General features: G+C 71.7%; 46 protein-coding genes and 1 pseudogene (1 of these 47 running past the window's edge). 14 read left to right on the plus strand and 33 right to left on the minus strand.

All coding sequences use genetic code 11. From position 1 onward, the window contains the following. Window positions 1-138: 138 nt before the first annotated feature. Both ACFVFR_RS27800 and ACFVFR_RS27805 read right to left on the minus strand, forming a co-directional pair. Window positions 139-2,754 carry an ABC transporter permease/substrate binding protein gene (locus ACFVFR_RS27800; protein WP_383706578.1) on the minus strand — a complete coding sequence of 872 codons (2,616 nt, stop codon included), beginning with the start codon at window positions 2,752-2,754 and terminating at the stop codon, window positions 139-141. Further along, the gene (locus ACFVFR_RS27805; RefSeq protein WP_383706580.1) at window positions 2,747-3,967 is read right to left on the minus strand and encodes a glycine betaine/L-proline ABC transporter ATP-binding protein; all 1,221 of its coding nucleotides are present in this window, start codon (window positions 3,965-3,967) and stop codon (window positions 2,747-2,749) included. Before ACFVFR_RS27805 ends, ACFVFR_RS27800 begins: the two co-directional genes overlap by 8 nt. Before the next feature lie 242 nt (window positions 3,968-4,209). On the opposite strand from ACFVFR_RS27805, the gene ACFVFR_RS27810 reads away from it, so the two are divergent. Then, on the plus strand, window positions 4,210-5,157 hold the full coding sequence (locus ACFVFR_RS27810; RefSeq protein ID WP_383706582.1) for a 5'-3' exonuclease H3TH domain-containing protein: 948 nt from the start codon (window positions 4,210-4,212) through the stop codon (window positions 5,155-5,157). A gap of 45 nt (window positions 5,158-5,202) precedes the next feature. Then, complete coding sequence (locus tag ACFVFR_RS27815) at window positions 5,203-6,060, plus strand: siderophore-interacting protein (protein WP_383706584.1); 858 nt, start codon at window positions 5,203-5,205, stop codon at window positions 6,058-6,060. Window positions 6,061-6,415: 355 nt separating this feature from the next. Here the strand turns inward: ACFVFR_RS27815 and ACFVFR_RS27820 are convergent, their stop codons facing one another. The 12 genes from ACFVFR_RS27820 to ACFVFR_RS27875 all read right to left on the minus strand — a co-directional run bounded on the left by ACFVFR_RS27820 (window position 6,416) and on the right by ACFVFR_RS27875 (window position 19,107). Continuing rightward, window positions 6,416-9,244, minus strand: a complete 2,829-nt coding sequence (locus ACFVFR_RS27820) for a DEAD/DEAH box helicase (RefSeq protein WP_383706586.1) — start codon at window positions 9,242-9,244, stop codon at window positions 6,416-6,418. 179 nt (window positions 9,245-9,423) lie between these two features. Further along, a complete protein-coding gene (locus tag ACFVFR_RS27825; RefSeq protein WP_383706588.1) occupies window positions 9,424-10,314 on the minus strand; it encodes a diacylglycerol kinase in 891 nt (296 codons plus the stop codon). A 17-nt stretch (window positions 10,315-10,331) separates the two neighbouring features. Next, complete coding sequence (gene tatC, locus ACFVFR_RS27830; RefSeq protein ID WP_383706590.1) at window positions 10,332-11,312, minus strand: twin-arginine translocase subunit TatC; 981 nt, start codon at window positions 11,310-11,312, stop codon at window positions 10,332-10,334. A gap of 63 nt (window positions 11,313-11,375) precedes the next feature. Continuing rightward, window positions 11,376-11,675 (minus strand): Sec-independent protein translocase subunit TatA, encoded by a 300-nt coding sequence (gene tatA / locus ACFVFR_RS27835; RefSeq protein WP_383706592.1) that lies wholly within the window; start codon window positions 11,673-11,675, stop codon window positions 11,376-11,378. Between the two features lie 231 nt (window positions 11,676-11,906). Next, window positions 11,907-12,110 carry a hypothetical protein gene (locus ACFVFR_RS27840; RefSeq protein WP_383706593.1) on the minus strand — a complete coding sequence of 68 codons (204 nt, stop codon included), beginning with the start codon at window positions 12,108-12,110 and terminating at the stop codon, window positions 11,907-11,909. A 149-nt stretch (window positions 12,111-12,259) separates the two neighbouring features. After that, on the minus strand, window positions 12,260-12,508 hold the full coding sequence (locus ACFVFR_RS27845) for a hypothetical protein (protein WP_383706595.1): 249 nt from the start codon (window positions 12,506-12,508) through the stop codon (window positions 12,260-12,262). A gap of 261 nt (window positions 12,509-12,769) precedes the next feature. Continuing rightward, window positions 12,770-13,723, minus strand: a complete 954-nt coding sequence (locus ACFVFR_RS27850; RefSeq protein ID WP_383706597.1) for a helix-turn-helix transcriptional regulator — start codon at window positions 13,721-13,723, stop codon at window positions 12,770-12,772. 16 nt (window positions 13,724-13,739) lie between these two features. Continuing rightward, a complete protein-coding gene (locus tag ACFVFR_RS27855) occupies window positions 13,740-14,738 on the minus strand; it encodes a helix-turn-helix transcriptional regulator (RefSeq protein WP_383706599.1) in 999 nt (332 codons plus the stop codon). 188 nt (window positions 14,739-14,926) lie between these two features. Further along, window positions 14,927-15,301, minus strand: coding sequence for an FKBP-type peptidyl-prolyl cis-trans isomerase (locus ACFVFR_RS27860; protein WP_383706601.1), 375 nt, complete (start codon window positions 15,299-15,301; stop codon window positions 14,927-14,929). A gap of 41 nt (window positions 15,302-15,342) precedes the next feature. Further along, window positions 15,343-16,332: an FKBP-type peptidyl-prolyl cis-trans isomerase gene (locus tag ACFVFR_RS27865; RefSeq protein WP_383706603.1), complete on the minus strand. Its 990-nt coding sequence runs from the start codon at window positions 16,330-16,332 to the stop codon at window positions 15,343-15,345. A 132-nt stretch (window positions 16,333-16,464) separates the two neighbouring features. Continuing rightward, on the minus strand, window positions 16,465-17,826 hold the full coding sequence (gene pafA / locus ACFVFR_RS27870) for a Pup--protein ligase (protein WP_383706605.1): 1,362 nt from the start codon (window positions 17,824-17,826) through the stop codon (window positions 16,465-16,467). Window positions 17,827-17,835: 9 nt separating this feature from the next. Then, window positions 17,836-19,107, minus strand: coding sequence for an MFS transporter (locus ACFVFR_RS27875; protein ID WP_383706607.1), 1,272 nt, complete (start codon window positions 19,105-19,107; stop codon window positions 17,836-17,838). A gap of 658 nt (window positions 19,108-19,765) precedes the next feature. On the opposite strand from ACFVFR_RS27875, the gene ACFVFR_RS27880 reads away from it, so the two are divergent. Further along, the gene (locus ACFVFR_RS27880) at window positions 19,766-20,761 is read left to right on the plus strand and encodes a LacI family DNA-binding transcriptional regulator (RefSeq protein ID WP_383706609.1); all 996 of its coding nucleotides are present in this window, start codon (window positions 19,766-19,768) and stop codon (window positions 20,759-20,761) included. Between the two features lie 61 nt (window positions 20,762-20,822). Here the strand turns inward: ACFVFR_RS27880 and ACFVFR_RS27885 are convergent. Beyond that, window positions 20,823-21,266: pseudogene (locus tag ACFVFR_RS27885) on the minus strand (Lrp/AsnC family transcriptional regulator); the annotation flags it as partial. A 92-nt stretch (window positions 21,267-21,358) separates the two neighbouring features. Here ACFVFR_RS27885 and ACFVFR_RS27890 point away from each other — a divergent pair. Beyond that, window positions 21,359-21,832 carry a rhodanese-like domain-containing protein gene (locus ACFVFR_RS27890; protein WP_383706611.1) on the plus strand — a complete coding sequence of 158 codons (474 nt, stop codon included), beginning with the start codon at window positions 21,359-21,361 and terminating at the stop codon, window positions 21,830-21,832. A 120-nt stretch (window positions 21,833-21,952) separates the two neighbouring features. Here ACFVFR_RS27890 and prcA read toward each other — a convergent pair whose 3' ends face one another. The 5 genes from prcA to arc form a co-directional block, all read right to left on the minus strand. Next, a complete protein-coding gene (gene prcA, locus ACFVFR_RS27895; RefSeq protein ID WP_383706613.1) occupies window positions 21,953-22,822 on the minus strand; it encodes a proteasome subunit alpha in 870 nt (289 codons plus the stop codon). A 54-nt stretch (window positions 22,823-22,876) separates the two neighbouring features. Next, window positions 22,877-23,722: a proteasome subunit beta gene (gene prcB / locus ACFVFR_RS27900; RefSeq protein ID WP_383706615.1), complete on the minus strand. Its 846-nt coding sequence runs from the start codon at window positions 23,720-23,722 to the stop codon at window positions 22,877-22,879. Window positions 23,723-23,964: 242 nt separating this feature from the next. After that, window positions 23,965-24,183: a ubiquitin-like protein Pup gene (locus tag ACFVFR_RS27905; protein ID WP_176164861.1), complete on the minus strand. Its 219-nt coding sequence runs from the start codon at window positions 24,181-24,183 to the stop codon at window positions 23,965-23,967. Window positions 24,184-24,313: 130 nt separating this feature from the next. Next, window positions 24,314-25,825, minus strand: coding sequence for a depupylase/deamidase Dop (dop, locus tag ACFVFR_RS27910; RefSeq protein WP_383706618.1), 1,512 nt, complete (start codon window positions 25,823-25,825; stop codon window positions 24,314-24,316). Window positions 25,826-26,098: 273 nt separating this feature from the next. Then, the gene (gene arc / locus ACFVFR_RS27915) at window positions 26,099-27,865 is read right to left on the minus strand and encodes a proteasome ATPase (RefSeq protein WP_383706620.1); all 1,767 of its coding nucleotides are present in this window, start codon (window positions 27,863-27,865) and stop codon (window positions 26,099-26,101) included. Window positions 27,866-28,105: 240 nt separating this feature from the next. Between arc and ACFVFR_RS27920 the strand changes: the two genes are divergently transcribed. Beyond that, window positions 28,106-28,444 (plus strand): ferredoxin, encoded by a 339-nt coding sequence (locus tag ACFVFR_RS27920; RefSeq protein WP_383706622.1) that lies wholly within the window; start codon window positions 28,106-28,108, stop codon window positions 28,442-28,444. 86 nt (window positions 28,445-28,530) lie between these two features. Here ACFVFR_RS27920 and ACFVFR_RS27925 read toward each other — a convergent pair whose 3' ends face one another. The 3 genes from ACFVFR_RS27925 to ACFVFR_RS27935 all read right to left on the minus strand — a co-directional run bounded on the left by ACFVFR_RS27925 (window position 28,531) and on the right by ACFVFR_RS27935 (window position 31,719). Then, window positions 28,531-29,166: a hypothetical protein gene (locus ACFVFR_RS27925; protein ID WP_383706624.1), complete on the minus strand. Its 636-nt coding sequence runs from the start codon at window positions 29,164-29,166 to the stop codon at window positions 28,531-28,533. Window positions 29,167-29,410: 244 nt separating this feature from the next. After that, the gene (locus ACFVFR_RS27930; RefSeq protein WP_383706626.1) at window positions 29,411-30,358 is read right to left on the minus strand and encodes a tRNA (adenine-N1)-methyltransferase; all 948 of its coding nucleotides are present in this window, start codon (window positions 30,356-30,358) and stop codon (window positions 29,411-29,413) included. A gap of 125 nt (window positions 30,359-30,483) precedes the next feature. Then, on the minus strand, window positions 30,484-31,719 hold the full coding sequence (locus tag ACFVFR_RS27935) for a site-2 protease family protein (RefSeq protein ID WP_383706628.1): 1,236 nt from the start codon (window positions 31,717-31,719) through the stop codon (window positions 30,484-30,486). Window positions 31,720-32,001: 282 nt separating this feature from the next. On the opposite strand from ACFVFR_RS27935, the gene ACFVFR_RS27940 reads away from it, so the two are divergent. Beyond that, window positions 32,002-32,901 (plus strand): RecB family exonuclease, encoded by a 900-nt coding sequence (locus ACFVFR_RS27940; RefSeq protein WP_383706630.1) that lies wholly within the window; start codon window positions 32,002-32,004, stop codon window positions 32,899-32,901. 13 nt (window positions 32,902-32,914) lie between these two features. Continuing rightward, on the plus strand, window positions 32,915-33,586 hold the full coding sequence (locus tag ACFVFR_RS27945; protein ID WP_383706632.1) for a response regulator: 672 nt from the start codon (window positions 32,915-32,917) through the stop codon (window positions 33,584-33,586). A 110-nt stretch (window positions 33,587-33,696) separates the two neighbouring features. Here ACFVFR_RS27945 and ACFVFR_RS27950 read toward each other — a convergent pair whose 3' ends face one another. The 4 genes from ACFVFR_RS27950 to metH all read right to left on the minus strand — a co-directional run bounded on the left by ACFVFR_RS27950 (window position 33,697) and on the right by metH (window position 42,151). Next, on the minus strand, window positions 33,697-35,286 hold the full coding sequence (locus ACFVFR_RS27950; RefSeq protein WP_383706634.1) for an ABC transporter substrate-binding protein: 1,590 nt from the start codon (window positions 35,284-35,286) through the stop codon (window positions 33,697-33,699). Between the two features lie 67 nt (window positions 35,287-35,353). Then, the gene (locus tag ACFVFR_RS27955) at window positions 35,354-36,958 is read right to left on the minus strand and encodes an ABC transporter substrate-binding protein (RefSeq protein WP_383706636.1); all 1,605 of its coding nucleotides are present in this window, start codon (window positions 36,956-36,958) and stop codon (window positions 35,354-35,356) included. A gap of 617 nt (window positions 36,959-37,575) precedes the next feature. After that, a complete protein-coding gene (locus ACFVFR_RS27960) occupies window positions 37,576-38,304 on the minus strand; it encodes an HAD family hydrolase (RefSeq protein ID WP_383706638.1) in 729 nt (242 codons plus the stop codon). 337 nt (window positions 38,305-38,641) lie between these two features. Beyond that, window positions 38,642-42,151 (minus strand): methionine synthase, encoded by a 3,510-nt coding sequence (gene metH, locus ACFVFR_RS27965; protein WP_383706640.1) that lies wholly within the window; start codon window positions 42,149-42,151, stop codon window positions 38,642-38,644. Window positions 42,152-42,399: 248 nt separating this feature from the next. On the opposite strand from metH, the gene ACFVFR_RS27970 reads away from it, so the two are divergent. The 5 genes from ACFVFR_RS27970 to ACFVFR_RS27990 all read left to right on the plus strand — a co-directional run bounded on the left by ACFVFR_RS27970 (window position 42,400) and on the right by ACFVFR_RS27990 (window position 49,579). Further along, window positions 42,400-43,164 (plus strand): IclR family transcriptional regulator, encoded by a 765-nt coding sequence (locus ACFVFR_RS27970; RefSeq protein ID WP_383706642.1) that lies wholly within the window; start codon window positions 42,400-42,402, stop codon window positions 43,162-43,164. Window positions 43,165-43,986: 822 nt separating this feature from the next. Next, on the plus strand, window positions 43,987-44,784 hold the full coding sequence (locus ACFVFR_RS27975) for an MIP/aquaporin family protein (RefSeq protein ID WP_383706644.1): 798 nt from the start codon (window positions 43,987-43,989) through the stop codon (window positions 44,782-44,784). A gap of 34 nt (window positions 44,785-44,818) precedes the next feature. Further along, window positions 44,819-46,378 (plus strand): glycerol kinase GlpK, encoded by a 1,560-nt coding sequence (glpK, locus tag ACFVFR_RS27980; protein WP_383706646.1) that lies wholly within the window; start codon window positions 44,819-44,821, stop codon window positions 46,376-46,378. Between the two features lie 2 nt (window positions 46,379-46,380). Continuing rightward, the gene (locus ACFVFR_RS27985; RefSeq protein WP_383706648.1) at window positions 46,381-47,982 is read left to right on the plus strand and encodes an FAD-dependent oxidoreductase; all 1,602 of its coding nucleotides are present in this window, start codon (window positions 46,381-46,383) and stop codon (window positions 47,980-47,982) included. A 385-nt stretch (window positions 47,983-48,367) separates the two neighbouring features. Beyond that, window positions 48,368-49,579, plus strand: coding sequence for a PAC2 family protein (locus ACFVFR_RS27990; RefSeq protein WP_383706650.1), 1,212 nt, complete (start codon window positions 48,368-48,370; stop codon window positions 49,577-49,579). 470 nt (window positions 49,580-50,049) lie between these two features. On the opposite strand, the gene mshC is transcribed toward ACFVFR_RS27990, so the two are convergent. The 4 genes from mshC to ACFVFR_RS28010 form a co-directional block, all read right to left on the minus strand. Beyond that, window positions 50,050-51,279 carry a cysteine--1-D-myo-inosityl 2-amino-2-deoxy-alpha-D-glucopyranoside ligase gene (gene mshC, locus ACFVFR_RS27995; RefSeq protein ID WP_383706652.1) on the minus strand — a complete coding sequence of 410 codons (1,230 nt, stop codon included), beginning with the start codon at window positions 51,277-51,279 and terminating at the stop codon, window positions 50,050-50,052. A 97-nt stretch (window positions 51,280-51,376) separates the two neighbouring features. Then, the gene (locus ACFVFR_RS28000; protein WP_383706654.1) at window positions 51,377-52,261 is read right to left on the minus strand and encodes an SCO1664 family protein; all 885 of its coding nucleotides are present in this window, start codon (window positions 52,259-52,261) and stop codon (window positions 51,377-51,379) included. Beyond that, complete coding sequence (locus ACFVFR_RS28005; RefSeq protein WP_383706656.1) at window positions 52,225-52,815, minus strand: DUF3090 domain-containing protein; 591 nt, start codon at window positions 52,813-52,815, stop codon at window positions 52,225-52,227. The genes ACFVFR_RS28000 and ACFVFR_RS28005 overlap by 37 nt, the downstream gene beginning before the upstream one ends. Before the next feature lie 150 nt (window positions 52,816-52,965). Next, window positions 52,966-53,667 carry a histidine phosphatase family protein gene (locus tag ACFVFR_RS28010; protein ID WP_383706658.1) on the minus strand — a complete coding sequence of 234 codons (702 nt, stop codon included), beginning with the start codon at window positions 53,665-53,667 and terminating at the stop codon, window positions 52,966-52,968. 64 nt (window positions 53,668-53,731) lie between these two features. Between ACFVFR_RS28010 and corA the strand changes: the two genes are divergently transcribed. Then, complete coding sequence (gene corA, locus ACFVFR_RS28015) at window positions 53,732-54,724, plus strand: magnesium/cobalt transporter CorA (RefSeq protein ID WP_383706660.1); 993 nt, start codon at window positions 53,732-53,734, stop codon at window positions 54,722-54,724. A gap of 19 nt (window positions 54,725-54,743) precedes the next feature. Here the strand turns inward: corA and ACFVFR_RS28020 are convergent, their stop codons facing one another. Together ACFVFR_RS28020 and ACFVFR_RS28025 are read right to left on the minus strand one after the other, a co-directional pair. Beyond that, window positions 54,744-55,535: a ferritin-like domain-containing protein gene (locus ACFVFR_RS28020; RefSeq protein ID WP_383706664.1), complete on the minus strand. Its 792-nt coding sequence runs from the start codon at window positions 55,533-55,535 to the stop codon at window positions 54,744-54,746. A 277-nt stretch (window positions 55,536-55,812) separates the two neighbouring features. Further along, window positions 55,813-56,862, minus strand: a complete 1,050-nt coding sequence (locus ACFVFR_RS28025) for an LLM class F420-dependent oxidoreductase (protein ID WP_383706666.1) — start codon at window positions 56,860-56,862, stop codon at window positions 55,813-55,815. Window positions 56,863-56,990: 128 nt separating this feature from the next. On the opposite strand from ACFVFR_RS28025, the gene ACFVFR_RS28030 reads away from it, so the two are divergent. After that, a protein-coding gene (locus ACFVFR_RS28030) for an aldo/keto reductase (RefSeq protein ID WP_383706662.1) crosses the window boundary here: on the plus strand, window positions 56,991-57,671 show its 5' portion. The gene runs 303 nt beyond the window's last position; 681 of the gene's 984 nt are visible here — the first part of the coding sequence; its start codon is at window positions 56,991-56,993; the stop codon falls past the right edge of the window.

Raw genomic sequence — 57,671 nt, forward strand, 5'->3', positions numbered from 1 at the left:
GCGCGGCCGGGAGGGAGCCGGCCCACGCCGGCGTGTGGCCCCCCCGTGGCCGACGGCACGGGGCGCCGCGCGTGGTGCGCGGCGCCCCCGTGCCGCCTCGTGAGCGGCCGTGCCACGGGGCGGGCCTTGGAGCGGTGGCTAGGCCACCGGCGCCATCTTGTCGACGATGCCGGGGTGGGCGTCCATCCACTTCTGTACGCCCTGCTCGACCTTGCCCTTACCGGCGTCCTGGATGGACGCCTCCAGACCGGCGAGCTCCTGCTCGGTCATGTGCCAGTTCTTCAACCACCCGTGGAACTCCGGGTATTTCTTCGGGAAGGACTTGTGGCCCAGCGAGCGGATCTCGTTGTTCTCGCCGAACGCCTTCTTCGGGTCGGCGAGCTTGGTCAGGTCGTACTTGCTGTAGGCCCAGTGCGGGGTCCACAGCACGGCGATGATCGGCTCGCGCTTCTTGTACGCGCGCTCCAGCTCGGCCAGCATCGCGGGCGAGCCGGCGCTGGTGACCTCGTACTCCTTGTCCAGGCCGTACGCCGGCAGCACCTTGTCCTTGAGCAGCTTCATCTCGCCGGTGCCCGGCTCGATTCCGACGATCTTGCCCTTGAAGGTGTCGGCCTTGCCCTTGAGGTCGGCGAGGGACTTCACGTCCTTCACGTAGGAGGGCACCGCCAGTTCGAGCGAGGTCTTGTCGTACCAGGCGCCGATGTCGACGAGGTCGTCCTTGTACTTGTCCCAGTACTGCTTCTGCGCGACCGGCAGCCAGCCGTCGAACTCGACGTCGATCTGGCCGGCGGCCATGCCCGTGAACATCGAACCGACGTCGTACTGCTTGATCTTGGGCTGGTAGCCCCGGCGTTCCAGGACGTTCTTCCACAGGTAGGTGGTGGCGACGTCCTCGTCCCAGGGGAAGTAGCCGATGCGCGGCGCGGCGCCCGCCTCCTTGCCCTTGGCCTCGGCGCCGTCGACCGGGGCGATCTTGTCGACCATGCCGGGGTTCTTCTCCAGCCAGGCGCGCACGCCCTGCCGCTGGTTGCCCTTGCCGGCCTCCTGGATCTCCTGCTCCAGCGTGGTGAGCTGCTTCTCGCTGAGCTTGAAGCCCTTCATCCAGTCGGCGACCTGCGGCTCCTTGGCCGCGAAGCCCTTGCGGGCGAGCGTGTGGATACCGTCACCGGAGCCGAAGGCACCCTTGGTGTCCTCCAGCTTGGTCAGGTCGTACTTGCTGTACGCCCAGTGCGGCGACCAGAGCGTGACCGCGACCGGCTCCTTCTTGGCGTAGGAGCGCTCCAGCTGGGAGAGCATGCCGGCGGTGGAACCGCTGACGAGCTTGTACTCCTTGCCCAGCCCGTACCCGGGCAGCACCTTGTCCTTCATCAGCTTCATCTCGCCCGCGCCGGGCTCGATGCCGATGATCTTCCCGTCGAAGGTGCCGCCCTTGCCCTTGAGGTCGTCCAGGGTCTTGACGCCCTTGACGTAGGAGGGGACGGCGACCTCCAGGGAGGTCGGTTCGTACCACGAGCCGAGGTCGTCCAGCTTGTCGCGGTAGGTCTTCCAGTACGACTCGTGCGTGACCGGCAGCCAGGAGTTGGTCTGGACGTCGATGTCACCGGCGGCCATGCCGGTGTAGAGCGCGCCGACCTCGTAGGACTGCACCGTGGGCTTGAAGCCGCGCTGTTCGAGGACTTCCTTCCACAGGTACGTGGAGGCGACGCCCTCGTCCCAGTTGATGTAACCGATGTTGAGCGAGCGGCCCTTGCCGACGTCGGCGGTGACCTGGGGGCCCTCGTCGTCGTCGCCGAAGACGTTCAGACCGCCGGCGACGAGCGCGAGCACCACGACGCCGACCGTGGCCAGCGAGGTCGCCGGCCGCCACTGGAGGACCTTGAGGCCGCTGGTCGCACTGGCGTTGCGCTTGGCGATCGCCCGGCGCCCCAGCGGCGAGACGCGCTCGCCGAGGGCCCCGGTCATCCGGTCCAGGTACATCGCGAGGATGACGACGGCGAGACCGCCCTCGAAGCCGAGCGCCACGTCCACCGAGCTGATCGCCTCGAAGACGGAGGAGCCGAGGCCGCCGCCGCCGACCATGCCGGAGATGACGACCATGGACAGCGCCAGCATGATGGCCTGGTTGATGCCGGCCATGATGGTCGGCAGGGCCAGCGGGAGCTGTACGCGCACCAGGGTGCGGCGGGGGCTGGTGCCGAACGCCTCGGCCGCCTCGACCAGCTCCTCGTCCACCTGGCGGATGCCGAGCTCGGTCATCCGCACGCTGGGCGGCATCGCGAAGACGACGGTGGCGATGGCTCCGGGAACCACGCCGACGCCGAAGAAGAAGATGCCCGGGATCAGGTAGACGAAGGCGGGCATCGTCTGCATGAAGTCGAGCACCGGCCGCAGCACGGCGCTGACGGTGCGGCTGCGCGCGGCCCAGATTCCGAGCGGGACCGCCATCAGGACGGTGATGAAGCCCGCGACCAGGACCAGCGACAGGGTTTCCATCGCCTCGTCCCACTGCTGGATCGAGTCGATGAGCGCGAAGCCGGCGAAGGCCACCACCCCGGCCACCACGCCGCGCAGCCACCAGGCGATGACCGCCAGGATGGCCGCGAACAGCAACGGCTCGGGAGCGGACAGCACGTCGTGGACGCCCTCGTACATGCCGTCGACGACCTTGGCGATGAAGTCGAAGAGCCAGTCGAGGTGTTCTCGGAGCCAGGTGATCCCCGAGTCGATCCACTTGCCGATGTTCAGCCTAGGCACCCGCGCTCACCTTGCCCTCGCCCGTACCGTTGTCCGCGCGCTCCCCGGCGGTGGCCAGGTCGCCGGCGCTCTCGTCCTCGCGCGCGCTCGCGCCCGTGACCTCGCCCTTGGTCAGGCGTGGCCCCGGGGGCGCGGCGGGTGGCTCGGCGGACTGGGTGGGCTCGCCGAGCACGGCCAGCAGGCGGGCGGCCGGTACGAGACCGACCAGTTCGCCCGCCTCGTCGACCACGGCGACCGGCTCGGAGCTGACCGAGCAGGGCGCGAACAGCTCGATGATCGGGGTGTCGGCCGCGACGGTGGCCGGCGCGGCGGCCAGCGCCTCGCGCGCGGTACGCGGCGTGCCGCCGTCCGCCGGGTTCAGGACGCTGTCCGGTTCGGCCATGATGGCCCCGGCCGTGAGCACCCGGGAGCGGTCGACGTCCTGGGTGAAGGAGGCCACGTAGTCGTTGGCGGGGGTGACCAGGATGTCCTGCGCGTTGCCGATCTGGACGATCTCACCGTCGCGCATGACGGCGATCTGGTCGCCGAGCCGCATCGCCTCGTTGAGGTCGTGGGTGATGAAGACGATGGTCTTCTTCAGCCGCTTCTGCAGCTCCAGGAGCTGGTCCTGCATGTCGCGGCGGATCAGCGGGTCGAGCGCGCTGAAGGACTCGTCCATCAGGAGCAGGTCGGCGTCGGTGGCCAGGGCGCGGGCCAGACCCACGCGCTGCTGCATGCCGCCGGAGAGCTCGTCGGGCCAGGAGTCCTCCCAGCCGGCGAGGCCGGCCAGCTCCAGGGCCTCCTTGGCGCGCTTCTCGCGGTCGGCCCGTGGCACGCCCTGCACCTCAAGCCCGTACGCCGCGTTCTCCAGGACGCTGCGGTGCGGGAACAGCGCGAAGTGCTGGAAGACCATGCTGATCTTCCGCGAGCGCACCGCGCGCAGCTCGCGCGGGCTGAGCTGGGTCAGGTCCTGGCCGTCGTAGAGCACCTGCCCCGCGGTCGGCTCAAGGAGACCGTTCAGCATGCGCAGCAGGGTCGACTTCCCGGACCCGGACAGCCCCATGACCACGAATATCTGGCCCGCCTCGACGGCGAACGACGCGTCGATCACGGCCGCCGTCGTCCCCTGGGAGCGCAGCTTGTCGCGGCTGGCGCCCCCTTCCAGGGCCGTCACGGCCGCCTTCGGTCGTCTACCGAAGACCTTGTACAAGTGCTCGGCTCGCAGCCTGGACACATACACCTCTCGGGTCGAACTCATCAAACGACCCAGCCCCCCGTGGGGGCTTCCCGCCGGGGGGCGAGAGTCAGGTCGTGGAGCGGGCGGTTTCGGCCCGCCTGACCACGTGCCCAATGCAATAGTTGAATGCGCTACAGGGTCCGCTCCGGGTCGGCGCCTGCCCCCGGACCCCGCGAGCAAACGCTTTGTGTCCCACCTCACAGCCGTCTGCGCCATGTCGCGTACGGCATGATCGGCTCGTGACCCGACGTCTGATGCTCCTCGACACCGCCTCCCTCTACTTCCGCGCCTACTTCGGCGTGCCCGATTCGGTGCGGGCCCCGGACGGCACGCCCGTCAACGCCGTCCGGGGACTGCTCGACTTCGTCGCCCGGCTGGTGGCCGACCACCGCCCCGACGACCTGGTCGCCTGCATGGACGCCGACTGGCGGCCCCAGTGGCGGGTCGACCTCATCCCCTCGTACAAGGCGCACCGGGTCGCCGACGAGGACCCCGCGCCACAGGGCGAGCACGTGCCGCACGCGGGCGACTACGCGGAGGAGGTGCCCGACACCCTCGCGCCCCAGGTCCCGGTGATCGAGGAGGTGCTGGACGCGATCGGCATCGCCCGGGTCGGCGTGGCCGGTTACGAGGCCGACGACGTGATCGGCACCCTGGCCACCCGCGCGAGCGGTCCGGTGGACATCGTCACCGGCGACCGCGACCTGTACCAGCTCGTCAGCGACGCGCGGCGGGCCCGCGTGCTCTACCCGATCAAGGGCGTGGGCACGCTGCAGACCGTGGACGAGGCGTGGCTGCGGGAGAAGTACGGCGTGGACGGCGCCGGATACGCGGATCTGGCCCTGCTGCGCGGCGACCCCAGCGACGGCCTGCCCGGCGTGCCCGGCATCGGGGAGAAGACGGCCGCCAAGCTGCTGGCCGCCCACGGCGACCTGGCCGGCATCCAGGCCGCGGCGGCCGACCCGGCCTCCGGACTGACCCCGACCCAGCGCAGGCGGCTGACCGAGGCCGGCGACTACCTCGCGGTCGCCCCCCGGGTGGTGCGCGTGGCCACCGACGTCCCGCTGCCCGCCTTCGACCCGGCGCTGCCCGCCGCGCCCCGCGACCCCGCCGCGCTGGACGCGCTCGCCGCACGCTGGGGCCTTGGCACCTCGCTGACCAGGGTGCTCACCACCCTCGCAGAGTAAGCTGTTAGGTTAGGTAAACCTAACTCCCCCTTCCCAGGAGGCATCGTGACAGAGCGTCCGGCCCGTCGGCAGCCGCAGCTCCACCGGGGGCAGGTGATCCGCACCGAGCGGCTCACCCCCCACATGGTGCGCGTGGTGCTCGGCGGTGCGGGGCTGGCGGACTTCAGCGCGGGCGAGTGGAGCGACCACTACGTCAAGCTGCTGTTCCCGATCGAGGGCGTGGCCTACCCCGAGCCCTTCGACATCCAGCGGATCCGCGCCGAACTGCCGCGCCACCAGTGGCCGGTGACCCGCACGTACACGGTGCGCACCTGGGACCCCGCCAGCCGCGAGCTGGCCATCGACTTCGTGGTGCACGGCGACGAGGGCGTGGCCGGCCCGTGGGCCACCAGCGTCAAGCCCGGCGAGGAGGTCTTCCTCCTGGGTCCCGGCGGCGCCTACGCCCCCGCGCCCGACGCCGACTGGCACCTGCTCGCGGGCGACGAGAGCGCGCTGCCGGCCATCGCCGCCTCCCTGGAGCGGCTCGCCGCCGACGGCGGGGCGCCGGCCCACGTGTTCATCGAGGTGGCGGACGAGTCCGAGCGTCAGCCGCTGGCCGAGGTGCCCGGCGCCACCGTGCACTGGCTGCACCGCGACGGGGCCCGGGTCGGCGCCAAGCTGGCCCAGGCGGTCGGTGACCTGACCTTCCCGGCCGGTGCCGTGCACGCCTTCGTCCACGGCGAGGCGGGCTTCGTCAAGGAACTGCGTCGCCAACTGCGCGTCGAGCACCAGATCCCGCGCGAGCGCCTGTCGATCTCCGGCTACTGGCGCCTGGGCCACAACGAGGACGGCTGGCAGGCCGCCAAGCAGGAGTGGAACCAGCAGGTCGAGGCGGAGCAGGAGCGCGGCCCGGCCGCCACCTGAGCCGCCCACCGGCCCACCTCACCGACCCGGCCCACCGGCGCCCGACCGCGCCGGGGCCGGGTCACCGCTGTGTCGGCCAGACGCACGAGGACGCGTCGCGACCGCGACTCCGGCCGGGCTGGCGCGCCGCCGGCGCGCGGTGCCCCGCACCTGTCCGCGTACGCGAGCACCCGCGTGGCCGACCGGGCCGCCCCGGCCAGCCGGTCGGCGGCCGAGGAGCCCGCGGCCCGCGAGGCCCGGCGACCCGCGACCGGGTGACACCGGGCCCCGACACCTCAGCCCCGGCTCGACCCTGGCCCCGGACGCGGCGCCGGCTCCCATGCTCGGGCCCGGCCCACCGACCCCTCCGTCGGCCTCAGCCGACCGAGGAGTACGCCACGACCCCGCGCAGCAGGCCGTCGACGGCCCTGCGGGCGTTGCGGGCCACGGTGCCACCGGGCGGGGCGGCCACCGCGATCTGACCCAGCACGTCGATGAGCTGCTTGCACCAGCGCACGAAGTCACCCGCCGGCATCTCCACCTCGCGCAGCACGTCGTCCAGACCGTGCCCCGAGGTCCAGCGGTAGGCCGCCCAGGCGAAGCCCAGGTCGGGCTCGCGCTGCCCGACCCCCTCCGCCTGGTTGATCTTGTGGTTCTCCTCCAGCGCGTCCAGCCGGCCCCAGATCCGCACCATCTCGGTGAGCGCCTGCTTGGACGCCCCGGTGGGCAGCTTGGGCGCCACCGCGTCGTCCGCCGCCCGCGCCTCGTACACCAGCGCCGACGCGCACGCCGCCAGCTCGGCCGGCTTCAGGCCCTCCCAGACCCCGTCCCGCAGGCACTCGCTGGCCAGCAGGTCCAGCTCGCCGTACAGCCGCGCGAGCCGCCTGCCGTCCTCGGTGACCTCATCGCCCTGGAGGTAGCCCAGCTCGGTCAGCAACGCGCAGATCCGGTCGAAGGTGCGCGCGATGGTGTTCGTACGCCCCTCGATACGCCGCTCCAGCTGTCGGGTGTCCCGCCGCAGCCGGTGATACCGCTCGGCCCAGCGGGCGTGGTCCTCACGGTCGGCGCAGCCGTGGCAGGGATGTGCCCGGATCTCCGTACGCAGCCGGGCGATCTCGGTGTCGTCGGCCGCCGCCGAGCGCTCCTTACGGCGACGGTACGGCTCGTGGTGACCGGCCTTGGTCCGCAGCGCGGAGGCCAGGTCACGCCGCGACTGCGGGCTGCGCGCGTTGAACGACTTGGGGATGCGCATCCGCTCCAGCGGCTCCACCGGAACCGGGAAGTCCATCGCCGCCAGTCGCTTGACCTGCCGCTCGGCCGTGAGCACCAGCGGGCGCGGCCCGTCGTGGTACTCGAAGCCGCGATGCCCGTTGGTACGCCCCGCGGGCAGCCCGGGGTCGAGCACCAGCGCGAGCCCGGCGTACTTGCCCGTCGGCACCTGGATCACGTCGCCCGGCTTGAGCTTCTCCAACGCCGTGGCCGCCGCCGCGCGCCGCTGCGCGGCGCCCTGCTTGACCAGCTCCGTCTCCCGGTCGCTCAGCTCGCGGCGCAACCGGGAGTACTCCTCGAAGTCGCCGAGGTGGCAGGTCATCGAGGCGCGGTAGCCGTCCAGCCCCTCCTCGTTGCGCTGCACCTGCCGGGAGATGCCGACGACCGCCTTGTCCGCCTGGAACTGGGCGAACGAGGTCTCCAGCAGCTCGCGCGAGCGATGCCGCCCGAACTGCGAGACCAGGTTGACGGCCATGTTGTACGAGGGGCGGAAGGAGGAGCGCAGCGGATAGGTGCGGGTACCCGCGAGGCCGGCCAGCGCCGCCGGGTCCATGGCACGCTGCCACAGCACCACCGCGTGGCCCTCGACATCGATGCCCCGCCGGCCGGCGCGACCGGTGAGCTGCGTGTACTCGCCCGGGGTGATGTCGGCGTGCTGCTCGCCGTTCCACTTCACCAGCTTCTCGAGGACCACCGAACGCGCCGGCATGTTGATGCCCAACGCCAGCGTCTCGGTCGCGAACACCGCCTTGACCAGGCCCTTGACGAACAGCTCCTCGACGACCTCCTTGAACGTCGGCAGCATCCCCGCATGGTGGGCGGCGATGCCCCGCTCCAGACCCTCAAGCCACTCGAAGTACCCCAGGACGTGCAGGTCCTCGTCCGGGATGGACGCCGTCCGCTCCTCCACGATCGTGCGCACCCGGGCCCGCGCCGCCTCGTCGTTCAGCCGCAGCCCCGCGAACAGACACTGCTGCACGGCGGCCTCGCAGCCCGCGCGGCTGAAGATGAAGGTGATCGCCGGAAGCAGCCCCTCCGCGTTGAGCCGGTCGATCACCTCGGGTCTGCTGGGCGTCCAGATCCGACTGCGCTGGCGGCGCTCGCGCTCCCGGTCGGCCTCGCGCAGGGAGCGCCCACGCCGCTTGTCCCGGCCGAAGCTGGGGCGGCTGTTCTCCATCCGGGCCAGCCGCACCAGATCGGGGTTGACCTCGCGGCGACCGGCGCCCGGGGTGCCCTCGGGGCTGTCCTTCTCCTCGAAGAGGTCGTATATCCGTCGCCCGGCGAACACGTGCTGCCACAGCGGGATCGGCCGGTGCTCGGAGACGATCACCTCGGTGTCGCCCCGCACGGTGTCCAGCCAGTCGCCGAACTCCTCGGCGTTGGAGACCGTCGCGGAGAGCGAGACCAGGGTCACCGACTCCGGCAGGTGGATGATGACCTCCTCCCACACGGCGCCACGGAAGCGGTCCGAGAGGTAGTGCACCTCGTCCATGACGACGTACCCGAGGCCGTCGAGCGAGCGGGAGCCCGCGTAGAGCATGTTGCGCAGCACCTCGGTGGTCATCACGACCACCGGCGCCTCGGAGTTGACGCTGTTGTCCCCGGTCAGCAGGCCGACGCGCTCGGCGCCGTAGCGCTCCACGAGGTCGGCGAACTTCTGGTTGGACAGCGCCTTGATGGGCGTGGTGTAGAAGCACTTGCGGCCCCGGGTCAGGGCCAGGTGGACGGCGAACTCGCCCACGATCGTCTTGCCGGAGCCGGTAGGGGCGGCGACCAGGACGCCCTTGCCTGCTTCGAGTGCTTGGCACGCCTCGATCTGGAACGGATCGAGGCCGAATTCGTACATCTCGCGGAACGGAGCGAGCGCCGTGGCCTGGTCAGCCGCCCGAAGACGGGCCTGGGCGTATCGCTCGGCGGGAGAGAGCTCGTCGGTCATCGTACGTACGAGCCTACCGGCCACCTCTGACAACGCACTCGATCTTTACCAGCACCTGGGACGCGACGGGCCCGCTCGGCCGGGTCGCTCCCCCGCCCCACCGGAGCCTCGCCCGCCCGCTCGGCCCGGCCCGCTCCCCGTTCCGGCCGCGTGCCCGCCGCCCCGCACGGTCCTTTTCCTCATCCGCCCAGCAGCCGCACGGCCCCCGGCACGGTCACGGCCGTCAGGGGGAGGGAGCCCAGCGGCTCGCCGTCGGCGTACCCGGTCAGGCCGGGCGCCGCCAGGGAGATCTTCGCCACCCGGTGCGTGGTCACCGCGGGGTGGCTCAGATGGGTGCCCCGGTAGACCCGGGGGAAGACCCGCAGCAGCGTCGCGCGGGAGCACGGGCCGACGACCGTGACGTCGAAGAGCCCGTCGTCCAGGCGCGCGCCGCCGCATATCCGCATGCCACCGCCGTACGAGGACCCGTTGCCGACGGCGATCAGCGTCGCCTCGATCTCCCGCTCCGGCCCGTCGTCCAGCCGCACGCGGTAGGGGATGGTCCGCAGCCCCGCCAGCTCCGCCACCATCGCCAGGTCGTACCGGAACCGCCCCGCCGGCCAGCGCATCCGGTTGCCCCGGTCGTTGACACGCGAGTCGAAACCGGAGGCCAGGACCGTGCCGAAGTACGTGTCACCGGCCAGCCCGACGTCCACCGGCCGCCCCCCGTCGGACTTCAGCGAGGCCGCGATCAGCCGGGCCGCGGCGCGGGGGTCGCGCACCGGCAACCCCGTGGCCTGCGCGAAGTCGTTGCCCGTCCCCACCGCGACCACCCCCAGCGGGGTGCCGGTGCCGGCCACCGCCTGCAGCGCGAGCGAGGTCATGCCGTCACCCCCGACGGCCACCAGCGCCCCCGTGCCGCCCGAGACCGCCGCTCGGGCTCGGCTCAGCGCGTCACCGGCATCGGCGCCCAACACCGTCCGCACGCGCAGCCCCGCCTCGCGGAGCACCCGTGCGGCCGGCTGAGCGGCCCGCGCGCCTCGACCGCGGCCCGCCGTGGGATTGACGAAGAGAGTGATGTCGCTGGTCACGCACGGAATCTACCCGGTCAGGTGACGTCGTCGTAGCCATTGCGCCGCCCCGGCTCCGGGCCCGCGCCGTCATCTGTTCCCGCGTCGCCAGGCCCACGGCCCGCCGACACCGACTCGGTCCCGTCCAGCGCCTCCGGCACGTGTGACGAGGACGCCTCGTCGTCGTCCATGCCGAAGTCGGGGTCGTTCGCCCGTCGTTTGGCCTTGCGCCGGTCGTTGATGATCGAGACGCCGACCGCGAGGAAGTACAGGAGCGTGACCGGCCCCGCGAGGGCGAACATGCCCACCGGGTCGGTGCTCGGGGTCGCCAGGGCACCGAAGACGGTGATGCCCATGATCATCCCGCGCCACCAGCCGAGCATCCGACGCCCGGTGACCACGCCGCCGAAGTTCAGCAGCACCAGCACCAACGGCAGTTCGAAGGCCAGGCCGAAGACCACGACCATGCGGGTCAGCAGGTCGATGAAGTCGTCCAGCGGCAACAGGTTGTCGGCACCGTCCGGGGTGAAGTCGAGCAGCACCTCGGCGGTCGTCGGCAGGATCGCGTACGCGAAGAAGCCGCCGCCCACGAAGAGCGGCACCCCGGCGGCCACGAAGGCCATCGAGTACTTCTTCTCCTTCTTGTGCAGACCGGGCGCGAGGAACGCCCAGAGCTGGTAGAGCCAGATCGGTGTGGAAAGCACCAAGCCGGTCATGAAGGAGACCTTGAGCATGATCGTGAACGGCGACAGCAGACCGTTCACCGTGAAGTAGGCGCACTTCTGGTTGCCGTCCTTGGCCTCCAGGTCGGAGACGGAGAGACCGCCGCAACCGACCGAATCCAAAACCGGCTTCATCAGGAAGTCGACGATGTCCTTGTAGTAGAACAGCGCGACGGCCGTCACCAGACAGATCGCCAGGACCGCTTTGAGGAGCCTGTTGCGCAACTCACGCAGGTGCTCCGCCAGGGGCATCCGCCCCTCGGGGTCCTTCTCCTTCTTGCGGGCAGGCTTGAGCAACCCACGTCCTCATCTCGTGCGGCAGGCGGCGGCCCGTGGCCACCGCCTCAGTCGGCCCTGGATTTAGCGCTGCGTCGTACGGTCGCTCGGCTCGTTCACCGGGCGGGAGCTGCTCACGTCGCCCGGCGCCGCCTGGATGGTGCGGTGCCCGCCAGCCTGGTCGGCGGTCTCTTCGGGGTGCGCCGGCTCGGCCGGGGCGGGCTGCTTGCCCTCCGACTTCATCGCCTTCGCCTCGCTCTTGAGGATGCGCGCGGACTTGCCGAGCGAACGCGCCATGTCCGGAAGCTTCTTCGCGCCGAACAGCAGGATGACGACGACAAGAATGAGGATGATCTCGGGGGCACCGATCTTTCCACCGAACATAAGATTTACCTTCTCACCGAGGCGGCTGGGGGTGGCTGTCCGACCGGTCGGACGCGGGAGTCCGGCAGCCGTTGTGCCAGCGATCGTAACGCGGCGGGGTAAACGGGTGGCAATCCCCGGGCGTCCTCCCGATTGCGTCCCCGGGCCTCGCTACCAGGGCCGCGCCCCTCAGCGTACCGCTCGTTTGTTCCCCTGAGCAGAGCGCCTGAACTGGGCGAACGTGGCGGGCCCTTAACGTCGGCGCAATCCGTCCACCTGAGCGGCCAGCGGACCGGTGGCGCGTTCCAGGTCTTGCGCGGCCCGCGCGATCCGCTCCGAGCTCTCCCCCACCTGCCGCGCCAACCGTCGAACCTCCCGGTACACCCGCGCGGCCAGCACGGCGAGAACGGCGAGTCCGCAGAAGGCGAGCGTGAGAGCAAGCATGGGCCAGAGCATGGAAGGAAACCTATCGTTCACCCCGCGCGGACCGGCAACCGCCCGCCCGTCCGGGCGTCGAGCCCCACCGACCGCCGCCCCCTCGGTCGGCACACCACCCGCCACCACCGCCAGCGCAGAACCGGCCACGCCCGTAACGCCGGCCCGCCCTACACGGCGGAGTGCAGTCGCAGGGTACTGACCCCGCCCCCGGTCAGCAGCTCCACGATCCGCTCGCCCGCCGGCTTGCGGACCGCGCTGCCGCAGTCCGGGCAGGTGAAGGAGTAGAAGGTGGTGCGGCTGGTGCCGCCGACGACCAGCCGCAACGCCTCGGCCGACAGCTCGAAGCTGCCCCGGCACCGCGGGCACGCGGCCTTGAAGATCACTGGTGTGGCTCGCCGTGTCGCCCGCGCCGTCATCTGTGCCCTCCACTCGCCGTACGTCCACTCCACCGCACACGCACCGAGCGCGCTCCCGCTTCCCCCGCGTCCACCGCGGCCCCTCCCGGTTCGCTCACCGACGGCCATGTCGCGCACGCGCCCGGTCACCTCCGCGCCGCGCGGCGCCCATCCGATCACGTACGGGGCCCGGCGCGCATCCACCGCGTTCCGCTTACGCCCGTACGCCCCAAACGTCCGTCGCGTCGCGAGCCGCCCGCGCGCCCCCGCGCGCCCGCGCCCTCACTCGCCGTAGGCGGCCAGGGCCTCGCGCGCGGCCTCCCGGGCGCTGGTGGCGAGCTCGGCGGGGGTCACGATCCGGCCGTCCTTGCCGAGCCGCAGCGCCAGCCGGCGCAGCGAGCCGGGGTCGGGGGTGCGCAGCGTGATCCGCAGACCGCCGCCGGGCAGCTCCTCGGCGCTGTCGTGCGGGTAGTACTCGGCGACCCACCGCCCGCCGGGGCCCACCTCGACCACCACCTCCGGATCCTCGGCCGCGGGCTGGACCAGTCCCTCGGACAGGTCACGCAGCTCGATGGGCGGCGGGTCGGAGGGCTCGTCGAGCAGCTTGATCTCGGCCACCCGGTCCAGCCGGAAGGTGCGGCGCGCCTCGGAGAGGTGACACCAGGCCTCGACGTAGGTGTGGCCGACGGCGAACAGCCGGATCGGGTCGACCTCGCGCTCGGTGAGCTCGTCCCGGGCGGGCGAGTAGTACCGCAGCCACAGCCGTCGCCGCTCGGCGATGGCCCGGTCCACGTCGGCGAAGACCCCGCCCTCGGACTCGAAGATGACCGAGAGCCGCGAGCTGGCGCCGGCCGCCTCGCCGGCCGCGGCCTCCAGCTTGGCCGTCGCGCGCAGCAGCGCCTGCCGGTCCCCCTCGCGCAGCCCCGGCAGGGTCGCCACGGCGCGGGCGGCCACCAGGAGCGCGGTGGCCTCGTCGGCCGCCAGTCGCAGCGGCTCGGTGCCCGCGCTGTTGGGGTTGTGCCACCAGATGCGGTCGCCGTCGGTGTCTATGTCCAGCAGGTCGCCGCCCCGGAAGCTGGTGCCGCACATGGGCAGCACGTCGAGGTCGGCGATCAGCTCGTCCTCGGTGATGCCGAAGGCGCGGGCGACGTCGCTGACGCGCGCGCCGGGGCGTTCGCGTAGGTACGTCACCAGGGACAGCATCCGCCGGGTCTGGTCGATGGCGTTGGTAGCCATGGTCGGTCCGTCCCTCTCAGCCGTTGGCCACGGCGCGCAGCCGGTCCACCACGTCGGCCCGCAGCTCGGCGGGGTCCAGGACCACCACGTCCGGTCCGAACTCCACCAGCCAGGCGTCCAGCCCGTGCCCGTACGGGATCTCCAGCTCGTCCCAGCCGTCGGTCCCCGCGCCCTCGGCCGCGCTCGCGTCGGCCACCGGACGGGTGCTGACCGCCTTGGCGCGCAGCGGGTAGCCGTGCCCCGCGCGCAGCCTGATCCGGGCGGTGCCGGTGGCGGTCTCGCCCGCCCAGGTCTCCACCGTCTCGCGGACCGTCACGTGGTCGGGCACCTCGGCGGTGAAGGCGCCGGCCCGGGAGCGGACCCGGCCGGTGATGCGCGAGAGCCGGAAGACGCGCTCGGCGGCGCGGTCACGGTCCCAGCCGGCCAGGTACCAGTGGCCGCGCCAGCACTCCAGGATCCACGGCTCGACGGTGCGCGGCTCGGGGCGGGCGGCGTTGGACTTGCGGTAGTCGAAGACGACCGGGCGGCGGTCACGACAGGCGAGCATGAGCGGCTCGAAGGCCGCCTCGTGCGCGGGGATGCGCGGTTCGAGGGCGCTGTGCGTCTGGGTCTCGTACGGCTCGTCGGCCAGCGGCATCCCCGCCGCCCGCAGCTTCTGCAGCGCGCCGCTGGCCGCGCCCGCGAGCCGGGCCTGCTGCCACACCTTGGCGGCCAGACCGAGCGCGGCGGCCTCTTCCGCGTCGAGCGTGATGGGCGGCAGCCGGTTGCTGTCGCGCCGGGCCAGATAGCCCAGCTCGCCGTCGATGCCGTCGACCGTCTCGATGATCAGGCCGAGCTCGCGCAGGTCGTCCTTGTCCCGCTCGAACATCCGGTTGACGGACTCGTCGCTGCCAGTGGCGTCGGCCTCCAGGTACGCCTCGATCGACGACCTCAACTCGCGCTTGGTGAGCGGGCGCCGGGTTTCGAGCAGGCACAAGGCCAGGTTCATCAACCGCTCGGCCTTGGCAATGGCCATCGACGCCTCTTCTCGCAGTGCGGCTCCTACGACGGTGACCGTACCGCCCCCGTGAGCGCGGACAAAAGCCGAGGGCCCCCGGCCCGGGCGCGATGCCCGGGCCGGGGGCCCTCGGTGGCCGTGCGGGCGACCGTCTCGCTCGGCTCAGCGCGCCGCCCCGGGGCGTGCGCGCCGTACGCCGGGTCGACTCAGGCGGCGACCAGGTCGCACACGAAGATCAGCGTCTCGCCGGGGGCGATGCGACCGCCGCCGGCCCCGGTGTCGCCGTACGCCAGGTGCGGCGGGATGGTGAGCTGGCGCCGACCACCCACCTTCATGCCCTGGACGCCCTGGTCCCAGCCGGGGATGACCTGGCCGGCGCCGAGCTGGAAGGCCAGCGGGGTGCCCCGGTTCCAGCTCGCGTCGAACTCCTCGCCGGAGCTGAACGCCACTCCGACGTAGTGGACCTGGACCGTGTCCCCGGCCTTCGCGACAGCGCCATCGCCCTCCCAGATGTCCTTGATCTCAAGGCCGGCCGGCGGCTCGCCGCCCGGGAAGTCGATCTCAGGCTTGTCGATGCTCACGAACAAACTCCTCGCTTACGGTGTGGGCAACCGGGACAGTCTTACAGAACGGCCAGGATGTCGACGGAGAAGACCAGCGTGGAGTTCGGCGGGATGCCGTCCTTCTTCTCCTTGCCGTAGCCCTTGTCCGGCGGCACCACGATCAGCACGCGGCTGCCGACCTTCTTGCCCGCGAGGCCCTCGGTCCAGCCCGGGACGACCTGCTGGAGCGAGAACTGGGCGAGCTGGCCGCTGGCGTAGCTGGAGTCGAACTCCTTGCCGCCGTCCCACAGGACGCCCTTGTACTGGACCATGACGGCGTCCGTCTTCTTCAGCTCGGGGCCGTCGCCCTCCAGGACGTAGTTCGAGACGACCTTCTTGGGGGGCTCGCCGCTGGGCACCTCGATGCTGGGGGCCTTGCCGTCGGTCTTGGTCCCCACGACGGGCAGGGCCTTGTCGCCCTGGTCGACCTCCTTGCCCCGCGCGGCGCTCTTGGTGTTGTAGGTGCCGACGATGTCGACGACGAAGACCAGGGTGTCGTCGCCCTTGATGCCGGCCTGCGGGTTGCCCTCGGGGCCGTAGCCGAGCGCCGGCGGGACGGCGATCTGGACCCGGCTGTTCACCTTCTTGCCGACCAGGGCCTGGTCCCAGCCGGGGATGACCTTGCCGATGCCGATCGGGAAGACCGCGAGCTTGTCCCGGTCGTAGGAGTTGTCGAAGACCTTGCCGTTCTGCCACGTCTGGCCGAGATAGTTCACCTGGAGGAAGTCACCCTTGGCCACGGTCACGCCCCGCCCGGGGACCAGCGTCTTGACCGCGAGGTCGGGCGAGGGCTTGCCGGAGCCCTTGGCCACGGTTGGCTTCTGGCCGAACTCCTGGCCCTTGGTGATCGCGGGCAGCGGCCCCGCCACGATCTTCCCGGTCGGCTCCGCCGCGGGGGACTTCGACGTATCGGCCTTGTCGGCCTTGTCCTTGTTGTTCTCGTCGTCGCCGCAGCCCGCGAGCGCGAGCAGGCCGGCGGGCACGGCGAGGAGTACGGAGCGTCGGCGCACGGAATTCCTCGTTACAGTCGGAAACTGGCAGTGGGCAATGCGCGCCACTCTACGACGTACGCAGGGCCTCGCACGAGGAACGCGCGAGGCCCTGCGGTGTGCCCGGAAGCGTGGTGTCGACGGCGCGGTGGCTCACATTCCGGCGATCAGCTTCTCCACTCGGTCGTCCACCGACCGGAACGGGTCCTTGCACAGCACGGTGCGCTGTGCTTGGTCATTGAGCTTGAGGTGCACCCAGTCGACGGTGAAGTCGCGGCGCTGTTCCTGAGCCCGTCGGATGAAGTCGCCACGCAGCCTGGCCCGCGTGGTCTGCGGCGGTACCGACTTGCCCTCGAAGATCTTCACGTCGTTGCAGACGCGGGCCGCCTGTCCCTTGCGCTCCAGGAGGTAGTAGAGCCCCCTGCGACGGTGAATGTCGTGGTAGGCGAGGTCTATCTGGGCGACCCGTGGATGCGACATGGTGATGTTGTTCTTCGCCCGGTACCGCTCGATGAGCTTGTACTTCATCACCCAGTCGATCTCGGTGGCGATGCTGTCCAGATTCTCGGTGCGCACCGCTTCCAGGGTGCGGCCCCACAGCTCCAGCACGCGTTCGACGGTGCCGGTCCTGATGCCGCGCCGTTCGCAGAAATCGACGGCCTTCTCGTAGTACTCCTGCTGCACTTCGAGCGCGGACGCCTCCCGCCCGCTGGCCAGCCGCACCTTGCGCTGGCCCGTGATGTCGTGGCTGACCTCGCGGATGGCCCGGATGGGGTTCTCCAGGGTCAGGTCGCGCATGACCGTGCCCGCCTCGATCATGCGCAGCACCAGATCGGTCGCGCCGACCTTGAGCAGCATGGTCGTCTCGGACATGTTGGAGTCGCCGACGATGACGTGCAGCCTGCGGTAGCGCTCCGCGTCGGCGTGCGGCTCGTCCCTGGTGTTGATGATCGGGCGCGAACGGGTGGTGGCGGAGCTGACGCCCTCCCAGATGTGCTCGGCGCGCTGGCTGACGCAGTACACCGCTCCGCGCGGCGTTTGCAGCACCTTGCCGGCGCCGCACAGCAACTGCCGTGTGACGAGGAAGGGAATGAGAATGTCGGCGAGCCGGGAGAACTCACCGTGTCGGGCCACGAGATAGTTTTCGTGACAACCGTAGGAGTTTCCCGCTGAATCGGTGTTGTTCTTGAACAGATAGACGTCGCCTGCGATTCCCTCCTCGTGCAGGCGGCGTTCCGCGTCGACCAGCAAGCCTTCCAGGATGCGCTCGCCGGCCTTGTCATGGGTGACCAGCTCGGTCACGTTGTCGCACTCGGGAGTTGCGTATTCCGGGTGCGAGCCCACGTCAAGGTAGAGGCGGGCGCCGTTACGCAGGAAGACGTTGCTGCTGCGGCCCCAGGAAACGACTCGGCGGAAGAGGTACCGCGCCACTTCGTCAGGTGACAGTCGGCGCTGTCCCCTGAACGTGCACGTGACGCCGTACTCGTTCTCCAGCCCGAAAATGCGGCGGTCCATGACTGAACATTACGCCTGATGACCCGCTCTGAAACCGGGTTCGACGGCACCGTTTCGATCATTTTCCGCCCCTGCGTCACCCGTCGTTGGGGCATCCGACCGAGCGGCGTCACCAGCCAGGAAGCGTCGGCAACCGACCAGCACCAGCAGCGCGGCCAGGCCCGCCACGCCCGGGGCGGCGAAGCCGGCCGCCACGCCGCCGAGTTCGACGGCGGGACCGGCGACGGCCGTACCGACCGCCGCGCCGACGCCGAAGGTGGTCACCAGCCAGGAGAACGCCTCGGTGACGGTGCCGCGCGGCGCGTGCCGGTCCACGACGACGAAAGCGCAGGCGAGGGCAGGTGCCAGGAAGAGGCCGGCCACCCCGGACAGTACGGTCATCGCCGCGACCCCCGGGACGAGGGCCAGCGGCAGGTACCCGACCGCCAGCGCCGCCACCAGCAGGCGCAGCCGCCGCTCCGGTTCGCCCGCCCAGGTGCGTGCTCCGTAGCAGACGCCGCCGACCAGCGCGCCGACGCCGAGCGCGGAGAGTAGGTAGCTGGAGACCATGCCGCCCCCGTGCTCGTCGGCGTAGGCCACCGCCGCCACGGCGATCGAGCCGAGCGCCAGGCCGACGAAGAGGAACGAGCCGATCAACACCAGCATCCCCGGCGAGCGCAGCGCGCCGAGCCAGTGCGCCTCGCGCGGCGCGGACCGCCAGGCGCGGGAGGGCTTGGACAGGACCACCCAGAGCGCGCCCAGGACCCCGACCACGTTGATGACCAGCAGCGCCGCCGCCTCCGACCACGCGGCCACCAGCAGGGTGACCATCAGCGGGCCGACCGAGAACATCACCTCCTGCGCCACGGCGTCCAGCGCGTAAGCCGCGTGCACCTGCTCCTGGCGCGGCAGCACGTGCGGCCACAGCGCCCGCAGCCCGCCCTCCAGCGGTGGCGTGAACACTCCGGCGATCCCCACGGCGAGGTAGGCGACCGGCAGCGGGGTCAGGCCGACGAGGGCGAAGAGCACCATGCCCAGGCCCGAGGCGAGCGCGGCGGGGAACATGACGCGGGGCTGCCCGTGGACGTCCACGGCCCGGCCGAGCAGCGGCTGACCGATGGCGGTGCCGATGCCGTAGACGGCCGAGAGCGCCCCGGCCAACGCGTAGCTGCCGCCCTCCGAACGGGTGAAGAGCACGATGGCGAGCGCCGCCGTGGCGTTCGGCAGCCGGCCGATGAGCGTGCCGGTGAGCAGGCGCGCCGCGTGCCTGGTCCGCAGCAGTTCGCCGTAGCCGGTGGCCATGGCCGCTCCCTCCGCCCCGTGCCGCGTGGCGTGTCGGGGTCGTCAAGTGTTACGTATAACGAGGCGCCGTCATACGTACCATGGCCGCTGTCAACGGGTCTACTCGGTTCCCGCCGGGCCACCGCCCACGCGGCCCCGACGTACGAGCCGGCCACCGGCGTTCGGCCGACCCAGCGGGACGCAGGCGGCGAGTGGCCGGGCGCGGCGGGCGGCGGACCGGCACCAACGGCGACCCGGACCCGGGTCGCGCCCCGGCACAGCGGAGAGACGGACAGCGGTGACAGACACGGCGGGGCGCGGCCCCGAACGCGCCTCCGGGCGATCCCCGCGACAGATCAGTTCAGGCCACGCGCGGTGGGCGTCTTCACCCCGCGAGGGGGCGCGCGCGGCGGGCCCGACACAGGCCCCCGCCCCCACCGGGGCCAGCGCCCCACCTCCCGGCGCGATTCCCCCGCCGGGAGGCGCGACACCGCCCGACTCACCCCTGACGCACCCGGCGACACGGGCCTGCGGGGAGGCCGGGGCGCCGGTCGAGGGCCGGGCTCCGGAGGCGGCCGGCCCCCGGGAGCGGGACCGGGGGCCCGTCGGCGCGCTCCGTCCGCCAGGGGTCCGGCAGTCCGGCGCGCAGGGGGCCGCGGGCCGCCCCACCAGTCGGGACGTGGCCCGCGCGGCGGGGGTCTCACAGGCCACCGTGTCCCTGGTGCTCGGGGACAAGTGGCGCGGTCGGGTCTCGCCCCGTACGGCGGAGGCCGTGCGCGAGGCCGCCCGGGAGCTGGGCTACCGGCCGAACCTCGCCGCCCGCCATCTGCGGCTCGGCCGCACGCGGACCGCGCTGCTCGTGGTGCCCGCCCTCAGCAACGAGTTCTTCGCCCGGGTCTACACGGGCGCCGCCGAGGTGGCCGCCGCGCACGGCGTCGGCGTGGTGCTCTACCCCTCGCCCGAGGGAGTCGGCCCCGCGCGGGACCCGTTCGGCTCGGCCCAGTCGACGCTCGACGGGGTGATCGCCTCGTCCATGGCGGCGGACGCGCTGGCCGCGCTGCGCGGGGACGGGCTGCCGCTGGTGATGCTCGACAGCGACCCGAACCGGGGCCCGGCCGGCGCCACCGTGAACGTCGACATCGAGGCGGGCATGCGGCGGCTGGGCGAGCACCTGCTGGGCCTCGGGCACCGCCGGGTGGCACACCTGGCCGCCGACGTGGACTCCTGGACCTTCCATGTACGCGCCGCCGCGCTGGCCACGACGCTGGGCGCGGTGGCGGGCACGTCCCTGCGCACCGAGTCCGCCCCGCTGTCCGTCGCCGGCGGCCTGGTCGCGGCCGAGCGGGCCCTGACCGCGCCGGGCGCCCGTCCCACGGCACTGGTCTGCGACGACGACGTGTTGGCCGCGGGCGCGTGCAAGGCCGCGCGCCGGCTTGGCCTACGCGTTCCGCAGGACGTGTCGGTGACCGGATTCGACGACGTGTCGTTGGCGACCGCCGTCGAACCGGAGCTGACGACCGTACGCCTGCCCGCCGAGGAGGTCGGGGCCGCGGGCATGCGCGCTCTGCTGGCCGTCCTGGACGGCGGCGGCACCGACGTGACCACCCTGCCGGTCACCCTCGTCACCCGGGACTCGACGGCCCCTCCGCCGCCCGGCCCGCCCGCGTCGGCCTGACGTCCGCCGCGGCTCGCTCGCCGGGGCCGGCGGGCCGGCCGGGGCCGGCGGGGGACACGACCCGCGACACCGGGCGGCCGGTCAGCGGACTGGAGTACACGACGCTCGTGGTGATCGAGCCCAGGGTGGCGACGCGGCCCGTCAGGCGCTCCAGGTCCCGCATCGAGCGGGCGACCACCTTGAGGACGAAACACTCCTCGCCTGTCACGTGGTGGGCCTCGACGATCTCCGGCATCGTGTCGAGCAGGTCGTGGAAGGGCTTGTAGTTGCCCGTGGGATAGCGGAGGCGGACGAAGGCCAGGATGTCCAGGCCCAGCGCCTCGGGGCGCACCAGCGCGCGGTACCCGGAGATGACACCGCTCTCCTCCAGGCGTCGGACCCGTTCCGTGACAGCGCTGGGCGACATGGAGACGCCGCGGGCCAGGTCGGCGTAGCTGGCCCGGCCGTCGCGCTGTAGGGCCTCCAGGAGGCGTAGATCAGTGGCGTCAAGGGAATCGGCGGCCATGGCCGATTGATACCACGGATCACACGGCCGGCAGCGGGCAGGACCGTGGATCTCGGGTTCTGCGGCGGGGGCGGAAAATCTAGCGTTGAGCCATGACCACCACCGACTTCAGCGCCGCCCCGCGGGTACCGGCCGCGGCGCCCGCCGAGGCAGCCGCGTTCTTCGCCGCCCGCCTCGCCTTCCAGACCGACGTCTCCGACGTCCACGCGTCCCTGCGGACCGACGCCCCGGGCTTCGTGCTCGTCGACTCGCGGGGGCGGGCCGGCTGGACGCAGGGCCACATCCCCGGCGCACTCCACCTGCCGACCGCCGACATCTCCGAGCGCGCCGCCGACCTCGTCGACCCGTCGGTCCCGGTCGTCACGTACTGCTGGGGCCCCGGATGCGACGGGGCGACCCGGGCGGCGCTCGCCTTCGCCCGGCTCGGCTACCGCGTCAAGGAGATGATCGGCGGAATCGAGTACTGGACGCGCGAGGGGTTCCCCGTCGAAGGAGCGAGTGGCCTCGTGCGGCACCCGGCCGACCCGCTGACGGCACCGGTCGGCTCGCCCGACTGCGCCTGCTGACCAGCGCCGACGCGCCAGCCGCCCCCGCGCCGTGGCCGGGTTCGGCACAGCGCTCCGCCCCGGCGCGCGCGTGGCGCGCACACCGGGGCGGAGTGGTCGCGGTGGGGCGGCGGGCTACCGCTACTCGTCCTCCGCCGCGTCCGACTCCTCGCCCTTCGCGGCGCCCTTCGTCTTCCTGGACGGCTTGGCGGGCGCCTCCTTCGCGGCGGAGTCGTCCCCCGCGGCCGGGGCGTCGGCCGCTGCCTCGTCGGGCGCCGGGTCCCCGTCGGCCTCGGGCCCCTCGGCCGGGGCGTCCTCCTCCAGCAGCCGGGAGAGCTGGCTGCCCAGAACGCGCTTGAACTTGCGCTGCTGGGGCCGGGTGCGGTCCAGGACCGCGACCTCCAACTGCTCGGCGGTCAGACTGCGCTCGCCGCCGTTGTTGTCCCGGGACAGCGACTCCACGGCGAGCTTGAGCGCCTCACCCAGGGTCATGCCGTCGCGGTGGCGCTGGTCGAGGTAGTTGCCGATCTGGTCGGAGTTGCCGCCGACCGCGACCGAGCCGTGTTCGTCGACGATCGAGCCGTCGTGCGGCAGCCGGTAGATCTGGTCGTCCTCGGGCCCGGCGCCGACCTCGGCGACGATGAGCTCGACCTCGTACGGCTTCTCGGCGTTGCTGGAGAAGATCGTGCCCAGGGTCTGCGCGTAGACGTTGGCCAGACCGCGAGCGGTCACGTCCTCGCGGTGGTAGGTGAAGCCACGCAGGTCGGCGTAGCGCACGCCGCCGATCCGCAGGTTCTCGAACTCGTTGTACTTGCCGACCGCCGCGAAGGCGATCCGGTCGTAGATCTCGCTGACCTTGTGCAGCGCCCGGGACGGGTTCTCGGCCACGAAGACGATGCCGTCGGTGTACTGGAGCACGACGACGCTACGACCTCGCGCGATGCCCTTGCGGGCGTACTCCGCGCGGTCGGCCATGGCCTGCTGGGGTGAGACATAGAACGGCGTCGACACCGGCTATCCGTCCCTTTCTGTCAGTGACGAGTGCATTGCGGACCTTCCCCGCCCTCAGAGGACGGCGGCCCGGGGGCCGTCCGGCTGCTGGAGGCGCCCCTCGTGAACGGCCCGCGCGATCTCGGACACCTCGGACTCGGCCAGGCGCCGGAAGCCCTCGTCGGTGATGACGGTGACGATCGGGTAGATCCGCCGGGCCAGGTCGGGCCCGCCGGTGGCGGAGTCGTCGTCCGCCGCGTCGTAGAGCGCCTGCACGACGGCGGTGGCGGCCTGGTTCTCCGTCAGGCCCTCGCGGTAGAGCTTCTTCAGCGCGCCACGGGCGAAGACCGAACCCGAACCGGTGGCCGCGAAGCCGTACTCCTCCGAGCGCCCGCCGGTGATGTCGTACGAGAAGATGCGCCCCTTCTCGCGGTCGACGTCCCAGCCGGTGAACAGCGGGACCACGGCCAGCCCCTGCATGGCCATGCCGAGGTTGCCACGGATCATCGTGGACAGCCGGTTCGCCTTGCCCTCCAGGGAGAGCTGGACGCCCTCGACCTTCTCGAAGTGCTCCAGCTCCAGCTGGAAGAGCTTGACCATCTCCACCGCGAGGCCCGCCGTGCCGGCGATGCCGACCGCGGCGTACTCGTCGGCCGGGAAGACCTTCTCGATGTCACGCTGGGCGATGACGTTGCCCATGGTGGCCCTGCGGTCACCGGCGAGCACCACACCGCCGTCGAACGTCGCCGCCACGATCGTGGTGCCGTGCGGGGCCTCGACGGCGCCGCGGACCTCGGGCAGCGGCCGGTTGCCCGGCAGCAGCTCCGGCGCGTGGTCACCGAGGAAGTCCATGAACGAGGAGGACCCGGGCGTCAGGAAGGCAGCAGGTAGACGCCCAGTGATACGAGTGTTGGCTTCCACAGGTTTCCTTCCAGATATGCGATGGCCCGGCGGTACGCCAGGGCCAGTCGTCAACGTCCCCACGGCCGCGTCGCGGTTGAAGCGCCGTACGCCCGGGACCCTACCCGCCCCGTGACGTTGATCCACATGCACGGCGGAAACGGTCGGGCAGATCGTCCGTGCCCCTGCCCGGCCGGTCCCGCCCCGGCCCGCGGCGCGGGCCGAAGCTCCCTCAACGGGAGATTCGATCACGTGCGCCCGACCTACTGTCCGCCCTTTTGCACGAACGACCGGACGAAGTCCTCGGCGTTCTCCTCCAGGACGTCGTCGATCTCGTCCAGCACGGAGTCCACGTCGTCCGAGAGCTTTTCCTGCCGCTCCTTCAGGTCCTCAGCGGCCTGCGCGTCCTGGGCTTGCTCGTCGACCTCCTCCTTGGAACGCGTCGCTCGCTGCTGCCCACCGTCGGTGTCCTTGGTCGCCATATCCCTCACCCCGCTCGGTTCGACGTACAAGATCAGACCCTACAAGCAGGGCCCGACATCGGGCCCGCACTTGCTACAACGTTCGAGAACCACCTCGATGATTCCCTGATCTCCCGGATCTCAGACGCGCTCAGCCACCCGACAGGACCCGCACCAGGTCCTCGGCGGTGCGGCAGCGGTCCAGGAGCTCCTTGACGTGGTTACGGGTACCACGCAGCGGCTCCAGGGTGGGCACCCGTTGGAGCGAGTCACGGCCGGGCAGGTCGAAGATCACCGAGTCCCAGGAGGCGGCGGCCACGTCGTCCGCGTACTGCTCCAGACAACGCCCACGGAAGTAGGCGCGGGTGTCCTCCGGGGGTTTGCGCTGGGCCCGCTCCACCTCGTCCTCCGCCAGCAGGCGGGTCATCCTGCCCCGGGCCGCCAGACGGTTGTACAGCCCCTTGTCCGGGCGCACGTCCGCGTACTGCAGGTCCACCAGGTGCAGCCGCGCCGCGTCCCACTCCAGGCCGTCCCGGCGTCGGTAGCCTTCGAGCAGCTCGCGCTTGGCGACCCAGTCCAGCTCGCCGGCCAGGCTCATCGGGTCGGTCTCCAGCCGGCCAAGCACGTCCTCCCAGCGCGTCAGGACGTCCTTGGTCTGCTCGTCGGCGTCGGCGCCGTACCGGTCCTCCACGTACTTGTGGGCCAGCTCGAAGTACTCCATCTGGAGCTGCACCGCGGTCAGCGTCCGACCGCTACGCAGCGTGACCAGCTGGCGCAGGGTGGGGTCGTGGGAGACCTGGTGCAGGGTGCGTACCGGCTGGTCGACGGCGAGGTCGACGGCGATGAAGCCGTCCTCGATCATGGCGAGCACCAGCGAGGTGGTGCCGAGCTTGAGGTAGGTCGAGATCTCGGACAGGTTCGCGTCGCCGATGATCACGTGGAGCCTGCGGTACTTCTCCGCGTCCGCGTGCGGCTCGTCCCGCGTGTTGATGATGGGCCGCTTCAGCGTCGTCTCCAGGCCCACCTCGACCTCGAAGTAGTCCGCGCGCTGGCTGAGCTGGAAGCCGTGGTCGTGGCCGTCCTGGCCGATGCCGACCCGGCCGGCGCCCGTGACCACCTGTCGGGAGACGAAGAACGGCGTGAGGTGGCGAACGATGTCCGAGAACGGCGTCGCCCGCTGCATCAGGTAGTTCTCGTGGGTGCCGTAGGAGGCGCCCTTGTTGTCCGTGTTGTTCTTGTACAGGTGGATCGGCTGCGCCCCGGGCACCTGCGCCGCGCGCTCGGCGGCCTCGGCCATGATGCGCTCGCCGGCCTTGTCCCAGAGCACCGCGTCCCGGGGGTTGGTGACCTCGGGGGCGCTGTACTCCGGGTGCGCGTGGTCCACGTACAGTCGCGCCCCGTTGGTGAGGATGACGTTGGCCAGGCCGATGTCCTCGTCCGTGAGCTGGCTGGAGTCCGCGGACTCGCGGGCGAGGTCGAAGCCACGGGCGTCCCGCAGCGGGTTCTCCTCCTCGAAGTCCCAGCGGGCGCGACGCGCCCGGTGCATCGCCGCCGCGTAGGCGTTGACGATCTGGGACGAGGTGAGCATGGCATTGGCGTTCGGGTGGCCGGGGACGGAGATCCCGTACTCCGTCTCGATTCCCATTACGCGCCGTACGGTCATGCGGCCCTCCTTGCCCGGCGGCGCCCACCCGTGAGGTCGGCGCTCAAGTACCGCCTCGCATCCGCTGCGTGTGCGGTCCCCGATCTCCCACGCCGCGGCGCTGCGGTACCGAAGAGCCTAGAACGGCTGAGCGGTGGTGGGGAGATCATTACAGTCATTGCTCCAGCCGTTCTCTGTCGCGTGCGTGAGCCGGAGAAAAACGTCCGGCTGCGGACGCCCCCAGGTTCCCCCGCGCGGGGCGGGGAGCAGGACATCCGCAGCCGGAGCGCGGCGTTACAGGTACTGACCGGTGTTCGCCACCGTGTCGATGGAGCGGCCGGTGTCCGCCCCCTGCTTTCCGGTGACGAGCGTACGGATGAAGACGATCCGCTCGCCCTTCTTTCCGGAGATGCGGGCCCAGTCGTCCGGGTTCGTGGTGTTCGGCAGGTCCTCGTTCTCCTTGAACTCGTCCACACAGGCGGCGAGCAGATGGGAGACCCGAAGGCCCTTCTGGTCGTGGTCGAGAAATGCCTTGATGGCCATTTTCTTGGCCCGGTCCACGATGTTCTGGATCATCGCGCCGGAATTGAAGTCCTTGAAGTACAGGACTTCCTTGTCACCGTTGGCGTAGGTGACCTCAAGGAACCGGTTCTCCTCGGATTCCGCGTACATCTGCTCGACGACCGACTGGATCATGCCGCTGACGGCCGCCTGCCGCGAGCCGCCGTGCTCGGCCAGGTCGTCGGTGTGCACCGGCAGGGTGGCCGTGAGGTACTTCGAGAAGATGTCCTTGGCCGCTTCGGCGTCCGGGCGCTCGATCTTGATCTTCACGTCGAGGCGTCCCGGGCGCAGGATGGCCGGGTCGATCATGTCCTCACGGTTGGAGGCGCCGATGACGATGACGTTCTCCAGGCCCTCCACACCGTCGATCTCCGACAGGAGCTGCGGGACGATGGTGTTCTCCACGTCCGAGCTCACGCCCGAGCCCCGGGTGCGGAAGAGGGAGTCCATCTCGTCGAAGAAGACGATGACGGGCGTGCCCTGACTCGCCTTCTCCCGGGCCCGCTGGAAGACCAGCCGGATGTGCCGCTCGGTCTCGCCGACGTACTTGTTGAGCAGCTCCGGGCCCTTGATGTTCAGGAAGAAGCTCTTGCCGGCGGGCTTGCCGGTCACCTCGGCGACCTTCTTGGCAAGGGAGTTGGCCACGGCCTTGGCGATCAACGTCTTGCCACAGCCGGGCGGGCCGTAGAGCAGGACGCCCTTGGGCGGCCGGAGTTCGTGCTCCCGGAAGAGGTCGGGGTGCAGGTACGGAAGCTCGACCGCGTCCCGGATCAGCTCGATCTGGTTCCCCAGACCGCCGATCTTGGTGTAGTCGATGTCGGGAACCTCTTCGAGGACGAGCTCCTCGACCTCGCTCTTCGGGATGACCTCGTACACGTAGCCGGAGCGCGGTTCGAGCAGCAGGGCGTCACCGGGGCGGATCACCACGTCAAGCAGCGGCTCGGCCAGCCGCACCACGCGCTCCTCGTCGGTGTGCCCGACCACCAGGGCGCGCTCGCCGTCCTCGAGGATCTCCTTGAGGGTGACGATGTCCCCGGCCCGCTCGAACGCCATGGCCTCGACCACGTTGAGCGCCTCGTTGAGCATGACCTCCTGGCCACGCCTGAGCTCCTCGAGCTCGACGCTCGGACTGACGTTGACCCGGAGCTTTCGGCCGCCGGTGAAAATGTCCGCCGTACCGTCCTCGTTCGCCTGCAAATACACACCGAAGCCCGCCGGTGGCTGCGCCAGCCGGTCGACTTCCTCCTTGAGGGCCACGATCTGGTCCCGGGCCTCACGGAGGGTATTCGCCAGTCGCTCGTTCTGCGCGGACACACCTGCGAGGTTGGTCTGCAGCTCGACGATCCGCTCTTCGAGAATCCTCGTGTGCCGCGGAGAGTCGGCGAGCTTGCGTCGCAGGACGGCGATTTCCTGCTCTAGATAGGCAACCTGGCCGGCTGGGTCCTCAGACCCCCGCCCCGGCCGGATGCCGCGGTTGATGTCGTCGTCGTGGGCTGCCACGGTCCTCACCTCCTCCAAGGGGAGCTGGACGCTTCCAGACCCTACCTGGGCCGGTGCAGGTTGAAACCCCTAGATCACAAACCGTTCGGGGTGTGTCCGATCTTCACCCTTGCGCACGTCCTCACGCCAGGGGAATACCCACCCAACAACATCGGAAAGCGGGCGGTTGTATCGTCGGGATGGTCAACACCCGTCAGGGCTGGCTTCAATTGGTTCACCCGCGCAGGAACGGCAGGCGAAATGACCGCGCAGAACGAGGTCTCCGGCAGCGAAACGACGGCCGCCGCATCCGAGGCTCTTGAGGTGTGGATCGACCAGGACCTGTGTACCGGCGACGGTATCTGTGCGCAGTACGCGCCCGAGGTCTTCGAGCTCGACATCGACGGCCTGGCCTACGTCAAGCCGCCCGTGCCGGCCGGCGAGGAGGCCGAGCTGCTCACGGAGCCCGGCGCGACGGCCCGGGTGCCGCTGCCGCTGCTCGCCGACGTGCGGGACTCGGCGAAGGAGTGCCCCGGCGACTGCATCCACGTACGCCGGGTGGCCGACCAGGTCGAGGTCTACGGCCCCGACGCGGCTTGAGCCACCCGCCCGGCGCCCCCGCCTCGGCCCGGCCTGGCGCCACCGTCACGGGGTGGCGGCGGGCGGCCGGAGCGGAGGCGGGGGCCTCAGACGCTGCCGGGTACGGGCAGCGCCTGGAGGACGAACTTGTCGTCCCGCCAACGCCAGTTGACGTCCCGCTCCAGGTCCGGGCAACAGCGCGGGACCTGGCCGGAGGAATAGCCGAGCAGGGTGGCCGAAACGGTGGCGTCGCGAAGGGTCAGGCGTCGCACGCTCATGTTCTCCTTCGGCTCCAGGAACGTGCTCACCACCCTCGGTTTCGCGCCGTGTTTGCCCGCCGAGTTGCTCGCGGGCGCTATCACGTAGATCCCGCTGGGCGGAGTGCCGATCTCGGAGTGGCAGCGCACCACGGCCACCGTCTCGGGCCGGCCGTCGCCGTCGAGGTCGCCCGAGGCGTGCTGGACGACGTCCACCGGGGCCGGACCGCACTCCACGGGGTAGGCGGCGGCGCGGGCGTCGGGGGCGGCGGCCGGACCGGAGGCGGGTGGCGCCGCGCGGCCCGGCGTCGCCGTGGCGTCCGAGGGGTGCAGCGCGACCGCACCGCCGACCACGCCCGCCAGGGCGAGCGCGGTGGCGATCCAGTGCACCCACCGGGTGCGGGTGTGCGGGAGGCCCGACGGGGGGCCGGCACCGGGCGTGGTGCGGGATGCGGGGGCGGACGCAGAGCCTGCCGAGGGCTGCACGCGGATAACTCCTGTGAGCGTCGTGGCGTCGGGGGTGGCCAGCATGGTGCCATACGTCACACTCGGCGAGAACAGCCGGGTGGTGGGCTGGCGCACTTCACCTAACGACGGAGCGCCGCCGACGGTTCCCTGGCGGGAAGTCGTCGGCGGCGCCGCGTGGTTCGCGCCGCGTCCGGTGACGCGTGGCGCGCGGGATGTTCGCGATGTGGGTGGTGCCGGTGCGGTGTGGTGCCGGTCGGTGCCGTCAGTCGCTGGTGGCGGAGGGTTCCGCGCTCGCGCCGGCGGACCCGCCCGTGGCGGCCCCCTGGCCGCGGCCGGGGCCCGTGTAGTCCTCGCCGTACGCGCCCTTGGCCGGGCGGCGGCGGCGCAGCGGCGGCTCGACGCCGTCGGCCAGGCGGCGCGCGGTCAGCAGGAAGCCGGTGTGCCCGATCATGCGGTGGTCGGGGCGTACGGCCAGGCCCTCCACGTGCCAGGTGCGGACCATGGTCTCCCAGGCCGAGGGCTCGTTGAACGTGCCGTGCTCCCTGATCGCCTCGACGGTGCGGGCGAGCTGGGTGGTGGTGGCGACGTACGCGCACAGGATGCCGCCGGGCACCAGCGCCTTGGAGACGGCCTCCAGGCACTCCCAGGGGGCGAGCATGTCGAGGATGACGCGGTCGACGTCGGTGTCCGACAGGTTGTCCTGAAGGTCCCCGACGGTCAGCTCCCAGGCGGGGTGCGGGCCGCCGAAGTAGCGCTCGACGTTCTGGGTGGCGATCTCGGCGAAGTCGGCGCGGCGCTCGTAGGAGTGCAGCATGCCCTGGTCGCCGATGGCGCGCAGGAGGAAGCTGCTGAGCGAGCCGGAGCCGACGCCGGCCTCCACGACCCGGGCCCCGGGGAAGATGTCGGCCATCGCCAGGATCTGCCCCGCGTCCTTGGGGTAGACCACGGCGGCTCCGCGCGGCATGGACAGGACGTAGTCGGGGAGCAGGGGGCGCAGCGCGAGGTAGGCGACGTTCCCGGTGGTACGGACAACACTGCCCTCGGGAGCACCGATCAGCTCGTCGTGCGGGAAGGCACCCTTGTGGGTGTGGAAGCTCTTCCCGGCTTCGAGCGTGAAGGTGTAGTGGCGTCCCTTGGGGTCGGTGAGCTGGACCTGGTCCCCGACCTGGAAGGGGCCGCGACGGCGGGCGGCACCGGTCGGTTCGGACATGTGACCAGCCTACCGGTCTGTCGCCGCGCCGCGGACCGGCCCCGGCGGGGCGTACCGGCATCGGTCGGCGGGCGGACGTCGCGGGCGCGTGGGGGTGGGCCGGTGGCAGGCGGGGCGGGGCGCCGTCAGAAGGGGCGGGCCATCGCCGCCACGAAGGCGCGCTCGACGTCGACGGTGGAGAGCACGCCGTAGATCTCGCCGGTCTCCTCGACCACCAGGTACTCGGTGGCCGGGGTCGCGCGCAGGGTGTCCAGGAGCTGCTCGCCGGTGAGCTCGGCGGAGACGCGCATGCCCTCCTTGAGGTCCTGGGCCAGACCGCTGACCGCGACCCAGGGGCGGCGGTGCTCGGGGATGCCGACGATGGCCGCCTCCCGGACGACGGCGGTCGGATCGCCCTGGCTGTCGACGACGACCAGGGCGCGGGCGCCGGCCTCGTTGGCGCGGCGCAGGGCCTCGGAGAGCGGGGTGTCGGCGGCGACGGGGACGGCGCGCCGGGTGAGCGTGCGGGCGCGCAGGTCGGGCAGGCGCTCGCGGAGCCGGGCCATCCGCAGGCCGTTGCCGGCACCGGTCCAGATGATCGCGGCGAGGATGGCGGCCAGCAGCGCGTCGGTGAGCGAGTCCACACTGCCGAAGCCGTCGGAGTCGCCGAAGCCGCCGGCGTGGGTGATCAGCGGAAGTCCGATCAGCACCGCGACGGCCAGCGCTCGCCCGGTCCAGGCGGCGGCGACGGTGCCGGTCATCGGCTTGCCGCTGATCTTCCAGACCACGGCTCGCAGCATGCGTCCGCCGTCCAGCGGCAGGCCGGGCAGCAGGTTGAAGGCGGCGACGATCAGGTTGGAGATCATCAGGCCGGCCAGCAGTACGCCGGGCACCGTGCCGGGCTGCACGAGCTGCATGCCCAGGTAGAAGACGCCGGCCAGGACGAGCGAGAGCAGGGGGCCGACGAAGGCGAGGACGAACTCCCGGCCCGGCGTCTCGGACTCCTTCTCGATCTCCGAGACGCCGCCGAAGAACTGCAACTGGATGCGGCGTACCGGCAGTTTGAAGCGGAGCGCGGCGACCGTGTGGGCCAGTTCGTGGACGAGCACCGAGGCGTAGAAGGCGATGGCGAAGAAGAGCGAGACCAGGTAGCGCGCGTTGCCGAGCTCCGGCAGTACGCGGTCGAGTTGACCGCCGAACACCCAGGTGATCAGGGCGGCGACCAGGAACCAGCTCGGCGCGACGTAGACCGGGACGCCGAAGGGGCGGCCCATGAGGAAGCCGCCGCCGACCTCCCTGGGCCGCTCGGGTTTGCGGTCCTCGGGCTGGGTCGGGCGATCCGGCCCCCCGTTGCCGGACTGCCGCTGCCCGCTGTTGTCCACGGTGTCCTCTCGTCTGTGCGTCCTCCCGTCGCCTGGCGCGATCTGTCGATCATGCGACGTGAGGTGTTCTGTCGTCGATGGTATGCGTCTGCCTGCGCTTCGCTCGGCCTCGGCTCCCCCTTTACCCTCCCGGGGGTCGGCCCGGGAATTCCGGGAGCGCGCCCGGGGCGGTGCGGGTCACTCCCGCCACTGTGCGCCTGCCCCGTCACCCCCGTCGCGATGCCCGGCCCGGCCTGCCGCGACCGCCGCGAATGTCAGTGCGGGGCCGTAGGGTTTCGTGGCATGGGAACCACGGAGAAGACCGGGCGGGCGACGTCCCGGGCGCCGCTGTCGTCGTCGCTGTCGCCCTCGCGGGCGGCGGACTTCATGCGGTGCCCCCTGTTGTACCGCTTTCGTGTGATCGACAAGCTGCCGGAGAAGCCGAGTGCCGCGGCGACCCGGGGCACCGTGGTGCACGCGGTGCTGGAGCGGCTGTTCGACGCGCCGGCGGGAGACCGTACGGCGCCCCGGGCGCGGGCCATGGTCCCGGGCGAGTGGGAGCGGCTGCTGGCGGCCAAGCCGGAGCTGGCGGAGCTGTTCGCGACGCGGGACGGCGGGCTGGACCCGGAGCGGCTGGCGGAGTGGCTGCGGGAGGCCGAGCAGCTGGTCGAGCGGTGGTTCACGCTGGAGGATCCCACGCGCCTGGAGCCCGCCGAGCGCGAGCTGTACGTGGAGACGGCCCTGGAGTCGGGGCTGACGCTGCGCGGCTACATCGACCGGGTGGACATCGCGCCGACGGGCGAGGTGCGGGTGGTCGACTACAAGACGGGGCGGGCGCCGGCGCCGCGGTACCGGGACGAGGCACTGTTCCAGATGACGTTCTACGCGCTGGTGCTGTGGCGGCTGCGGGGTGTGGTGCCCCGGCGGCTCCAGCTCGTCTACCTGGGCAGTGGTGACGTGCTCACCTACGATCCGGTGGCCGCGGAGCTGGAGGCGGTCGAGCGCAAGCTGCTGGCGCTGTGGGCCGCGATCCGGGAGGCGACCGAGACGGGGAACTGGGAGCCGCGGCAGACCAAGCTGTGCGGCTGGTGCGACCACCAGGCGCGGTGCCCGGAGTTCGGCGGCACTCCCCCGCCCTATCCGCTCAAGGTCATCCCCGCGCGGTCGAGCCCGGAGAGTCAGGGCAGAATGGGCCAGGTCTAGCGAAGGAGACCCCGTGGCGATCCGCGTTCTGCTCGTCGATGACCAGCCGCTGCTGCGCACCGGCTTCCGGATGATCCTGGAGGCCGAGCAGGATCTCGCGGTGGTCGGCGAGGCCGGGGACGGGCTGCAGGCCCTTGACCAGGTCCGGGCCCTGCAGCCGGATGTGGTGCTGATGGACATCCGCATGCCCCGGATGGACGGCGTGGAGGCGACCCGGCAGATCACCGGCCCGGGGCGGGACGGCCCGGCCAAGGTGCTGGTGCTCACCACGTTCGACCTCGACGAGTACGTGGTGGAGGCGTTGCGCGCCGGGGCCAGCGGCTTCCTGCTCAAGGACGCGCCGGCCAACGAGCTGGTGCAGGCGATCCGGGTGGTGGCCGCGGGCGAGGCGATGCTGGCGCCGAGCGTGACCCGGCGGCTGCTGGACAAGTACGCCGGGCATCTGCCCTCGGGTGAGGAGTCGGTGCCCGACACACTGCACACGCTCACCGACCGCGAGGTGGAGGTCCTCAAGTTGGTGGCCCGTGGGCTGTCGAACGCGGAGATCGCGGCCGACCTGTTCGTGAGCGAGACGACGGTCAAGACGCACGTGGGGCACGTGCTCACCAAGCTGGGACTGCGGGACCGGGTGCAGGCCGCGGTCTACGCGTACGAGAGCGGTCTGGTCCGGCCCGGCGCCCAGTAGCCGGCCCGGCGGTCCCGACCGCTCGGCACGTCATCGCGTCCCGGCCGCCGGCCCTCGCCGGGCGCGGCGGGCGCTCGGCGAGGTCCGGGGGGCGAGCTCGGGCGAGGGCGTCAGTCGCCCGTCTTGGCGATCTCCCAGAAGCGGAAGACCGTGGTCGCGTCCAGCGTCCACTGGAGGCCTGTGATGTCCTCGTCGGCCACCGCGTACTGCTTGCCCTGCCACAGCGGTATGACCGGCAGGTCTCTGGCGACCTTGGTCTGGATGCGCGCGAAGTCGCCGACGGTGTCGGCGCGGTCGGCCTGGCTGGCGGTGTGTGGCAGCCAGCGGGCGGTGATGTCGCCGGCGTCGTAGTGGTTGGCCAGCACGTTGTCCGGGCCGAAGAAGGGCGCGGTGAAGTTGTCGGGGTCCGGGTAGTCGGGCACCCAGCCCTTCACGTAGACGCCGTAGTCGCCGTCGCTGATCCCCTTCTCGTACGCGCTGAACTCGGCGCTCCTCACGTCGGCCGTGAACAGTCCGCTGGCGTTGAGCTGCTCGGCGATCAGTCGCAGGCCGGCGTTGGTGCCGGGGCCGTAGCGGACCGGGGTGCCCCACAGGGTGAGCCTGACCTTGTCCTTGATGCCGTCGGCGCGGAGCGCGGCGCGGGCCTTGGCGCGTTGCGGGCGGTCTCCGTACAGGTCGAAGTAGGGCGTCTTGTGGGCGGTGATGCCGGCCGGGACGGTGGAGTACAGCGGTTGCACGGTGCGCTGGTACACGTCGCGGGCCAGCAGGTTGCGGTCGATGAGGTAGGCCACGGCCTGGCGTACGCCGCGTCGCTTGGCGATCGGGTCGCGCAGGTTGAAGACCAGGTGCTGGACCTCCGCGCTGGTGCCCTCGACCACCTTGAGGTCCGGGGCGCCGCCGGTGGGCTTCTCGATCCGGGCGACGGCGGCGGACTCCAGGCCACGGTAGGCGAGGTCGACGTCGCCCGCGCGGACGGCGGCGGCCAGGGCGGGCTGGTCGCCCTGGAAGAACTTCATGGTCATGCCGGAGTTCTGCGGCCGGGCCGGGCCCCGGTAGGCGTCGTTGACCGAGAACCGCGCCTCCTGGCGGTCGAAGGAGTCCAGGCGGTAGACGCCGGAGCCGACGGCCTCGTGGTCGGTGCGCAGTGTGTTTCTGGGGTAGACCCGGTGGTCCACGATGGAGCCGGCGCCGGAGGCGATCTTCTGCGGGAAGGTGGCGTCCGAGGCCTTGAGGCGGAAGATGACCCTCCGCTCGTCAGGCGTATCGATCCTGCCGATCGAGGAGAGCAGGACGGCGGGTCCGTCGCGGTGGGCGATGGCCAGGGTGCGTTCGAAGGAGTGCTTGACGTCCCGCGAGGTGAGGTCGTGGCCGTTGGTGAAGGTCAGGCCGGTGCGCAGGGTGCAGCGGAAGACCCTGCTGGTGCGGTCGTCGAACGCGCAGGACTCGGCCGCCTCGGGCTGTGGCGCGCTGCCTCCCTTGGGGAAGCTCAGCAATGACTGGAAGACGTTGTTGAACAGCAGCCAGGAGCCGGGGTCGTAGCCGGCGGCGGGGTCGGTGGATAAGACGCGGTCGGACATGCCCATGACCACGCGTTTGCCCGTGCCCGCGGCCGACCTCCCGTCCGCACCGCACCCCGCCGCCAGCAGGGCGGCGAGTCCGACGACGAGCGGTACTGCCGGCCACTGGTTCCGTTTCCTCACGCGCGCCTACCTCACGGTTGCCTCGGATGATTCCTCGGAACCGGTGGCGTCGCTGACACCGGCCCGATCAGCCCTCGACGCCGCGGCCCAGCTCCCACAGTCGGAGCTTGCCTGCGTCGTCGACCGCCCACTCCGCGCCGGTGATCCCGTCACGGGTGGCGACGTACTGCTTCCCCTGCCACAGCGGCAACACCGGCACCTCGTCCGCGATGATGTCCTGGGCCTGCTGGAAGTCCCTGACGGCTACGGTGCGCTGCTCCTGCTGCCGGGTGCGTGGGATCAGGACATCTTCGATCGTGGTGTTTCGATACGGGGAACCCAGGAAGTTGTCGGGCCCGAAGAACGGCGCGACGTAGTTGTCCGGGTCCGGGAAGTCGGGGTACCAACCCATGCCGTACGCGGCGTACTTGCCACTGGAGGCGGCCGGACGGAACTCCGTCCACGGCACGTCCTTGATGGTCACCCGGAACAGCCCGCTGGCGTTGAGCTGCTGCCTGAGCGCCTCGAACTCCTTGGTGGACGCCGGGCCGTAGTGGTCCGAGGAGTAGTGGAGGGTCAGCTTCACCGGGGTGCTCACGTCGGCGTCGCGCAGGATCTCGCGGGCCTTGCTGACGTTGGGGTCGCCGTAGGTGTTGTGGAAGGAGTTGGTGTGGGCCGAGGTGCCGGTCGGCACCAGCGAGTACAGCGGGACGGTGGTGCGCTGGTAGACGTCGCGCACCAGCGCCTGCCGGTCGACGAGTTGGGCCATCGCCTTGCGTACGGCCTTGTCGCGCACCGCCGAGGCGTCGGTGTTGAAGGCGAGGTAACGAATCTCCTGGCCCGAGGACTCGGTGAGCCGGATGTCGCCCTGGCCGTTGCCGCGCAGCCGCACGATCTGTTCCGGGGCCAGGGTGCGGTTGAGCACGCTGATGTCGCCCCCGGTCAGGGCCTTCTCCATCGCCTTGGCGTCGTCGAAGAACCGCATCTCGACCTTCTTGTTCCTGACCTCCACCGCGCCCTGGTACTTCGGGTTCCTGGTGAAGACGGCCTTGGTCAGCCGGTTGTCGCTGGTCTCGACGCTCATCTGGTACGGCCCCGAGCCGCTGACCTCGAAGCCGGCCCGCAGCTTGTCCTTGGCGTAGTCCTCGCTGTCGACCAGGGCGGCGGCGGGGGTGGCGAGCTTGTGCGGGAAGGTGGCGTCGGGCGACTTGAGGTGGAAGACGACCTCCAGCTCACCCGCGGCCTCGACCTTGTCGATGTTGCCGATCAGGGCCTGCGGGCCGTTGTCGTGATCGATGCCCAGGGTGCGCTGGAAGGAGAAGACGACGTCCCGCGCGGTCAGCTCGTGCCCGTTGGAGAACGTCAGCCCGGAGCGCAGCTTGCAGCGGAACTGCTCGCTCTGCTTGTCCTGGAACCCGCAGCTCCGCGCGGCGTCGGGCACCGGCGTGCTGCCCGAGCGCGGCATGCGCAGCAGGGTCTGGAAGACGTTGTGCATCAGGCCCCAGGACCCCACGTCATATACCTGGGCGGGGTCCAGCGGCGCCGGTGCCGCGTCCGTGGCCTTGATCAGATCCGTGCTTCCCACGACGATCGTGTCACCGCCCGAACCTGATCCATCCGCACTCCCGCAACCCGCGAGAACAGAGGTCAACAGGCCCATCATGGCGGGCAACACCATCGTCTTGCGGTTCATTCTCGGGGGACTCCCTACCATCGAAACCCGGGTCCCTACCGTTGTTCGGTCAGCGGGCTACGGGGGTTGTGCTGATGTTCTCGGGGAGACATTAGTAGCCACCCCCCGCATTACTGGAGAGCGGTGCGGTGGGGGCGATATCGCGGCGTTATCGCTCCACTCCGCCCCGGGATATGCACACCGAAGAACGATTCGTGCGAGAAAACGCCAAACGGGACACAAGACCTCAATCGAAACCGGCCGAATCGGCCGGTCAGCACACGCAACGGTCGACTGTCGACGGACGGTTCAGTGAGATAAATCACGCGCCTGATTCTCCCGTGACACCCGTTTACGGCGCGCCGGGGGTACGGGCGAGGCAACCGGAATTCGATCAGCGCATTCCCTCGGCGAACTTCGCGCACTCCCCGCGTATGCGGCGTTCGACTTCCGTAATCACCCCGGGGAAGCCCGGTTACGGTGCGCGGACACCGCGTGAAGTGCGGTGTCCGCGCGGCCTGTTGGGCGAATCCCGGCGACCGAGAAGATCAACTTTCCCTGGGGCACGTTCACTTCGCGCTGTGCCACGCGAATATGACGCTCGGTCGGCAATGGGAATACGAACCGCGACCGATCGCTTACGCGACGACGGCCTCGGCTTGATCAATTGGCCCGACCAATGTGCGGAGAAAAGCGAGGTCCACGCCTTCGAGCGAGGGCACCACGGTGCGCCCGGGAGCCGGCTGGATGGGGACCACCGACGGCACCGCCAGCACCGGGCAGCCCGCCGCCTCGGCCGCCGTCACACCCGTCACGGTGTCCTCGATGACCACACAGCGCCCGGGGTCGGCCCCCAGGCCCGCCGCGGCGAGCAGGTAGGGGTCGGGGTACGGCTTGGTGCGCTCGACCTCGTCGCCGGCGACGGTGAGCTGGAAGTGCTGGGCGCCCAGCGAGAGCAGCACCTGGTCGATGACGCGCCGGTGCGAGGCGGAGACCAGGGCGGTGGGCACACCGCGCGCGCTGAGCTCCGTCAGCAACCTCCTGGCCCCGGGCAGCAGCGGCACGTTGCCCCCGATCAGCTCCGTGAAACGGGTGTTGAGCAGCGTGGTGAGCTCGTCCAGCGCGATGTCGGCGCCGGTGACCTCGATCAGGTACGAGGCGCTGCGCGTCATGGGGCCGCCGACGACGACCGCGCGGTGCGCCTCGTCCAGCTCGTGCCCGAGCTCGGCGAAGATCGCGGACTCCGCCGTCCACCACAGGCCCTCGGTGTCCACCAGAGTGCCGTCCATGTCGAGCAGGACGCCCTCCAGGGCCGGGGCCCACTCCGCGTCGGATCGTGGGTCGACAGCGGGGATGCTGCTGGTCATCCATGCACCTCCGTAAGGAAAGGCCCCCTGCGGGGCGCGCCCGGCGGAGGGCGCCACAAGGCCCGCCACCAGGGCAAACGAGCCGGTCACTCTCCGCTCGGAGAGGCAACCGGCTGCTACTGGACCGACCAGTGTACGTCCGGCGTACAGGGAGCGCTCGGGGATATCCGGCGCCGTTCGGCACGCCCCGCGAGCTCCGTCGGCGCCGCTCGCGGGGCCGCCGCGGGCCCGCGTGCCGCCGCCCCGGTCACGCGGGCGCGACCGGGGCGGCGGGGCCGCGCGGACAGGAGGGTCCGGGCGCGGCCGTACGGGTGGGAGCCGGTGGGGCGGGTGGGGCTCAGCGGGCGTTGAAGTACTTCGCCTCGGGGTGGTGGATCACGATCGCGTCCGTGGACTGCTCCGGGTGGAGCTGGAACTCCTCGGAGAGCTTCACGCCGATCCGCTCGGGCCGCAGGAGGTCGGCGATCTTGGCCCGGTCCTCCAGGTCGGGGCAGGCTCCGTAGCCGAGCGAGAAGCGGGCACCCCGGTACTTGAGGTCGAACATCGCCTCCACCGAGTCCGGGTCCTCGCCGGCGAAGCCGAGCTCGGCGCGCACCCGGGCGTGCCAGTACTCGGCCAGCGCCTCGGCGAGCTGGACGGACAGGCCGTGCAGCTCCAGGTAGTCGCGGTAGGAGTTGGCCTCGAACAGCTCGGCCGTGGCCTCGCCGATCCTCGAACCGACCGTGACGACCTGGAGACCGACCACGTCCCGCTCCCCCGACTCCTCGGGGCGAAAGAAGTCGGCCAGGCACAGCCGGCGGCCACGACGCTGGCGGGGAAAGGTGAAGCGGGTCCGCTCGGTGCCGTCCTCGTGCAGGAGAATGAGGTCATCGCCCTTGGAGACGCACGGGAAGTAGCCGTAGACCACGGCCGCCTCCAGCAGGTTCTCGGTCAGGAGCTTGTCCAGCCAGCCGCGCAGCCGGGGCCGGCCCTCGGTCTCGACCAGCTCCTCGTACGTCGGGCCGTCGCCGGTCCGGTTCTGCTTCAGGCCCCACTGGCCCTTGAACAGCGCACCCTCGTCCAGCCACGAGGCGTAGTCCACGAGCTGGATGCCCTTGACGACGCGGGTGCCCCAGAACGGCGGCTCGGGCACCGGGTTGTCGACGGCCACGTCCGAGCGGACCGGGCCCGACTCGGGCTCCGGCTCGCTGACCTCCACCGCGCGCTTGGCCACCCGCCGCTGGCGCAGCTCGGGCAGGGTGGCGCCGGGCACCCCGCGCTTGACGGCGATCAGCGCGTCCATCAGCCGCAGGCCCTCGAAGGCGTCCCGCGCGTAGCGGACCTCGCCCTCGTAGATCTCGTGCAGGTCCTGTTCGACGTAGGCGCGGGTCAGGGCGGCGCCGCCGAGGATGACCGGGTAGTCGGCGGCCAGCTTGCGCTGGTTGAGCTCCTGCAGGTTCTCCTTCATGATCACGGTGGACTTCACCAGCAGCCCGGACATGCCGATCACGTCCGCCCGGTGCTCCTCCGCGGCCTCCAGGATCGCCGAGACGGGCTGCTTGATGCCCAGGTTGACGACGTTGTAGCCGTTGTTGGACAGGATGATGTCCACCAGGTTCTTGCCGATGTCGTGGACGTCGCCGCGCACGGTGGCCAGCACGATGGTGCCCTTGCCCTCCGCGTCCGACTTCTCCATGTGCGGCTCCAGGTAGGCCACCGCGTTCTTCATGACCTCGGCGGACTGCAGGACGAACGGGAGCTGCATCTGGCCGGAGCCGAACAGCTCGCCGACCACCTTCATGCCCGCCAGCAGCGTGTCGTTGACGATCTCCAGGGCCGGGCGGGAGGCGAGGGCCTCCTCCAGGTCGGCCTCCAGGCCGTTGCGCTCGCCGTCGATGATGCGCCGCTGGAGCCGCTCCTCCAGGGGCAGCGCCATGAGCTCCTCGGACTTGCTCGCCTTGAGGGACTTGGCGGTGGCGCCCTCGAAGAGTTCCAGGAGCTTTTGCAGCGGGTCGTAGCCCTCCGCGCGCCGGTCGTAGATGAGGTCGAGCGCGGTCTTGACCTGCTCCTCCTCCAGCCGGGCGATGGGCAGGATCTTCGAGGCGTGCACGATGGCCGAGTCCAGGCCGGCCTTGACGCACTCGTCGAGGAAGACGGAGTTGAGCACGATGCGCGCGGCCGGGTTGAGGCCGAAGGAGATGTTGGACAGGCCCAGGGTGGTCTGCACGTCCGGGCGGCGGCGCTTGAGCTCGCGGATCGCCTCGATGGTGTGCAGACCGTCCTTGCGGGACTCCTCCTGCCCGGTGCAGATGGTGAACGTCAGGCAGTCGATGAGGATGTCGGACTCGTGGATGCCCCAGTTGGTGGTGAGGTCCTCGATGATCCGCTCGGCGATGGCGACCTTGTGCTCGACGGTACGGGCCTGGCCCTCCTCGTCGATGGTCAGCGCCATCAGCGCGGCGCCGTGCTCCTGGGCCAGGGCGGTGACGCGGGCGAAGCGGGAGGTGGGGCCGTCGCCGTCCTCGTAGTTGACCGAGTTGATCACCGCGCGTCCGCCGAGCTTCTCCAGGCCGGCGCGCAGGACGTCCACCTCGGTGGAGTCCAGCACGATCGGCAGCGTGGAGGCCGTGGCGAAGCGGCCGGCCAGCTCGCGCATGTCGGCGACGCCGTCGCGGCCGACGTAGTCCACGCACAGGTCGAGCAGGTGGGCGCCCTCACGGATCTGGTCGCGGGCCATCTCCACACAGTCGTCCCAGCGCCCCTCCAGCATGGCCTCGCGGAACTTCTTGGAGCCGTTGGCGTTGGTCCGCTCGCCGATCGCCAGGTAGGAGGTGTCCTGGCGGAAGGGGACGGTCTGGTAGAGCGAGGCGGCGCCGGGCTCGGGGCGCGGCTCGCGCGCGGTGGGCGTCATCTCCCGCACACGCTCGACGACCTGGCGCAGGTGCTCGGGCGTGGTGCCACAGCAGCCGCCGACCAGCGAGAGCCCGTACTCACGGACGAAGACCTCGTGCGCGTCGGCCAGCTCGACCGGGCTCAGCGGGTAGTGCGCGCCGTCCTTGCCGAGGACGGGCAGGCCGGCGTTGGGCATGGCGGACACGCGGGTGCGGGCGTGCCGGGCCAGGTAGCGCAGGTGCTCGCTCATCTCGGCGGGGCCGGTGGCGCAGTTGAGGCCGATCATGTCGATGCCCAGCGGCTCCAGGGCGGTCAGCGCGGCGCCGATCTCCGAGCCCAGCAGCATGGTGCCGGTGGTCTCGACGGTGACCTGCACCAGAAGCGGCAGTTCGACACCGGCCTCGGACAGCGCCCGCTTGACGCCGATCACCGACGCCTTCGTCTGGAGCAGGTCCTGGGTCGTCTCGACCAACAGGGCGTCCGCGCCGCCCGCGATCAGCCCGGCGGCGTTGCGCTGGTACGCGTCGCGCAGCGCCTCGTACGGGGCGTGGCCCAGGGTCGGGAGCTTGGTGCCGGGGCCGATCGAGCCGAGCACCCAGCGGGGCCGGCCGTCGGTCGCGAACTCGTCGGCGACCTCGCGGGCGATGCGGGCGCCCGACTCGGAGAGCTCGTAGATCCGGTCGGCGATGTCGTACTCGCCCAGCGCCGAGAGGTTGGCGCCGAAGGTGTTCGTCTCCACGCAGTCCACGCCGACGGAGAAGTACTCCTGGTGGACGCTGCGCACGATGTCGGGACGGGTGATGTTGAGGATCTCGTTGCAGCCTTCGAGCTGTTCGAAGTCGTCGAGGCTGGGGTCCTGCGCCTGAAGCATCGTGCCCATCGCGCCGTCCGCGACCACCACCCGGGTGGCCAGGGCCTCGCGTAGTGCGTGGACGCGGTCGGAGCTGCTGATGGGCGATGGCTTGTGCGAGGCCATGGGTGTGCTCTCCCTGGAGTGCGACGGCTGTCGGCTTTGCGCCTTCCGGTGGACGGCGCACACGGCAAGCCTAGCCCTCGGTGTCGAGGTGGCGTCGAACGTCCCGCGGAGCGGGACGGCGCGGGGCGGTCGCACGGGCCGGCCGCGAAGTCCGTACGCCCACGGCTCCGGTATCCGCAGGTCGACATGGGCCGATAGTGTTCAGCATTGTCGAACCGTAGAGGGCCGAACACCGAGGAGGTTGCGCGATGGCACGGACCATCCAGTCGCTGGAGCGCGCGGCGGCGATGCTCCGGCTGTTGGCGGGTGGCGAGCGCAGGCTCGGCCTGTCCGAGATCGCCTCCTCCCTCGACCTGGCCAAGGGCACCGCCCACGGCATCCTGCGCACCCTCCAGCAAGAGGGCTTCGTCGAACAGGACCCGGCCTCCGGCCGCTACCAGCTGGGCGCCGAACTGCTGCGGCTGGGCAACAGCTACCTCGACGTGCACGAGCTGCGCGCCCGCGCCCTGGTGTGGGCCGACGACCTCGCGCGGTCCAGCGGCGAGAGCGTCTACCTGGGCGTCCTGCACCAGCAGGGCGTCCTGGTCGTGCACCACGTCTTCCGGCCCGACGACAGCCGGCAGGTCCTTGAGGTGGGCGCGATGCAGCCGCTGCACAGCACGGCGCTGGGCAAGGTGCTGTCCGCGTACGACCCGGTGGCCCACACGGAGGCGGTCGAGGGCGGGCGTGAGGCGTTCACCCCGCGCACGGTGACGGGGGGCGCCGAGTTCGAGGGGGTCCTGGACCTGATCCGGGCGCGCGGCTGGGCCGCCGACGTGGAGGAGACCTGGGAGGGCGTGGCCTCGGTGGCGGCCCCGATCCACGACCGGCGCCGCATGCCGGTGGGCGCGGTGGGCGTGACCGGCGCGGTGGAGCGGGTGTGCCCGGACGGCACGCTGCGCCCGGAGCTGATCGCCGCCGTACGGGACTGCGCCCGCGCGGTCTCCCGCGACCTGGGCGCGGGCCGCTTCTAGCCCGCCGGCGACCAGACCGCCACTCCCCCTTCTTTCCGCGCGTCACACGGGCCCGCCCCTCGCCGGACGCGTCCCCGGCCCTCCCGGGCGCGCCGCCCGGTCCGCCACTGGTCGCGGGTCGCCGTCGCTCGGGGCGTTACCCCGCGGGCCGCGCGCGGGGTTGCCGTACGCCGTTCGTACGCCGTGGCACCGCGTTCGCACGCTCCGGACACCGCCCGACCCCCGCGGCCCCGCTCCCCCGCGCGCCGCCCAGCCCCCGCGACCCGTGCCCCGCCGCACCGCCGGGGCCGTGGCGACCGCTCGCCGTCGCCCCCGCGCCGGTCCGGCTCCACGCCGTCGGGCCAGCCCGCGTCGGCCCGCCCCGTCTCCGCGCCTCGTCGAGCCTGTCGGCGGCACCCGCCTGGCGCCCGGCCCGTCGGCTCCGCCGCCCCGGCCAGCCGGCCGCGCCCCGGCCTCCTCGGCGGCTTCGCCCGCTTCCCCGTCCGTCTCCGTCCGCTGTGTCGGGCCAGTTCAGCCGGGTGCCGGGGGCATGGCGCACGGCGGCGAGGCGGCTTCGCGGCGAGGCGGGTGGGCGGCAGGCTGGGTCATTACCCCGTACTTGCCGGTCAGTTACCGGCGAGTTTTCGGTCACAGCACCCTTGACGGTATTGACGGGGTCGAGAAAACTGCCGTTCACCGGTCGGCATTGTCGAACACCTAACGACAGTATTCGCTATGGTGGACAACGCCACGGGCCGGTCGCAACACGCTCACCGAGCGCGCGAACCACGGGACGGGACCCGGGGTTCGCCTTCCCCTGGACGAAGGACAAAGGAGTCGCGGGTGTCCAGCTCCGACATCTTCATCGGCGAAACCATTGGCACGGCCGTACTGATCCTGCTCGGCGGTGGCGTGGTGGCCGCCGTCACGCTCAAGCGGTCCAAAGCACTCAACGCGGGCTGGCTCGCCATCACCTTCGGGTGGGGTTTCGCCGTCCTGACCGGCGCGTACATCGCCGGCGGCGTCAGCGGCGCCCATCTGAACCCGGCGGTGACCGTCGGCCTCGCCATCAAGGGCGGCGAGGGCGGCACCCAGTGGAGTGACGTCCCGCTCTACTTCGCCTCGCAGCTCCTGGGCGCGATGATCGGCGCGGTGCTCGTGTGGGTCGCGTACTACGGCCACTTCCAGGCCCACCTCACCGACCCCGAGGTCATCGGCGAGTCGGGCGGCCAGGAGGGCCTTGTCGACAAGTCGGCCTCGCCCGCCGCGGGTCCGGTGCTGGGCATCTTCTCCACCGGCCCCGAGATCCGCGTGACCGTACAGAACCTGGCCACCGAGATCATCGCCACCACGGTGCTCGTCCTCGCCATCCTCACCCAGGGCCTGACCGAGGGTCTGGCCGTCTCGGGCACCGGCGCCCTGATGACGGCCCTGGTCGTGGTCGGCCTCGGCCTCTCGCTCGGCGGGCCCACCGGCTACGCCATCAACCCGGTGCGCGACCTGGGCCCGCGCATCGTGCACGCCCTGCTGCCGCTGCCCAACAAGGGCGGCTCGGACTGGGGCTACGCCTGGATCCCCGTCGTCGGCCCACTTGCTGGCGGCGCCATCGCGGGCGGACTCTACGAACTCGCCTTCGCCTAAGCCCCCCGACGTCATCTCGCAGGAGCCGCACACCATGACCGACACCCAGGACTACACCTCGACGCCGGGCGCCGCCTCGCACGGCCACGGCCCGTTCATCGCCTCCATCGACCAGGGCACCACGTCCAGCCGCTGTATCGTCTTCGACCGCGACGGCCGCATCGTGGCCGTCGAGCAGAAGGAACACCGGCAGATCTTCCCCAAGCCCGGCTGGGTCGAGCACGACGGCGCCGAGATCTGGACCAACGTCCAGGAGGTCACCGACGGCGCGATCGCCAAAGCCGGCATCACCGGCGCCGACGTGAAGGCGATCGGCATCACCAACCAGCGTGAGACGACCCTGTTGTGGGACAGGAACACCGGCGAGCCGGTGCACAACGCGCTGGTGTGGCAGGACACCCGCACCGACGGGCTGTGCAGGGAACTGGGCCGCAACGTCGGCCCGGACCGCTTCCGCCGCGAGACCGGCCTGCCGCTCGCCTCGTACTTCGCCGGCCCCAAGATCCGCTGGCTGCTGGACAACGTCGAGGGCCTGCGCGCGCGGGCCGAGGCGGGCGAGATCCTCTTCGGCACCATGGACTCCTGGGTCATCTGGAACCTGACCGGCGGGCCCGACGGCGGCGTCCACGTCACCGACGTCACCAACGCCTCGCGCACCCTGCTGATGAACCTGTCCACACTGGACTGGGACGAGCGCATCCTGGCCTCGATGGAGATCCCGGCCGCCGTGCTGCCCGAGATCCGCTCCTCGGCCGAGATCTACGGAGAGGCGGCCAGCGGCGCCCTGGCCGGCGTCCCGGTGGCCTCCGCGCTCGGCGACCAGCAGGCCGCGCTCTTCGGCCAGACCTGCTTCGCCAAGGGCGAGGCGAAGTCGACGTACGGCACCGGCACGTTCCTGCTGATGAACACCGGCAACGCGCCGGTCAACTCGTACAACGGCCTGCTGACCACCGTCGGTTACCGCATCGGCGGCCAGGATCCGGTCTACGCCCTGGAGGGCTCGATCGCGGTCACCGGGTCGCTGGTGCAGTGGATGCGCGACCAGATGGGCCTGATCAACAGCGCGGCCGAGATCGAGACGCTGGCCAGCTCCGTCGAGGACAACGGCGGCGCCTACTTCGTGCCCGCCTTCTCCGGCCTGTTCGCCCCCTACTGGCGGGCCGACGCGCGCGGGGTGATCGCCGGACTCACCCGGTACGTCACCAAGGCGCACATCGCCCGCGCCGTCCTGGAGGCCACCGCCTGGCAGACCCGGGAGATCGTGGACGCGATGACCAAGGACTCCGGCGTCGAGCTGACCGCGCTCAAGGTCGACGGCGGAATGACCTCCAACAACCTGCTCATGCAGACCATCTCGGACGTCCTGGACGCGCCCGTCGTGCGCCCCATGGTCGCCGAGACCACCGCCCTCGGCGCGGCCTACGCCGCCGGTCTGGCCGTCGGATTCTGGCCGGACACCGACGCCCTGCGCGCCAACTGGCGCCGGGCCGCCGAGTGGACACCCCGGATGGAAGCGGACGTACGCGACCGCGAGTACAAGAGCTGGCTCAAGGCCGTCGAGCGGACCATGGGCTGGATCGAGGACGAGGAGTAATCATGACCACCCTGCAGAGCGTCCCCGAGCCCGGGACGCACCCGGCCACCGGTCCGCGCCAGGACCGCGCCGAGACCCGGGACCGGCTGTCCAGCGCGACGTACGACCTCCTGGTGATCGGCGGCGGCATCCTGGGCACCTCGGTGGCCTGGCACGCCGCGCAGTCCGGACTGCGGGTCGCGATGGTGGACGCCGGCGACTTCGCCGGCGCCACCTCCTCCGCGTCCTCCAAGCTCGTCCACGGCGGCCTGCGCTACCTGCAGACCGGCGCGGTCAAGCTGGTCGCGGAGAACCACCACGAGCGGCGGGTGCTGGCCAAGGACGTGGCTCCGCACCTGGTCAACCCGCTCACCTTCTACCTGCCGGTGTACAAGGGCGGCCCACACGGCGCCGCCAAGCTCGGCGCGGGCGTCTTCGCCTACTCGGCGCTGTCCGCGTTCGGCGACGGCGTGGGCCGGGTCATCTCGCCCGCCAAGGCCGCCGCCGACAACCCGGCGCTGCGCACCGAGAACCTCAAGGCCGTCGCCGTCTTCGGCGACCACCAGATGAACGACTCCCGGGTCGCGGTCATGACGGTGCGCGCCGCCGTCGAGTCCGGGGCCGTGGTGCTCAACCACGCCGAGGTCAAGGCACTGCGGTTCACGCACGGCCGGGTCAGCGGCGCCGAGCTGCGCGACGGCCTGGACGGCACCGAGTTCGGCGTCGACGCGCGCATCGTGCTCAACGCCACCGGCCCGTGGGTGGACCACCTGCGACAGATGGAGCACGCCGGCGCCGCGCCCAGCATCCGGCTCTCCAAGGGCGCCCACGTGGTGCTCAGGCGCAAGGCCCCGTGGAAGGCCGCCATGTCCACGCCGGTCGACAAGTACCGGATCACCTTCGCCCTGCCGTGGGAGGACCAGCTCCTGCTGGGCACCACGGACGAGGCGTACGAGGGCGACCCGGGCGAGGTGCGGGCCACCGAGGCCGACATCGACCAGATCCTGGAGGAGGCCGCGTTCTCGGTCCGCGACGAGCACCTGACGCGCGACCTGATCACCTACGCGTACGCGGGGCTGCGGGTGCTGCCCGGCGGGCCCGGCGGCACCGAGTCCGCCAAGCGCGAGACGGTGGTCTCCGAGGGCCGGGGCGGGATGCTGTCGGTGGCCGGCGGCAAGTGGACCACCTACCGGCACATCGGTCGCACCGTCATCAACAAGCTGGCCAAGCTGCCCGGTGGGACACTGGGCGAGGACATGGAGCCGCTCTCCCAGCTCCCGCGCCGCGTGCCGCTGCCCGGTATCGCCAACCCCAACGCGGTCGCCCACCGCCTCCTGGTGGACCGTGAGCCGGGCGTGCGGATGGACCCGCTGACGGCCCGTCAGCTCGCCACCCACTACGGCTCGCTGTCCTTCGAGATCGCCCGCCTGGTCGCCGACGACCCGGCGCTCGGCGAACGCATCCACCCCGACGGCCCGGAGATCTGGGCCCAGGTCGTCTACGCCCGCGACCACGAGTGGGCCGAGACCGTCGACGACGTGCTGCGCCGCCGCACCACGCTGACCATCCGGGGCCTGGACACCGACGAGGTACGGGCCCGCGTCGAGGACCTGCTGCGCCGCTGACGGCGGGTTTACGCGGATTGATGAGGGGAGGGACTCCGGCCGGGGTCCCTCCCCTCGCGTCGCGTCCCGCCACGGCGCCCCGACGCCGTGACCGGGTGGCGCCCCGGCGCTCCGTGACCGGGCCGCCCCCGCCGCCCGGCCCGCCGCCCGCCTGACGCCGGGTCAACCAGGTGGCACCGCCGGAGGCGATGTGGAAGCCCCGCACCGCTGGTCGGCGACGGGCGGCACGCCCGCCCCACGTCGGGCGGCCTCACGCCGTGAGCTGAACGCGACGGGCGCCGGGGGCTGCGGGAGAGGGCGGGGGAAGCCGTAGGCTTGGGCCCGCACGCAACGGAACTGGAACCGGCGGGGTCTCCCGACCACCCCGGTCGGAAGGAGGCGCTGGGTGATCGAGCTTGAGGGGGTTCCCGAGCTGATCGACCCGGTCATGATCTGTGCCTTCGAGGGCTGGAACGACGCCGGAGACGCCGCCTCCACCGCGGTCGGGCACCTGGACCGGGAGTGGAAGGGCGAGGTGTTCGCGGCGCTGGACGCCGAGGACTACTACGACTTCCAGGTCAACCGGCCGACCGTGTGGCTGGACGGCGGGGTGCGCAAGGTCACCTGGCCCACCACCCGGCTCTCGGTGGTCAGGACCGGCGGCGACAAGCCGCGCGACCTCGTCCTGGTGCGGGGCATCGAGCCGAGCATGCGCTGGCGCTCGTTCTGCAACGAGATCCTGGGGTTCGCGCACGAGTTGGGCGTCGAGATGGTCGTGGTCCTCGGGGCGCTGCTCGGCGACACCCCGCACACCCGGCCGGTGCCGGTCAGCGGCGTCACCTCGGACCCGGATCTGGCCCGCAGCCTCGACCTGGAGGAGTCCCGGTACGAGGGGCCGACCGGCATCGTCGGCATCCTCCAGGAGTCGTGCACGCATGCCGGCGTCCCGGCCGTGAGCCTGTGGGCGGCCGTGCCGCACTACGTCTCGCAGCCGCCCAACCCCAAGGCCACGCTGGCCCTGCTCAACCGGCTGGAGGACCTGCTGGAACTGCGCATCCCGCTCGGCGAGCTGCCGGAGGACGCGCGGGCCTGGCAGCTGGGCGTGGACCAGCTCGCCGCCGAGGACAGCGAGGTGGCCGAGTACGTCCAGTCACTGGAGGAGGCGCGCGACACGGCGGAGCTGCCGGAGGCGTCGGGCGAGGCCATCGCGCGCGAGTTTGAACGCTACCTGCGGCGCCGGGACGGGCAGCCGGGGCCGGGCGGACACGCCACGGACTCCGGCCTCACCGACGGCCGTGACCCCTACCTCCGCGACACCGCCAGCGGCCGTACGCGGGGGACCAGGTCCACCGCGCGCGACGAGTCCCGCGACGAGCCCAGGGACGAGGAGCCGGAGGCGACACCGACCGACGCCGACCAGGCGGCGCCCGAGGAGCGGCGCTCACGCGAGGCGGCCAAGCCCGAGGACACCGAGCCCGGAGACACCGAGCCCCGGGGCACCGACGGCGAGAGGGCCACGGGCGAGGCGGACGGTCCGAGGGACAAGGGCGATCAGGGCGACGCGTCGGGCGGCACGGGCGGCGAGAGCCGCGGCGACGAGCCCGACGACACGGCCTGAGCCCGCCCCGCGCGAGCCCACGGGAGGCGCGGACCGTTCGCGGGGTGGGGGCTCGGCGCCCGGGCGCGGACCGCCGCGGGGCTGGGACTCGGTGTCCGGGCCCGGACGGTCGCGGGGTCGGGGCCCGGGCCCCGGGCCGCCCCGGACGACGGTGAGTCAGGCCGGGGCACAGGGGCACGCGCGTGGGCGAGCCGGCGTGGCCCAGCCGGGCAGCGCACCCGGAGGCCGGCGCACCCGCGTGGGAGGCGGTCCGGCACCCGGCCGGGCCGCGTGCTCGTGGGCCGGGAGGGCCTGGGTGGCCGGACGGCTCGTGGGCCGGTTACGGCCCGGGCGGCCGAACGACTCGTGGAACGGGATGGCTCGTGGAGCCGAACGTGGTGCGGGTGGGGCGGGCCGGAAAGCCCGCTCCACCCGCGTAGAGCCGTTTCGCGGGACCGCCGGCCGTCGGCGGTCCCGCCTGACGCCCGCTTCTAGAGCGCCACGCCCAGCAGCGCGTCGACGGCGCGCGAGACCACGCCGGGCGCGCCCTCGTCGGTGCCGCCCTCGGCGGCCTGACGCTCGGCCCAGCGGTCCACCGCCGCGAGAGCGGCCGGGGCGTCGAGATCGTTGGCCAGGGCCGTGCGCACCTCCTCGACCAGGTCGTCGGCCAGGGGGCCGTCCGGACGCGAGACGGCGGCACGCCACCGGCCCAGCCGCTCCTTGGCCTCACTCAGCACGTCGTCCGTCCACTCCCAGTCCGCGCGGTAGTGGTGCGCGAGCAGCGAGAGCCGGATCGCCGCCGGGTCCACGCCCTCGCGTCGGAGCTGGGAGACGAAGACGAGGTTGCCCTTGGATTTGGACATCTTCGCGCCGTTGAGCGCGACCATGCCGGCGTGCACGTACGCCTTGGCGAAGGGGCGCTCGCCGGTGAGCACCTGGGCGTGCGAGGCGCCCATCTCGTGGTGCGGGAAGGCCAGGTCGGACCCGCCGCCCTGCACGTCGAAGCCCATGCCGAGGTGCTCCAGCGCGATGGCCACGCACTCGATGTGCCAGCCGGGGCGGCCGGGGCCGAGCGAGCCGCCGTCCCAGCTCGGCTCGCCCGGACGGGCGGCCAGCCACAACATCGGGTCGAGCGGGTTCTTCTTGCCCGGACGGTCCGGGTCGCCGCCGCGCTCGGCCGACAGCAGGCGCATGGCGTGCGCGTCCAGTCCCGAGACGCCGCCGAAGTCGGGGTCGGACTCGACGGAGAAGTAGATGTCCCCCTCGACCTCGTAGGCGGCGCCCAGCTCGCGCAGCCGCTCCACCAGCGGAACGATGCGCGGAATCGACTCGACGGCGCCGATGTACTGGCGGGGCGGCAGGATGCGCAGGGCGGTCATGTCCTCGCGGAAGAGGGCCGTCTCGCGCTCGGCGAGCGCGGTCCAGTCGTCACCGTTGGCCACCGCGCGCTCCAGCAACGGATCGTCGATGTCGGTGACGTTTTGCACGTAGTGCACCTGCCGCTTGGTGTCGAGCCACACGCGCTGGACGAGATCGAACGCGTTGTAGGTCGCCGCGTGTCCCAGGTGGGTGGCGTCGTACGGAGTGATGCCGCAGACGTAGACGCGGGCGACGGGGCCGGGGTCGATGGCTATCGACGACCCGGTCGCGGTGTCGTGAATCCGGAGGTCGCGGCCCTTGCCAGGCAGGGCGGGAACCTCAGAAGCGGGCCAGGCATACATGTCATGAGCGTAACCGGACGGGGCATCCGGCTACGAACCGGATGCACTGTCTTGGCGCGATAGGCGGTCTTGCCGACTCAGCCCCTGACGTGCTGGGTCAGACCGGAGGCCAGGGGATCGCGGGCCACTGGCCGCTGGGCTCGGGGTGCCGTTCGCTCCGCAGCAGATCGGCTATCCGGGCACGCAGCGCGTCCAGCTCGGTCGCCGTGATGAGCTCCGCCATGCGGACGGCGAGCGGCCGAGAGTCGGCCAGGTCGGCTGAAAGTCGCCGTAGCACCCGTCGGGACTCCTCGGGCAGCGGCTCCCCCGCCCAGCCCCACAGCAGGGTGCGGAGCTTGTCCTGGGCGTTGAAGGTGACCCCGTGATCGATGGCGTAGAAGGCGCCTCCCGGGGTGGGCAGCAGGTGTCCGCCCTTGCGGTCGCCGTTGTTGATGACCGCGTCGAGCACCGCCAGCCGCCGCAGTCGCGGATCGTCGGCGTGGACGAGCAGCGCGGTGCGCCCCTGCCCCACGTCCGCGTGGCCGACGGCCTTCCAGCCGGGGCCGGGCTCGTCGCCCTCGACCAGCGCGAGCAGACGCGGACCCCCGTCGTCGCCCCCACCGTCGGCGGTCTCGATCCACAGCTGACACATGCCCTCGCCGTACGGGCCCTCGCGCAGCACGGTCGGCGGGATCAGGTCCCACCCGGTGGCCTGGGAGATCTCGTACGCGGCCACCTCGCGCCGGGCCAGGTTGCCGTCGGGGAAGTCCCACAGCGGCTGCTCGCCGGCCACCGGCTTGTACACGCACTCCAGGCTCTGTCCCCGGTGGGTGACCGTGCAGCGGAGTACCGCGTTGGACGCGTCGGCGATCTGTCCCAGCACCGTGAGCGCGCCGGCGGCCAGCACCTCGCGCGGCGAGAGCGGGCCGGCCGTCGCCGGGGCCACGGCCGCCGGCCCCCGGGGCGTCAGGCCCCCCTGCGGTAGCCGTTCTGACGCGGGCATACGTGTCCCTCCGGGTCGAGCGGCAGACTGCACAGCGGGCACGGCGGGCGGCCCGCGTTGACGACCTCCAGGGCGCGCTTGGCGAACGCGCGGGCCATGGTGCCCGTCAGCCGCACCCGCAGCATCGGCGGCCCGTTCACGTCGTCCTGGAGCAACCGCTCCTCGGCCTCGGCCAGGTCCTCGTCGGTGTCGGCCTCCAGCTCAACGAGCGCCTGCGCCTCGACCACCATGCGCTGCTCCTCGCCGTCCCAGGCCAGCGCCATGGTGCCGACCCGGAACTCCTCCTCGACGGGAGCGTCCAGCGGCGCCGTGTCGGCCATCTCGGCGGGCGCGACGGCGGGCACCGGCGCGTTGCCCCCGGTGCGGCGTACGACCTCGTCCAGCAGTTCGTCGATCCGCTCGGCCAGCGCCTCGACCTGCGCCTTCTCCAGGGCGACACTGGTGGTGCGGCCGGCCGCCGACGCCTGCAGGAAGAAGGTACGGCGGCCAGGCAGCCCGACCGTACCGGCGACGAAGCGGTCCGGCGGGTCATAGAGGAACACCTGACGGGACAACGTCCTGCTCCATTTTGTTTCGACGGTTCGGCTTGCGGTGGATCTACGACGGCGACCGTACGGCCCCGGCCGCTACTGGCCGCTGATTCCCCGGTCTTGGATGCCAGGACCACGGTCTCATGCGCGGAACCACCCTACTGCGCGCGGAGATCACGGTGCTCCCGCGCCACCCCCCACCGCGGCGTCCCCCGCCGCGCCGCCGCTCTCCTCCGGGCGCGGGGCCAGTCCCGCGAGACCCCCGGTGTCCCCCAGGCGCAGCACGAAGGGACGCAGCCGGGTGTAGCGGATGGCGGTGACGGAACAGGGCTCCACGGAGATCCGCTGGAAGAGGTCGAGGTGCATGCCCAGGGCGTCGGCGACGACGGACTTGATGACGTCGCCGTGCGAGCACATGACGTAGAGGGCGTCCTCGCCGTGCTCGGCGGCCACCCGCTCGTTCCAGTCCCGCACGGCGTTCACGGCCCGCGTCTGCATGTCCCGCATCGACTCCCCCTCGGGCCCGGGGAAGCGGGCCGCCGACGGGTGCTGCTGGACGATCTGCATCATCGGCTCGTCGGCCAACTCCGCGAGCGCGCGGCCGGTCCAGTCGCCGTAGCGGCACTCGCCGATCCGCTCATCGGTGTGCGCGGTGAGGTCGGGGCGGGCGGCCAGCAGCGGGGCCAGGGTGTCCTGACAGCGGGGCAGCGGGCTGCACACCGCGGTGGCCAGCGGCAGTTCCGCCAGGCGTTCGGGCAGGCCGGCGGCCTGGGCGGTGCCCCGGTCGTCGAGCGTGACACCCGGCGCCCAGCCGGCGAGGACGCCCGAGGTGTTGGCGGTGGACCGACCGTGGCGGATCAGGATCAGCGTGGGCATGCCTGAAAGCGTACGACCTGCCCCGCCGGCCCCCGCGATGCGGATCCGTCGCGGGCCGGGAAGAATGCCCGGCGTGATCGTGGACTGTGCCATCTACCGTGGCGGGCGCCGGACAAGGGGGCCCGCCGACTTCTCCGACGCCATCGCGCGGGCGCGCGCCAGTGGCGACGCGTTCTTGTGGATCGGCCTGTACGAGCCGACCGAGGCCGAGTTCGACCAGGTCACCAGCGAGTTCGGCCTGCACCCGCTGGCCGTCGAGGACGCGCTGCGCGCCCACCAGCGACCCAAGCTGGAGGTCTACGACGACTCCCTGTTCCTGGTCCTCAAGCCGGTCGAGTACGACGAGGACACCACGGCCGTGCGGGCCGGCGAACTGATGGTCTTCATCGGCGACTGCTTCGTGGTGACCGTCCGGCACGGCGAGGCCAACCCGCTCGGTGGCGTACGCGCGCGCCTCGAACAGACCCCCGAGGTCCTGCGGCACGGCCCGACCGCCGTGATGTACGCCGTGGCCGACGCCGTCGTGGACCACTACCTGGAGGTGGCCGACGCCCTGCACACCGACCTGGACGCGCTGGAGGCCGAGGTCTTCACCCCCGACGGCGCCGGCGCGGGCGGCTCGGCCAGCCGCATCTACGCCTTCAAGCGCAAGGTCATGGAGTTCCGCCGGGCCACCACCCCGCTGACCGAGCCGATGACGCGGCTGGCGAGCGCCACGGTGCCCTTCGTGCACCGCCACTCGCAGCCGTTCTTCCGGGACGTCAGCGACCACCTGACGCGCACCAACGAGCACGTCGACGCCCTGGACCGGCTGTTGTCCGACATCCTGGCGGCACACCTGGCGCAGATGGGCGTGCGGCAGAACGACGACATGCGCAAGATCTCCGCGTGGGCCGCGATGGCCGCCGTGCCCACCATGATCGCGGGGATCTACGGCATGAACTTCGACCACATGCCCGAACTCCGGCAGGTGTGGGGCTATCCGGCCGTCCTGGCGCTGATGGTCACCTCGGTCGTCGTGCTGCACCGCCTGTTCAAGCGACGCGGCTGGCTGTGAGCGCGCGGCACCGGTTCCGTCAGGCGAACTCGGCGGTGGCCGCCGTCGCGGGCCCGCCGAGCGCGTCGCGCCGCGCGGGCATGCGCAGGGAGACCATGCGCCGCCAGCCGCCGGCCACCTCGTACCCGTACATCCCGTGCACGCCGGCGGCCAGCAGCGCGCTCTTGGCCCGTGGCCAGCCCAGCAGGCGCCCCATGTGGCCCATGACCGCCAGGCTCACCCCGTAGTGGACCCGGTTCTCGGCGCGGGCGCTGGCCCGCAACAGGGCCTGGATCATCCGGCCGTAGCCGGCGGCGGCCAGCCGCAGCAGCTCCTCGTGGCAGTACGCGAGGTGGTTGTCCTCGTCGTCGGAGATCATGCTGACCGCGCGGCCGATGTCCGGGTGGTCGGCGAAGTGCCCGCGCAGCATCCGCATCTGCTCGGCGGCGCGCTGCTCGGTGACCCGGCTGTGGGCGAGGTAGGCGACGATGTCGCGCTCGGTCAGCGGTTGGTCGCCGCGCAGCTTGTCGTGGGCCAGCCCGATGCCCCGACGTTCCAGCAGCATCGTGTAGTCGGTCTCCGGCGGGATCTCCACCGGCTCCAGGCCGCGCTTGCGCAGCAGCGCGCGGAAGATCCGCCCGTGCTTGTCCTCGTCCGCGCCGTGTCGGGTGATCTTCGCCGTCATCGCGCGCTCCGCCTCGGGCACCAGCGCGGCGATGCGGGCGTTCTCCCAGCCGCCCTGGGACTCGCCGCTGGCCGCGATGGAGCAGAACAGCCGGAAGGAGTCGTCGTTGTCGAGGATCTCCTGGAAGACGCTGCGGGCCGAGAGCATCATCGCCACCTCCGTGAAGCGACATGCGAGACATCCGTGGAGAACCAGTCGAATGCCGCGCGCCGCGCGGGGCAACAGGTGCCGTGGCCGGCTGGGCCGGTCGGGTGAGGCACGGGGCCGCCACGGCCCGTAACCGCGCGGCGGGCGCGGCGTTGTGCTCCGTGACGGCCGTGGCGGGGTAGACCCCCGAGCCCCCACCACGGCCGCGGACCTTCCCGGCCCCGGGCTCCGCTCCGCCGCCGGCTCCCCGCCCCTCCCCCACGCCATCGCCCGCCGCTCAGGCCAGACCGGCGCGCTCCAGGGCCTCGACGCCCGCCCGCAGGCCGGCCACGCGCTCCTCCAGCGTGAAGCCCGCGGGCGAGAGCGAGAGCGTGGTCACCCCGGCCTCGGCGTACGCCCTCATCCGGTCGGCGATCCGCTCCACCGGGCCGACCAGCGTGGTGGCGTCGATCAGCTCGTGCGGCACGGCGGCGGCGGCGCCGTTCTTGTCGCCGGCCAGGTACTTCTCCTGGATCTCGGCGGCGGCCCGCTCGTACCCCATGCGCTGGGTGAGCTTGTTGTAGAAGTTCTGCTTGGCGCTGCCCATGCCGCCCACGTACAGCGCCGTGTACGGGCGGAACTGGTCGGCCAGGGCCCGTACGTCCGCGCCGACGGCCAGCGGCACGGTGGGCACCAGGTCGAAGTCCGTCAGGTCCTTGCCGACCTTGGCCCGGCCCGCGCGCAGCGCGCCCAGCGTGGTCTCCTCGGCGTGCTCGGGGGCGAAGAAGACCAGGAGCGCGCCGTCGGCGATCTCGCCGGTCTGCTCCAGGTTCTTCGGGCCGATCGCGGCGATGTAGAGCGGGATGCGCTCGCGGACCGGGTGGACCGTCAGCTTGAGGGCCTTGCCGGGGCCGTCAGGCAGCGGCAGCGTCCAGTGCTGGCCCTGGTGGCGCAGCGGCTGGCGTTCCATGGCCTTGCGGACGATCTCCACGTACTCCCGGGTGCGGGCCAGCGGCTTGTCGAACCGCACGCCGTACCAGCCCTCGGAGACCTGCGGTCCCGACACCCCAAGGCCCAGCCGGAACCGGCCGCCGGAGAGCGAGTCCAGGGTGGCGGCGGTCATGGCGGTCATGGCGGGGGTGCGCGCGGGGATCTGGAAGATGGCGGAGCCGACGTCGATCCGCTCGGTCTGCGCCGCGACCCAGGACAGCACGGTGGCCACGTCCGACCCGTACGCCTCGGCCGCCCAGCACACGGAGTACCCGAGCCGGTCCGCCTCCTGCGCGACGGCCAGGTTGTCCGCGTCCATTCCCGCACCCCAGTAGCCGAGGTTGATGCCGAGCCGCATGCCACTCCCCTTACCCATCAGTAACGTCCTTGTTGCGGGGACTCTAGCGCGCATATGTCCACCGCGGCAGTGTCGGCTTATCCACAGGCCACCACGGGCCCGTGGCCCGGCCAGTAATGTCAACGCCCATGGAGCAAAGGCACCTCGGCCGTACGGGCCTGCGCGTATCCCGGATCGGGCTCGGGACGCTCACGTGGGGTCGGGACACCGACGAGCACGACGCGGCGGATCAGCTGAAGACGTTCTGGGACGCGGGCGGCACGCTCGTGGACACCGCTGACGTGTACGCCGACGGCAGCGCCGAGTACCTGCTGGGGCAGTTGCTGGACGGCCTGGTGCCGCGTCGGGACCTGCTCATCGCGACCAAGGCCGGCAGCGTGCCCGACCCGGACCGGCGCTTCGACGGCTCCCGTGGACACCTGTTGGCCGCCCTGGACGCCTCGCTCGAACGCCTGGGCACCGACTACGTGGACCTGTGGCAGATCCACGCGTACGACACGAGCACACCGCTTGAGGAGACCCTCCAGGCCCTGGACATCGCCGTCAGCAGCGGACGCGCGCGGTACGCGGGGGTCTCCAACTTCTGCGGCTGGCAGCTGGCGAAGGCGGCCACCTGGCAGCTCGCGTCCGCCGGCCCGCGCACCCGGCTGGCCAGTACGCAGATGGAGTACTCGCTGCTCCAGCGCGGCGTGGAGCGCGAGGTGCTGCCCGCCGCGCTGGACCTGGGCGTCGGGCTGCTGCCCTCGTCGCCGCTGGGCCGTGGCGTGCTGACGGGCAAGTACCGGCACGCGACGCCGGCGGACTCGCGC

Origin of the sequence: Streptomyces sp. NPDC057702 (genome assembly GCF_042799315.1) — a bacterium.
Taxonomy (GTDB): domain Bacteria; phylum Actinomycetota; class Actinomycetes; order Streptomycetales; family Streptomycetaceae; genus Streptomyces.

What these genes read in the sequence shown, in the direction of transcription:
- ACFVFR_RS27985 (WP_383706648.1), top strand. Translation starts at nt 46,381, where the DNA reads ATGACCACCCTGCAGAGCGTCCCCGAGCCCGGGACGCACCCGGCCACC.
- ACFVFR_RS27970 (WP_383706642.1), top strand. Translation starts at nt 42,400, where the DNA reads ATGGCACGGACCATCCAGTCGCTGGAGCGCGCGGCGGCGATGCTCCGG.
- ACFVFR_RS27920 (WP_383706622.1), top strand. Translation starts at nt 28,106, where the DNA reads ATGACCGCGCAGAACGAGGTCTCCGGCAGCGAAACGACGGCCGCCGCA.
- ACFVFR_RS28010 (WP_383706658.1), bottom strand. Translation starts at nt 53,667, where the DNA reads ATGCCCACGCTGATCCTGATCCGCCACGGTCGGTCCACCGCCAACACC.
- tatA (WP_383706592.1), bottom strand. Translation starts at nt 11,675, where the DNA reads ATGTTCGGTGGAAAGATCGGTGCCCCCGAGATCATCCTCATTCTTGTC.
- ACFVFR_RS27820 (WP_383706586.1), bottom strand. Translation starts at nt 9,244, where the DNA reads ATGACCGACGAGCTCTCTCCCGCCGAGCGATACGCCCAGGCCCGTCTT.
- ACFVFR_RS27850 (WP_383706597.1), bottom strand. Translation starts at nt 13,723, where the DNA reads ATGGCTACCAACGCCATCGACCAGACCCGGCGGATGCTGTCCCTGGTG.
- corA (WP_383706660.1), top strand. Translation starts at nt 53,732, where the DNA reads ATGCCCGGCGTGATCGTGGACTGTGCCATCTACCGTGGCGGGCGCCGG.
- dop (WP_383706618.1), bottom strand. Translation starts at nt 25,825, where the DNA reads ATGACCGTACGGCGCGTAATGGGAATCGAGACGGAGTACGGGATCTCC.
- ACFVFR_RS27845 (WP_383706595.1), bottom strand. Translation starts at nt 12,508, where the DNA reads ATGACGGCGCGGGCGACACGGCGAGCCACACCAGTGATCTTCAAGGCC.
- ACFVFR_RS28025 (WP_383706666.1), bottom strand. Translation starts at nt 56,862, where the DNA reads ATGCGGCTCGGCATCAACCTCGGCTACTGGGGTGCGGGAATGGACGCG.
- ACFVFR_RS27840 (WP_383706593.1), bottom strand. Translation starts at nt 12,110, where the DNA reads ATGCTCTGGCCCATGCTTGCTCTCACGCTCGCCTTCTGCGGACTCGCC.
- metH (WP_383706640.1), bottom strand. Translation starts at nt 42,151, where the DNA reads ATGGCCTCGCACAAGCCATCGCCCATCAGCAGCTCCGACCGCGTCCAC.
- ACFVFR_RS27940 (WP_383706630.1), top strand. Translation starts at nt 32,002, where the DNA reads ATGGGAACCACGGAGAAGACCGGGCGGGCGACGTCCCGGGCGCCGCTG.
- pafA (WP_383706605.1), bottom strand. Translation starts at nt 17,826, where the DNA reads ATGGACCGCCGCATTTTCGGGCTGGAGAACGAGTACGGCGTCACGTGC.
- ACFVFR_RS27875 (WP_383706607.1), bottom strand. Translation starts at nt 19,107, where the DNA reads ATGGCCACCGGCTACGGCGAACTGCTGCGGACCAGGCACGCGGCGCGC.
- ACFVFR_RS28020 (WP_383706664.1), bottom strand. Translation starts at nt 55,535, where the DNA reads ATGCTCTCGGCCCGCAGCGTCTTCCAGGAGATCCTCGACAACGACGAC.
- mshC (WP_383706652.1), bottom strand. Translation starts at nt 51,279, where the DNA reads ATGTATGCCTGGCCCGCTTCTGAGGTTCCCGCCCTGCCTGGCAAGGGC.
- ACFVFR_RS27930 (WP_383706626.1), bottom strand. Translation starts at nt 30,358, where the DNA reads ATGTCCGAACCGACCGGTGCCGCCCGCCGTCGCGGCCCCTTCCAGGTC.
- ACFVFR_RS27960 (WP_383706638.1), bottom strand. Translation starts at nt 38,304, where the DNA reads ATGACCAGCAGCATCCCCGCTGTCGACCCACGATCCGACGCGGAGTGG.
- ACFVFR_RS28000 (WP_383706654.1), bottom strand. Translation starts at nt 52,261, where the DNA reads ATGCCCGCGTCAGAACGGCTACCGCAGGGGGGCCTGACGCCCCGGGGG.
- ACFVFR_RS27955 (WP_383706636.1), bottom strand. Translation starts at nt 36,958, where the DNA reads ATGAACCGCAAGACGATGGTGTTGCCCGCCATGATGGGCCTGTTGACC.
- ACFVFR_RS27905 (WP_176164861.1), bottom strand. Translation starts at nt 24,183, where the DNA reads ATGGCGACCAAGGACACCGACGGTGGGCAGCAGCGAGCGACGCGTTCC.
- glpK (WP_383706646.1), top strand. Translation starts at nt 44,819, where the DNA reads ATGACCGACACCCAGGACTACACCTCGACGCCGGGCGCCGCCTCGCAC.
- ACFVFR_RS27890 (WP_383706611.1), top strand. Translation starts at nt 21,359, where the DNA reads ATGACCACCACCGACTTCAGCGCCGCCCCGCGGGTACCGGCCGCGGCG.
- ACFVFR_RS27855 (WP_383706599.1), bottom strand. Translation starts at nt 14,738, where the DNA reads ATGGCCATTGCCAAGGCCGAGCGGTTGATGAACCTGGCCTTGTGCCTG.